The sequence below is a fragment of the Stenotrophomonas sp. STEN029 genome (genome assembly GCF_056760015.1).
The window spans coordinates 1-56,765 of the sequence record NZ_JBRREC010000004.1; the positions used below are offsets into that span (position 1 = coordinate 1).

Annotated in this window: 49 protein-coding genes and 1 pseudogene (1 of these 50 running past the window's edge); 16 read left to right on the forward strand and 34 right to left on the reverse strand. The window is 64.6% G+C overall.

Translation table 11 applies throughout. The features are described from left to right. Window positions 1-278: 278 nt before the first annotated feature. The 4 genes from ACVOLI_RS01485 to ACVOLI_RS01500 form a co-directional block, all read right to left on the reverse strand. Window positions 279-797 (reverse strand): GNAT family N-acetyltransferase, encoded by a 519-nt coding sequence (locus ACVOLI_RS01485; RefSeq protein WP_481533236.1) that lies wholly within the window; start codon window positions 795-797, stop codon window positions 279-281. Between the two features lie 90 nt (window positions 798-887). Next, window positions 888-2,147, reverse strand: coding sequence for a sugar transporter (locus ACVOLI_RS01490; RefSeq protein ID WP_481533237.1), 1,260 nt, complete (start codon window positions 2,145-2,147; stop codon window positions 888-890). A gap of 163 nt (window positions 2,148-2,310) precedes the next feature. Continuing rightward, complete coding sequence (locus ACVOLI_RS01495) at window positions 2,311-2,892, reverse strand: mechanosensitive ion channel domain-containing protein (RefSeq protein ID WP_481533238.1); 582 nt, start codon at window positions 2,890-2,892, stop codon at window positions 2,311-2,313. A gap of 19 nt (window positions 2,893-2,911) precedes the next feature. Further along, entirely contained in the window at window positions 2,912-4,078 is a 1,167-nt protein-coding gene (locus tag ACVOLI_RS01500) for an alkaline phosphatase family protein (RefSeq protein ID WP_481533239.1), read from the reverse strand. A 236-nt stretch (window positions 4,079-4,314) separates the two neighbouring features. On the opposite strand from ACVOLI_RS01500, the gene ACVOLI_RS01505 reads away from it, so the two are divergent. Genes ACVOLI_RS01505 through ACVOLI_RS01515 form a run of 3 tightly spaced genes read left to right on the forward strand, consistent with a single transcriptional unit; the run spans window position 4,315 to window position 6,340 of the window. Then, complete coding sequence (locus tag ACVOLI_RS01505; RefSeq protein ID WP_481533240.1) at window positions 4,315-4,887, forward strand: RNA polymerase sigma factor; 573 nt, start codon at window positions 4,315-4,317, stop codon at window positions 4,885-4,887. Beyond that, the gene (locus tag ACVOLI_RS01510; protein ID WP_481533241.1) at window positions 4,887-5,438 is read left to right on the forward strand and encodes a hypothetical protein; all 552 of its coding nucleotides are present in this window, start codon (window positions 4,887-4,889) and stop codon (window positions 5,436-5,438) included. Before ACVOLI_RS01505 ends, ACVOLI_RS01510 begins: the two co-directional genes overlap by 1 nt. Before the next feature lie 11 nt (window positions 5,439-5,449). Continuing rightward, on the forward strand, window positions 5,450-6,340 hold the full coding sequence (locus ACVOLI_RS01515) for a DUF4097 family beta strand repeat-containing protein (RefSeq protein ID WP_481533242.1): 891 nt from the start codon (window positions 5,450-5,452) through the stop codon (window positions 6,338-6,340). A 198-nt stretch (window positions 6,341-6,538) separates the two neighbouring features. Here the strand turns inward: ACVOLI_RS01515 and ACVOLI_RS01520 are convergent, their stop codons facing one another. Next, a complete protein-coding gene (locus tag ACVOLI_RS01520) occupies window positions 6,539-7,915 on the reverse strand; it encodes an Hsp70 family protein (RefSeq protein ID WP_481533243.1) in 1,377 nt (458 codons plus the stop codon). A 338-nt stretch (window positions 7,916-8,253) separates the two neighbouring features. Here ACVOLI_RS01520 and ACVOLI_RS01525 point away from each other — a divergent pair, with 338 nt between their 5' ends. Further along, window positions 8,254-8,586, forward strand: coding sequence for a zinc ribbon domain-containing protein YjdM (locus ACVOLI_RS01525; RefSeq protein ID WP_481533244.1), 333 nt, complete (start codon window positions 8,254-8,256; stop codon window positions 8,584-8,586). Between the two features lie 34 nt (window positions 8,587-8,620). Here ACVOLI_RS01525 and ACVOLI_RS01530 read toward each other — a convergent pair whose 3' ends face one another. Next, entirely contained in the window at window positions 8,621-9,718 is a 1,098-nt protein-coding gene (locus tag ACVOLI_RS01530; RefSeq protein WP_481533245.1) for a tetratricopeptide repeat protein, read from the reverse strand. Between the two features lie 276 nt (window positions 9,719-9,994). On the opposite strand from ACVOLI_RS01530, the gene thpR reads away from it, so the two are divergent. The 4 genes from thpR to ACVOLI_RS01550 all read left to right on the forward strand — a co-directional run bounded on the left by thpR (window position 9,995) and on the right by ACVOLI_RS01550 (window position 12,949). After that, window positions 9,995-10,582: an RNA 2',3'-cyclic phosphodiesterase gene (gene thpR / locus ACVOLI_RS01535; protein ID WP_282265419.1), complete on the forward strand. Its 588-nt coding sequence runs from the start codon at window positions 9,995-9,997 to the stop codon at window positions 10,580-10,582. Window positions 10,583-10,678: 96 nt separating this feature from the next. Continuing rightward, window positions 10,679-11,278: an HD domain-containing protein gene (locus ACVOLI_RS01540; RefSeq protein WP_481533246.1), complete on the forward strand. Its 600-nt coding sequence runs from the start codon at window positions 10,679-10,681 to the stop codon at window positions 11,276-11,278. Between the two features lie 62 nt (window positions 11,279-11,340). Beyond that, window positions 11,341-11,538 (forward strand): oxidoreductase-like domain-containing protein, encoded by a 198-nt coding sequence (locus ACVOLI_RS01545; protein ID WP_296245961.1) that lies wholly within the window; start codon window positions 11,341-11,343, stop codon window positions 11,536-11,538. A 70-nt stretch (window positions 11,539-11,608) separates the two neighbouring features. Next, on the forward strand, window positions 11,609-12,949 hold the full coding sequence (locus tag ACVOLI_RS01550; protein ID WP_481533247.1) for a virulence factor family protein: 1,341 nt from the start codon (window positions 11,609-11,611) through the stop codon (window positions 12,947-12,949). Window positions 12,950-13,158: 209 nt separating this feature from the next. Here ACVOLI_RS01550 and mprF read toward each other — a convergent pair whose 3' ends face one another. Beyond that, the gene (gene mprF, locus ACVOLI_RS01555) at window positions 13,159-15,711 is read right to left on the reverse strand and encodes a bifunctional lysylphosphatidylglycerol flippase/synthetase MprF (protein ID WP_481533248.1); all 2,553 of its coding nucleotides are present in this window, start codon (window positions 15,709-15,711) and stop codon (window positions 13,159-13,161) included. Between the two features lie 163 nt (window positions 15,712-15,874). Here mprF and ACVOLI_RS01560 point away from each other — a divergent pair, with 163 nt between their 5' ends. The 3 genes from ACVOLI_RS01560 to ACVOLI_RS01570 all read left to right on the forward strand — a co-directional run bounded on the left by ACVOLI_RS01560 (window position 15,875) and on the right by ACVOLI_RS01570 (window position 17,538). Further along, window positions 15,875-16,564, forward strand: coding sequence for a DUF998 domain-containing protein (locus ACVOLI_RS01560; protein WP_481533249.1), 690 nt, complete (start codon window positions 15,875-15,877; stop codon window positions 16,562-16,564). After that, on the forward strand, window positions 16,564-16,911 hold the full coding sequence (locus ACVOLI_RS01565; RefSeq protein ID WP_303749463.1) for a RidA family protein: 348 nt from the start codon (window positions 16,564-16,566) through the stop codon (window positions 16,909-16,911). Before ACVOLI_RS01560 ends, ACVOLI_RS01565 begins: the two co-directional genes overlap by 1 nt. 102 nt (window positions 16,912-17,013) lie before the next feature. Further along, window positions 17,014-17,538, forward strand: a complete 525-nt coding sequence (locus ACVOLI_RS01570) for a hypothetical protein (RefSeq protein WP_481533250.1) — start codon at window positions 17,014-17,016, stop codon at window positions 17,536-17,538. A gap of 157 nt (window positions 17,539-17,695) precedes the next feature. Here the strand turns inward: ACVOLI_RS01570 and rnfB are convergent, their stop codons facing one another. The 27 genes and pseudogenes from rnfB to ACVOLI_RS01705 all read right to left on the reverse strand — a co-directional run bounded on the left by rnfB (window position 17,696) and on the right by ACVOLI_RS01705 (window position 48,914). Further along, window positions 17,696-18,184 (reverse strand): Rnf electron transport complex subunit RnfB, encoded by a 489-nt coding sequence (gene rnfB, locus ACVOLI_RS01575; RefSeq protein ID WP_481533251.1) that lies wholly within the window; start codon window positions 18,182-18,184, stop codon window positions 17,696-17,698. Between the two features lie 55 nt (window positions 18,185-18,239). Continuing rightward, complete coding sequence (locus ACVOLI_RS01580; protein ID WP_481533252.1) at window positions 18,240-18,830, reverse strand: HAD family hydrolase; 591 nt, start codon at window positions 18,828-18,830, stop codon at window positions 18,240-18,242. A 49-nt stretch (window positions 18,831-18,879) separates the two neighbouring features. Continuing rightward, window positions 18,880-20,958, reverse strand: coding sequence for a methionine--tRNA ligase (metG, locus tag ACVOLI_RS01585; protein WP_481533253.1), 2,079 nt, complete (start codon window positions 20,956-20,958; stop codon window positions 18,880-18,882). A 220-nt stretch (window positions 20,959-21,178) separates the two neighbouring features. Next, window positions 21,179-21,625: a DUF2147 domain-containing protein gene (locus ACVOLI_RS01590; protein WP_296245969.1), complete on the reverse strand. Its 447-nt coding sequence runs from the start codon at window positions 21,623-21,625 to the stop codon at window positions 21,179-21,181. A gap of 237 nt (window positions 21,626-21,862) precedes the next feature. After that, complete coding sequence (locus ACVOLI_RS01595; protein ID WP_481533254.1) at window positions 21,863-25,441, reverse strand: M1 family aminopeptidase; 3,579 nt, start codon at window positions 25,439-25,441, stop codon at window positions 21,863-21,865. Between the two features lie 11 nt (window positions 25,442-25,452). After that, window positions 25,453-26,346, reverse strand: a complete 894-nt coding sequence (locus tag ACVOLI_RS01600) for an ABC transporter ATP-binding protein (protein WP_481533255.1) — start codon at window positions 26,344-26,346, stop codon at window positions 25,453-25,455. A gap of 424 nt (window positions 26,347-26,770) precedes the next feature. Further along, on the reverse strand, window positions 26,771-27,166 hold the full coding sequence (gloA2, locus tag ACVOLI_RS01605; RefSeq protein ID WP_481533256.1) for an SMU1112c/YaeR family gloxylase I-like metalloprotein: 396 nt from the start codon (window positions 27,164-27,166) through the stop codon (window positions 26,771-26,773). Continuing rightward, window positions 27,163-28,233 (reverse strand): serine hydrolase domain-containing protein, encoded by a 1,071-nt coding sequence (locus ACVOLI_RS01610; protein WP_481533257.1) that lies wholly within the window; start codon window positions 28,231-28,233, stop codon window positions 27,163-27,165. The genes gloA2 and ACVOLI_RS01610 overlap by 4 nt, the downstream gene beginning before the upstream one ends. Window positions 28,234-28,253: 20 nt before the next feature. Then, window positions 28,254-30,149: a DUF885 domain-containing protein gene (locus ACVOLI_RS01615; protein WP_481533258.1), complete on the reverse strand. Its 1,896-nt coding sequence runs from the start codon at window positions 30,147-30,149 to the stop codon at window positions 28,254-28,256. 146 nt (window positions 30,150-30,295) lie between these two features. Next, window positions 30,296-30,973, reverse strand: a complete 678-nt coding sequence (locus ACVOLI_RS01620) for a DUF502 domain-containing protein (protein ID WP_303749474.1) — start codon at window positions 30,971-30,973, stop codon at window positions 30,296-30,298. A gap of 91 nt (window positions 30,974-31,064) precedes the next feature. Further along, a complete protein-coding gene (locus tag ACVOLI_RS01625) occupies window positions 31,065-31,526 on the reverse strand; it encodes a DUF4442 domain-containing protein (RefSeq protein ID WP_296245976.1) in 462 nt (153 codons plus the stop codon). A gap of 58 nt (window positions 31,527-31,584) precedes the next feature. Next, window positions 31,585-33,228, reverse strand: coding sequence for a CHASE2 domain-containing protein (locus ACVOLI_RS01630; protein WP_481533259.1), 1,644 nt, complete (start codon window positions 33,226-33,228; stop codon window positions 31,585-31,587). Beyond that, complete coding sequence (locus ACVOLI_RS01635) at window positions 33,225-34,871, reverse strand: FecR family protein (RefSeq protein WP_481533260.1); 1,647 nt, start codon at window positions 34,869-34,871, stop codon at window positions 33,225-33,227. Before ACVOLI_RS01635 ends, ACVOLI_RS01630 begins: the two co-directional genes overlap by 4 nt. A 168-nt stretch (window positions 34,872-35,039) precedes the next feature. Continuing rightward, window positions 35,040-35,903 (reverse strand): thioredoxin, encoded by an 864-nt coding sequence (trxA, locus tag ACVOLI_RS01640; RefSeq protein WP_481533261.1) that lies wholly within the window; start codon window positions 35,901-35,903, stop codon window positions 35,040-35,042. Between the two features lie 587 nt (window positions 35,904-36,490). Further along, window positions 36,491-37,210, reverse strand: a complete 720-nt coding sequence (locus tag ACVOLI_RS01645) for a DUF2968 domain-containing protein (protein WP_481533262.1) — start codon at window positions 37,208-37,210, stop codon at window positions 36,491-36,493. Window positions 37,211-37,359: 149 nt separating this feature from the next. After that, entirely contained in the window at window positions 37,360-39,507 is a 2,148-nt protein-coding gene (locus tag ACVOLI_RS01650; protein ID WP_481533263.1) for a pilus assembly protein TadG-related protein, read from the reverse strand. Window positions 39,508-39,515: 8 nt separating this feature from the next. After that, complete coding sequence (locus ACVOLI_RS01655) at window positions 39,516-39,917, reverse strand: DUF3613 domain-containing protein (RefSeq protein ID WP_481533264.1); 402 nt, start codon at window positions 39,915-39,917, stop codon at window positions 39,516-39,518. Beyond that, a complete protein-coding gene (locus tag ACVOLI_RS01660; RefSeq protein ID WP_481533265.1) occupies window positions 39,914-40,744 on the reverse strand; it encodes a tetratricopeptide repeat protein in 831 nt (276 codons plus the stop codon). The genes ACVOLI_RS01655 and ACVOLI_RS01660 overlap by 4 nt, the downstream gene beginning before the upstream one ends. A gap of 14 nt (window positions 40,745-40,758) precedes the next feature. After that, window positions 40,759-41,691 carry a type II secretion system F family protein gene (locus ACVOLI_RS01665; protein ID WP_481533266.1) on the reverse strand — a complete coding sequence of 311 codons (933 nt, stop codon included), beginning with the start codon at window positions 41,689-41,691 and terminating at the stop codon, window positions 40,759-40,761. A 37-nt stretch (window positions 41,692-41,728) separates the two neighbouring features. Then, window positions 41,729-42,643, reverse strand: a complete 915-nt coding sequence (locus ACVOLI_RS01670) for a type II secretion system F family protein (RefSeq protein ID WP_481533267.1) — start codon at window positions 42,641-42,643, stop codon at window positions 41,729-41,731. Continuing rightward, window positions 42,640-43,995, reverse strand: coding sequence for a TadA family conjugal transfer-associated ATPase (locus ACVOLI_RS01675; RefSeq protein ID WP_481533268.1), 1,356 nt, complete (start codon window positions 43,993-43,995; stop codon window positions 42,640-42,642). The genes ACVOLI_RS01670 and ACVOLI_RS01675 overlap by 4 nt, the downstream gene beginning before the upstream one ends. Window positions 43,996-43,997: 2 nt before the next feature. Then, window positions 43,998-45,248, reverse strand: coding sequence for a CpaE/TadZ family protein (locus tag ACVOLI_RS01680; RefSeq protein ID WP_481533269.1), 1,251 nt, complete (start codon window positions 45,246-45,248; stop codon window positions 43,998-44,000). A 27-nt stretch (window positions 45,249-45,275) separates the two neighbouring features. Further along, window positions 45,276-46,523 (reverse strand): type II and III secretion system protein family protein, encoded by a 1,248-nt coding sequence (locus ACVOLI_RS01685; protein ID WP_481533318.1) that lies wholly within the window; start codon window positions 46,521-46,523, stop codon window positions 45,276-45,278. Between the two features lie 288 nt (window positions 46,524-46,811). Further along, window positions 46,812-47,666: pseudogene (gene cpaB / locus ACVOLI_RS01690) on the reverse strand (Flp pilus assembly protein CpaB); the annotation flags it as partial. Between the two features lie 29 nt (window positions 47,667-47,695). Continuing rightward, a complete protein-coding gene (locus tag ACVOLI_RS01695; RefSeq protein ID WP_481533270.1) occupies window positions 47,696-48,178 on the reverse strand; it encodes a pilus assembly protein in 483 nt (160 codons plus the stop codon). After that, window positions 48,171-48,704: an A24 family peptidase gene (locus ACVOLI_RS01700; RefSeq protein ID WP_481533271.1), complete on the reverse strand. Its 534-nt coding sequence runs from the start codon at window positions 48,702-48,704 to the stop codon at window positions 48,171-48,173. The genes ACVOLI_RS01695 and ACVOLI_RS01700 overlap by 8 nt, the downstream gene beginning before the upstream one ends. Window positions 48,705-48,719: 15 nt before the next feature. Then, a complete protein-coding gene (locus ACVOLI_RS01705) occupies window positions 48,720-48,914 on the reverse strand; it encodes a Flp family type IVb pilin (protein ID WP_481533272.1) in 195 nt (64 codons plus the stop codon). Window positions 48,915-49,403: 489 nt separating this feature from the next. On the opposite strand from ACVOLI_RS01705, the gene ACVOLI_RS01710 reads away from it, so the two are divergent. The 5 genes from ACVOLI_RS01710 to leuS form a co-directional block, all read left to right on the forward strand. Beyond that, window positions 49,404-50,357 carry a helix-turn-helix domain-containing protein gene (locus tag ACVOLI_RS01710; protein ID WP_481533273.1) on the forward strand — a complete coding sequence of 318 codons (954 nt, stop codon included), beginning with the start codon at window positions 49,404-49,406 and terminating at the stop codon, window positions 50,355-50,357. A 206-nt stretch (window positions 50,358-50,563) separates the two neighbouring features. Further along, the gene (locus ACVOLI_RS01715) at window positions 50,564-54,682 is read left to right on the forward strand and encodes an ESPR-type extended signal peptide-containing protein (RefSeq protein WP_481533274.1); all 4,119 of its coding nucleotides are present in this window, start codon (window positions 50,564-50,566) and stop codon (window positions 54,680-54,682) included. A gap of 54 nt (window positions 54,683-54,736) precedes the next feature. Continuing rightward, window positions 54,737-55,513 (forward strand): OmpA family protein, encoded by a 777-nt coding sequence (locus ACVOLI_RS01720; protein ID WP_481533275.1) that lies wholly within the window; start codon window positions 54,737-54,739, stop codon window positions 55,511-55,513. Between the two features lie 109 nt (window positions 55,514-55,622). Then, a complete protein-coding gene (locus tag ACVOLI_RS01725; RefSeq protein ID WP_481533276.1) occupies window positions 55,623-56,228 on the forward strand; it encodes a DUF998 domain-containing protein in 606 nt (201 codons plus the stop codon). Between the two features lie 201 nt (window positions 56,229-56,429). Further along, window positions 56,430-56,765 carry the start of a leucine--tRNA ligase gene (gene leuS / locus ACVOLI_RS01730; RefSeq protein ID WP_481533277.1) on the forward strand. The gene runs 2,307 nt beyond the window's last position, so 336 of the gene's 2,643 nt are visible here — the first part of the coding sequence; it begins with the start codon at window positions 56,430-56,432; its stop codon lies beyond the right edge, outside the window.

Consider the following 56,765-nt stretch of genomic DNA (forward strand, 5'->3'; position numbering starts at 1 on the left):
GAACGATGGCTGTGTCTGTGCCTGTTGTGGTCGTCGCTGTGGTTTGCGGCTTTGGCTGTTGTTTCAGCCCTGCTCCTGCTCGTCATCCTCGCGAAGGCGGGGATCGCTCTGCATTTGCTTGCGCTTTGGAGTTACGCGGTAAATCCGGTCCGAATCAATGCCGAAGGCCAAGGCTGTAGCCAGAGCCAGAGCCAGAGCCAGGGCCAGGGCCAAGGCCAGAGCCAGAGCGATCCCCGCCTTCGCGAGGATGACGGCAAAAAAAGCAAAAGCCCAAAGCCTCAGCGTTTTCCCGGTCCGGGCAGCACGGCGTTCAAGTATTGCTTCTGCACAACGCGTGGCACCAATCGCGGTCGCTCCATCAACACAAAGCGCACGCCCTTCACCGTCTGCGGCGCAGCCTTGCTGACAAAGCCAAACCGCTCATACACCGGCACTGCGATCTCGGACGAGTTGACCGTGTACTCGCGGCGGCCGTGTATGCGCAGTGCATGCTCCCAGAGCCGCCGCGCGATGCCGCGCTGACGGCTGCTGCGGCTCACGAACAGATGATGGATGTGGCTGTCGCCGCGCATCGCGATCATGCCGACAAGTACACCTGCATCCTCAATCACGTAATGCGCGAACTCCTTGTCGACCAGACGATCGGTGAAGCTGGCAGGAGTCAGCGAGGCCAGGAACGCATGTGCGCTGGCACCGCTGTCGGCGTCCAGAAGGTGTCGCGCCAACGGGGTGACCAGCGCGCTCAGTGCCTCTGCATCGGCGAGGTTGGCGTCACGCAAAGTGATGTCCTGATCCACGTACTTCCCCCGTAGCGCCCCCGGAAGCAGCGGCGTGTACGGAAGCATACCCGCAGCCGCCACGCTGTAAACCTGTGCGCTGGCGGCAGCTCAGTGCGTCGCGCCACCCAGACGGAAGCTGCCGCTCCAGCGCAGCATCGCGAACAGGCACCACACCCAGCCGGCGGTGGCAATCAGGCCGCCGACCAGGCCGATGTGCTGCATGCCAAGTTGCAGGCTTACCTGGCTGCCGATCAACGCGCCGGCGCCGATGCCGATGTTGAAAATGCCCGAGAACAAGGCCATCGCCACGTCGGTGGCGTCGGCGGCCAGGTTCAGGACCTTGGACTGCATCGACAAAGCGAAGCTGATCATCGCCACGCCCCAGACCGAAACCAGCGCGTACAGCAGCCAGCTGCTGTGCAGGCCAGTGCGCAGCAGCAACAGGCTGGCAGCCAGAACGCCGATGGCCGCCAGCAGGAAGCCGCGCGGCCAGCGCAGGCCGTAACGCGAAAACAGCAGGCTGCCGATGAAGCCCATGCCGCCGAACAACAGCAATACCCACGTCGTCACATGCGCATCGAAGCCGCCGATCTTCTGCACGAACGGTTCAATGTAGCTGTAGCCGGTGAACTGTGCCGATACCACCATCATCACCAGCAGGTACAAGGCCATCAATGCAGGGCGTCGCAACAGCAAGGGAATGCTGCTGGCCGAACCGCTGTTCTGGCTGGGCAGGGCCGGCAGCAGCCGTGCGAGTACCAGCATCACCAGCAGGGCGACGCCGCCGATGGCCATGAAGGTGACGCGCCAGCCCAGCAGTTCGCCGACGATGCGGCCCAAGGGGATGCCCAGCACCATCGCCACCGAGGTGCCGGTGGCCAGCAGGCCCAGGGCCTGCGGGCGCTTGTCCGCCGGTGCCACCCGCACTGCCAGCGAGGCGGTGATCGACCAGAACACGGCGTGCGCCAATGCAATGCCGATCCGGCTGGCCATCAGCACCGGATAGCTCCAGGCCAGCGCTGACAACACATGGCTGAGAATGAACAGTGCAAACACGCCCAGCAGCAATCTGCGCCGGTCGAAGCTGCGGGTCAGCAACATGCACGGCAGCGAGGTCAGTGCGACTACCCAGGCGTAGATGGTCAGCATCAGCCCGACATGCTCGATCGGCTTGCCGAAGCTGGCGCCGATGTCGCTGAGCAGGCCTACCGGGACGAATTCGCTGGTGTTGAAGACGAACGCTGCCAGGGCCAGGGCGATGACGCTGAGCCAGCGCTGGCGGTCGGAGCGCTGGTCGTGGCGTTCGGCAACGGCAAAAGCGTCGCCTGCCTGCGGGGCAGGGCATGAGGTATCGGGAGAGGCGGACATTGCGTGCGGGCTTGCGACCGGGCCGGTCGCTCAATGACGGCGATTTTCGCACGGCTGACATGGACGCGAGCGGAACGCTGTGGGCCGGAGCCAAGGCAATCCCCGCTTTGGCGGGGATCACGGACCCAATGCTCGGGTGTTGCTCGCTGCTGTTCCGGCTTCCTCAGCCGTCTCCCTGCAGGCTGACCGTGCTGGAATCGCCACCACGCCAGCGACGCAGGCCACGCTGGAAGAACAGGCTGTTGGGAATCTGCATCAAGGTGCCATCGACCGGGCCACCGACCTCATGCAGCGTGGTGTAGATGAGGTTGATATCGGTGACCACGCCCTTCAGGCCGGGCTTTTCGCCGTTCTCCAGCAGCTCGATCTGGTCACCCAGGCGGAACGGCCGGGTGGTGAAGATCAGGAAGGTGCAGAAGATGTTGGACAGCACGCTCCAGGCAGCGAAGAACGCCACCGCGCCGACCGCGGCAAAGCCGGTGAAGGCCGTCCACAGCACACTGGCCTGTACGTGCAGGGCCTGCAGGATGGCGACCAGGGCCACCGTGCCGATGACGAAATTGGACAGCCGCCGGATCGCCATCTCGATCTGCGCCGGCAGCGTGTAATGGCGCCCAAGCCGGGCCAGCAGGCGCCGGGTCAGCAGGCGCAGCAGCCAGGCCACGACCAGGATCAGCAGGATGCTCAGGCCGGTGTTGATGGGTTCAATCCATTGCTGCATCGAGGCGGGGAGGTAGTGCTTCATGCGGATTCCTTGCGGTGCGTCAGTGCTTCAGCGCGGCGTCGGTATGGCGGGGATTGCCGTCATTGCGGGCCGGGGTGATGTTCAACAGGCGGGCCAGCAATGGATAGACGTCGACATTGTCGATGGGGGCGATGGTCACGCCTGGGGCGAAGGCTGGCCCATAACCGATGAATGGGGAATACATGTCCGGCAGGGCATTGTCGTAGCCATGCTCACCCAGCAGCTCGTGGCCTTTGCGCTTTTCGGCCTGGCGGGTGGTGACCTGCCAGCCAAGCTCGGCGGTGCAGATGTAGGCGGGCACGCGGCGGTGGTGGCCATATTCGAAGCGCGCCGGGATCTGCTCACGGGTCATGCACTGGATATGCGGGTGGCTGCCGGCCAGCAGTTGTTGGGCGGCCATCTCGCCGCCGGGCAGGGCGTTGAACGAGGCGTAGGCGCCGGTCCAGCCAAAATCCAGCTTGCTCACATCGACGATGTCATCCAGGAAGATCTGCTTGGCTGGGCTGGTAGCGGTCATGCCGTGGTCGGAGGTGACCACGATGTTGACCTGTTGCTGCAGGCCCTGCGCACGGACACCCGCCAACAGCTCGCCAATCGCGCTGTCCACTTCGCCCAGGGCACTGTTCAGTTCGGCGGAATCCGGGCCGTAGCGATGGCCTTGCGTGTCGACCTTGTCGAAGTACAGGGTGATGAAGTGGGGGCGTTGCGCGGCAGGCAGTGCCAGCCATTCCAGCACCTGCTGCACGCGCTGCTGCGAGCTCACCTTGATGTCGAACGGCCGCCAGAACTCGGGACGTGCGCCATGCACCGGCGCTTCCGAGCCGACCCAGAACATCGCCGCGGCGCGTCCACCCTGTTCGCGCACGCTGGTCCACAGCGGCTTGCCGTCGTCCCACCAGCGCTCGTCGCGGACCGTGGCCGGGTCGAACATGCTGAAGCGCACGTCGGGAATGGCCGGGTCGGTCATGAAGTTGGCGATCACCCCGTGGTGGTCCGGGCGCAGGCCGGTGATCAGTGTGTAGTGGTTGGGGAAGGTGATCGAGGGATACGACGGACGCATGTATTCGGCGCGTGCGCCAGCGGCCACCATCGTGCTCAGCGTCGGGGTCAGGCCACGCTCCAGATAGTCATTGCGGAAACCATCGATGGAAATCAGGATCACCGGGGCCAGTGCCTGCTCCGGCATGTGGGCCGCGGCTGGCGGGGTATCGATGGGGGCGGGAGCGCTGGTGCAACCGGCAAGGGCGAGGGCGGCGCAAAGCAGGACAGCGGGGATACGCAACATGGGATCGCAACGGTTTGACGAGCGCCGATTGTCGGCCAGCGCGGCCATTGCTGCCAGTCGCTGCGCTGCTGTGGGCCGCTTCGGCAAAGATTCGCGTCGGCTTTAAACCTTTTTGCTGCCTGCCGCATCCAATGGATATGCTCAACGCCACCGTGACCGCCACCGCCCCCTCATCGCCCGTCGACGACGACGCCGTGCTGGCCCGTGCCGCCGCGGATGGCGACACCCGCGCCTATGAACGGATCTACCGGCGCCACTCGCCGCGGCTGTACGCACTGCTGTGGCGCTTGTGCGGCGGCAACGCGGCGCGTGCCGAGGATGTGCTGCAGGAGACCTTCATCCAGGCCTGGCGCAAGCTGCCGCAGTTCCGCTTCGAGAGCGCGTTGACCACGTGGTTGCATCGCCTGGCCGTGAACACAGCGCTGATGGAGCTGCGCGCGACAACGTTTGAATCGCTGGATATAGGCGAATCGGGGATGGATCTATTGGCCGAAATGGCCGACACCCCCCGCTGCCACGCCACTGGCATGGACCTGGAGCGTGCGTTGCTGACCTTGCCGCCACGCGCCCGCGCGGTGCTGGTGCTGCATGACATTGAAGGCTGGAAACACCAGGAAATCGCCGTGGAACTGCAGATGGCTGTCGGCAGTTCCAAGGCCCAGTTGCATCGTGCACGCAGTTTGTTGCGCACGCGGCTTGGAGACGCATGATGAATCACTACGAAAACGATCACGATGATGCATTGGCGCAGCGCTTGCGTGGACTGCCAGGCGAACGGGTACCTCCGGCGACGGTGTGGCAGCGCATCGCAGCGGAACTGGAGCAGGGCCCGCGTACCGAGCCGGCAGTTGCCGCTCCCGCCATATCAGTGAACGCCGTGCCGGCGCGGCGCAGAGCACATCGTCACTGGCCACGTTATGCAGCTGCTGCGGTGGTCGTTGCGCTGGTTGGCGTGGCCAGCATGCTGTTGTTGCCGCAGCAGCCAGCGGCATCCGTCGCCGTCGAGGAATCGTCATTGCAGCATCAGGCCAACACCATCACCTACCAGTACCGGCAGGCGATGGCGACGATTCCGCAGGACGAGGTTGCCGCCGAGCTGCAGCCGGCGCTGCGTGAACTGGATGAAAGCGCCGGCAGCATCCGCAGCGCCATCGCGCAGAGCCCCGACGCCGATTTTCTACTTGGCCAGTTGCAGCGCACCTACGCGCTGCGGCTTGAACTCACCCGCAAGGGCGTCAACCCGACCGGACTTTCGACTTGAAGGAGCACCTGATGAAAGCTTGCATGCGCCATCTGATCGCCACCGCACTGCTGTTGGCCCCGTTGACCAGCGCATTCGCGCAGACTGCGGTCAATCGCAACCTGCCCTTGTCCAGCGGCGGCCGCGTGGAACTGAGCAATGTGGCCGGCTCGGTCACCGTCCGAGGCTGGGACCGTAACGAAGTACAGCTGACCGGCTCGCTCGGCGAGGGCCAGCGGCTTGACGTGGAAAGCAGTGCCAATCGCGTGGCATTGAAGGTGGTCTACCCGCAGAACAGCCGCAGCAGTCGTGGTGCGGTGCTGGAACTGCGGGTGCCGCGCGCTGCGCAGTTGCAGACCAGTACCGTCAGTGCGGGCGTGGATGTGGCTGATGTTGACCTGCGTCGCCTGCAGAGCAGCACCGTCAGCGGCAGCATCACCGCCAATGGGCGCGCTGGTGAGGCGGAATTGACCACGGTCAGTGGCGCGATCCGCTCGCAGTTGCAGACCTCGCGGCTGGAGACCCGGACAGTCAGCGGGGGCATCAATGCGGCCGGTGGCAGTGGCGGTGAGGTCTCGGCCAACAGCGTGTCTGGCGGCATCACCCTGGACCTGGCCAAGGTGCAGCGGCTCAGCGCCGAGTCGGTATCCGGCAGCCTTGGCGTCCGCAGTGCGGGCCTGCAGCCGGGTGGCCGGGTCAATCTGGAGACGGTGAGTGGCTCGGTTTCACTGAGCCTGCCGGCCAGCACGTCGGCGCAGCTGAAGGTCAGCACCTTCAGCGGCAGCATCCGCTCCGACGTCGGCCAGGTGGAGAGCCCGCGTTACGGTCCTGGCAAGAATCTTGATGCACGGATTGGCGGTGGCGATGGCGATATCTCCATCCAGTCGCATTCCGGAGGCGTGCGGGTGAGTCTGGATCGTTGACTCACTCCCTCCCTGTGTCATGGGCAAGGGGAGGGCTGGGCAGGTAAGGCTTCTACTCCCTCCCTTTTGCGTAACAAAGGGGAGTGCTGGGGAGGGGCAATGCTTCTGCCCCCTCCCTTTTGCGCAGCAAAGGGGAGGGTTGGGGAGGGGTAGTGCTTTAGGGCTTATAGATCCCCAGCCTCGCGGCTTACGCCGCTCCTACAGACCTGCAGCAGCGCCACTCGTTGTTGCTGCCAACGCCAAGCCCTGCACCACGCCGAACGACGGGTCGCCGTGCACCAGTTTGGCAGTCGGGAAGGCCGCAGCGGCGGCCTGCTGGATGTAACCGGCGCGCGACATGCCGCCGGTCAGGAACACCGCCGCCGGGTCGTGACCAATATCGGCACGTACCTGCTGCAACAGCGCTTCCAGCTCGCCAAGATAGCCGCCGGCAGCCGTGGTCAGATGTGGTGCATCGATGTCCACCGACAGTCCTGCCTCGATGAAGTCCAGCATGCTGTGGTGGCTGGGCTGGCTGCTCAGGGCGATCTTGCAGTGTTCCACCGCGCGGTACAGGCGCGCGGTATTGCCGGTGTCCTGCAGTGCCTGCAGGCGCGGGCCATAGGGAAGTTCCACCGCGTCGTAGTTGTGCTGGCGGAAATCACGCTGGCGGGTCATGTCCTGCACCATCGCGGCCTCCACATAGTGGTGTGCAGGCACGCGGGTGATGCCGCGGCCGAACAGCGGCATGTAGCCGGCCAGGCTCAGCGCCAGATCGATATCGGTACCGCCACGGGCAATACCCCAGGCGCGATGGATCTGCGGCGCCGCGTTGCCGCCAACGCTGGCATGGGCGATATCGGTGGTACCGCCGCCAACGTCGACGATCACCGCTTCGTGGCGGTCTGTGCTGACTGCGTGGTAATGCATGGCCGCAGCAGCGGGTTCTTCGAGGAAATCCACGTCGTCGAAGCCTGCGGCCATTGCAGCGCTGCGCAGGATATCCAGGGCCTGATCATTGCCGGCGGCGCCGATCGAACTGCGGAACTGCACCGGCCGGCCGAGCAGGGCACTGCGCACGTTGCGCTGCAGCTGGCGAGAAGCGGTCAAGCGGATGTGCTCAAGAATGTGCGTGGCAATGCCGGTGATGGTCTGCTTGGCACGCGGATGCAGGTTGTAGCCCAGCATCGATTTCGGGCTCTGCACCAGGTTGCCTTCGTTCTCCTCGAAATAGGCTTCCAGCGCCTCGTCGCCATAGACCGCGTTCTGCAGCAGGGTGGTGGAGCTGCGCGGTTCGCGGATGCGTTCTTCCATCCACTGCCGGCGCACCACGCGGATGGCGTCGCTGCGCAGCTGCTCATGGCTGCGCGTGTTGCCGACCGCGCGGGCGTCACGGCGGCCGGATTCGATCAGGTCATCGACCTGCGCTTCCAGTGCCGGGGTCAGTTCAAAGTCGTTGGGGTCGCGCATCACCTCGGGGAAGTACACCGTGGTGCGGAACTGCTGGGCCTCACCAAAGCTGACCGGGACCACCTTGCCGTCGATATGGGCGGCGGCGGCCGAGTTGCTGGTGCCAAAATCGATGCCGAGTTTCATGATAGCTGCGCGTCTTGCTGCTGAATCGGCCGCGCACTTTACTACGCCGCCGCGCGGCTGGCTTCACATGCAGGTCGTGAATGGCTGCTCTTGGACGCGAGGCCTGCGCTACCACGAACCGCGTCACGATTTTCCGGCATGTACGCGCCACCTGAATGAAGATGCTCGCCGCGCTGCCCGGATGGTCGACCCAGCCCAACGGGTGGCGAATCGTGGCTTGTCGCGAGCGGAGATGGGCGTGCGCGCGGTCCGGTTCCTGCTGTGTGCCCGGTGCTGCCGGGAGCGACTGTGGGCTGAACGGCTACAATGGATGGTTAATCAATGTACGGGAGTCCCCCATGTCTGTTACTTCCTGCCCGCAATGTTCACTGGAAAACGTCTATGCCGACGGCGCGCTGTGGATCTGCGCCGATTGCGGCCATGAATGGACCGCCGGCGAAGCGGCCGAATCCACGTTGGTGGTACGCGACAGCAACGGCAATGTGCTGGTGGCTGGCGACACCGTTACCGTGATCAAGGACCTGAAGGTCAAGGGATCGTCCATCCCACTCAAGCAGGGCACGGTGATCCGCAATATCCGTCTGGTCGAGGACGATGCCGAGCACATCGAGGGCAACTCGGAAAAGATCAAGGGTCTGGTGTTGAAGACCTGCTTCCTGCGCAAGGCCTGAGCCGGCTCGCGTCGCAGCCGCCCGCGGTGTGCGTTCAGCGCGCCGCGTGGCGCGCTTCCAGCCTGCGGATTCCGTCCAGCTTGCTCTGGTAGACCGCCCGCATCGGGTCGCCGCCGAGGTCGCGGGCGCGTTTCATCTCCTTCATCGCCAGCCGGTTGTTGCCGCCCAGGAAGTAGGCGCGGGCCAGGCCGAAGTGGAATTGGTGGGCATTGTCATATAGCCGTACTGCTTCACGGTAGTAGTACGCGGCCAAGGCGTAGTTGCCCTCCCGCTCGGCGCTGGCGCCCTGCATGAACTGGTAGAACGGATCACGCTTGCGTACCTGTTCCAGGCGCGACTGCATCTGGGCCACGCGGCGGCTGTCGCCCATGCGCTGGTAGAGCTTGGTGGCATTGTGCAGGGCCGGGGCGTGGAAACGGTTGATCGACAGCGCTGTATCCAGGTCTTTGGCGGCGGCGTCGAGGTCGTCCTCGCGCGACTCAAGTACACCGAGGTTGCTCCACGCCGCTACAAAACGCGGATCCATCCGCAATGCCGCGTCGAAATAGGCCCGTGCAGCGATGTAATCGTGCGCAGCCAGCTGCTCGGCACCTCGGTTGTTGTAGAAATGGGCAAGTGCGCGGCTGTCGCTGATCGGCTGCGGGCCGCGGCGGTCGTACAGCACGTTGCTGTCCAGATCCAGGGTGGCCTGGCGACCATCAACGCGCATTCCGACATTGACGTGACCGGCGTTGAAGATCAGTCCCTGGTCTTCATACCAGGACACCACCTGGCCAACCTCCTGCATGCGTGCTTCAAGGCCGATCTCGCGGGCCAGGGCGACAAACAGCAGGGTGAACGACAGGCAGTTGGCACGCCGTTGCTGCCAGGTCTCAGCCACGGTGAGGGTGGCCTCGGTGTCGTAAGCCAGGCCCAGTCCCTCTGGCCGGAATACCAGTTCAACCAGCCGGTGCAGGCGCTGTTCCGGGGAGTTCGTGGTCTTGATGACCCGCTCCAGCAGCTGCGCGCGTATTTCCGGGGGGATGGCCATCACCTGCTCCGGACTTGGCACAGCCGGAGGGGGCGCCGGAGGCGGCGCGGCCAAGGCCAGGCTGCTGGCGGCGTACAGGACCAATGCATTCCAACCGATCATGGCGATCACCCGGAGTTTGCTGCGGCCTGCCCAGTGTAGGCCTGTTGCGGGGGGATGGAAGCAGGCAGGGGACAAATCCACAGCGGGTGTGGACCAGCCCTGTGCAAACATGTGGATAACCATTGGCAGCCCTTGTGCGGCGTGGCTCGCCGGGCGCTGGTGAAATTTTCGCCATGGCCGGGCCGCGGCCGGCAGGGTCTGCTAGTATCCGCGGCCCTAGACAGTAGTGGCCGCCGCAACGGAGCGGGTACGGCAGCCGGCTTTCGATACCAGACCATGACGAAGCAGCTTTCCTCCACCGAGGCCCAGATGACCCTGGGCCTGGGCAGCGACATTCCAACCGAACGCCTGTTCTTCGCGGTGATGCCTGATGCGCTCACGGCGGAGCGGGTTGCCGAGTTGGCCGGTGGCCTGCGCGAGGAACATGGCCTGCTCGGGCATCCGTTGGCGCCGGAGCGCTTGCACGTCACCCTGCATCATCTGGGGGACTACGCCGGCCTGCCTCCGAGCCTGCTGCCCAAGGTGCGGCAAGCGGCAGCGCGGGTGCGCATGCCCGAGTTCGAGGTCTGCTTTGATCAGGTGGGCAGCTTTGCCGGCAGCGTGAAGAACCCCTTCGTGCTGCGCAGTGAGTACGGTGCCGAGTTGTTGAACGGCCTGCACGAGGAGCTGGCGCGTTGCCTGCAGGGCGTGGGTGGCAAGCTGGACCCGCGTTTCACCCCCCATATGACCCTGCTGTATGACCGCCGTCGTCTGCCGATCCAGCCGGTGCAGCCGCTGCGCTGGTTCGTGCGCGAATTCGTGCTGGTGCGCAGTTTCCTCGGCCAGGGCCGTTACCAGATCGAAGGCCGCTGGCAACTGGGCTGAGCGCGGCGTGGCATGAGTTGCGCAAACGCCTTTCGGCGGACTCCTGCATTGGATTGCCGCCACGCGTGTTCCGCCACTTCGTGACAAGATGCAGGCATGAACGACCTGCTGCAGACCCTGCCGCCGCCGCTGCTGGCCGAGCTGAAAACCGCTTACGCACAGCCGCCGCGGGCGTATCACAACTTCGCCCATGTGCAGGCGCTGTTGCAGCACTACCGCGATGTCGCCGCCGGCCCCGGCTGGCAGCAGCCATTGGAAGTGCTGCTGGCGGTGCTCTACCACGACGCGATCTACGAGGCGGGGCGTGGTGACAACGAAGCGCGCTCGGCCCAGCTTGCCGCGTCCGGTATTGAACGTTGGCTGCCGGATGCCGAAGTGGATGTGGCACGGGTGATGGCGCTGATCGAACTGACGGCGCGTCATGGCAGCCTCAGCGGAGATGGGCTGGATGCGGATGCCGCGCTGTTCCTGGACAGCGACATGGCGATCCTGGGGGCGCCGGATGCGGTGTTTGATGCCTATGACCTTGGCATTGCCGAGGAGTACCGGGGCAAGGTGCCGGGCTTCCTGTTCCGGCTCAACCGGCGACGTTTCCTGAAAAAGGTGCTGGCGCAGCCGCGTATCTTCTTCAGCGATTTCTTCCATGAACGCTACGATGCGGCGGCGCGGGCCAATCTGCGCCGAGTCACGGCCTGAGTCGGTGCTTTGGCTAAAATGCGGGTTGTCCTGCTGCTGATAGGGCCGAACCGGCCGCTGTAATGAACGAAATACCTGCCCAGGTTCCTGCAACGCCAGACCCCGATCCGCGCCCGCAACCGCCGGAAGCACCGGGTCCGAACGAGTGCTGTGGCAGCGGCTGCCCGCTCTGCGTGCTGGATCTGTATACCGACGAGCTGCTGCTTTACCGGCAGAGGTTGGCCGAATGGATTGCACGCCACCCCGAAGCGCAGCCCTGAGTCGGCGCTTTCGACATCTTTCCGTCTGTCATGGGCGTAGGCTTTGCGGCACCGTTATCGAGACCTGTACATGGCACGTGTGATGTGGTGGATGGGGGTGTTGGCGCTGAGCCTGTTGGCGACGCCGGTAATGGCGGCGGAGCAGGTCAGTCATGGCCGATTCGAACAGGTATCGGTGCTGCTGCCCAGTGGGCCGGCGCAACGCGTGGTGCTGTGGTTCGGTGATGCCACGGCCTCTGCTGAGCATCTGGCGCGGCTGCAGGCCTTGCGCGATGACGGCGCGATGGTGGTCGACATCGACACCCGGCATCTGTACCAGGTACTGGCCAAGGAGGGCGGCAAATGCGGCTTCTCCGCAGGCGACGTGGAAAATTTCTCGCGCTACGTGCAGGCGTATTACCACGTGCCGACTTATCGCCTGCCTATTCTCGGTGGTGATGGTGCCGGTGCGGCATTGGCGTATGCGGTAGCGACCCAGGCTGATCCGGATGTGTTCGCCGGCTTGCTGACCGAAGGCTTCTGCCCGCAACTACGCAACGCGACGATGACCTGCGGCGATGCCATCAAGGGCCGCGCGCTGTTGCCGCAGCCGTTGCGCTTTCCTTGGCTGAACGCAGCTGCCGGCAAGGGCCAGGCCTGTCCCGGGGCGGCTGTAGCGGCTTTCGTCGCTGGCGTGCCGTTGGCGCGCGAGTTCGCGCGAACCCACGCTGGCAGTGCCATACCCGGCGAAGTCGCCGCGGCCCGGGTACTGGGTGCGCAGCACGGCGTCAGCCTGCCTGCGGTGCCGCAGGATCTGGACGGCCTGCCGCTGGTGGAAGTGCCAGCCAACGGGCAGGGCAATACCTTCGCGGTGTTCGTCTCCGGTGACGGTGGCTGGGCCGGTTTGGACAAGGAGGCGGCGGGCGCGCTGGCGCAGGCAGGTATTCCGGTGGTCGGCGTGGACTCGCTGCGGTACTTCTGGAGCGAACGTACCCCGGCGGGGTTTGCGGCGGATCTGGATCGCATCGCACGCTACTACGCCAACCACTGGCAGCGACCGAAGCTGCTGTTGATCGGTTTCTCGCAGGGCGCGGATGTGCTGCCTGCGGCCATCAACAAGCTGCCGCCAGCCACCGCGCAGATGCTGCGCATGAGCGCGCTGATGTCGATGGGCGAGCGTGCCGACTATGAGTTCCATGTCAGCAACTGGATCTCCAGCGGAGGCGATGACGGCCTGCCGATCGCGCCTGAAATACGCCGCATGGCCGCTGATCGCACGCTGTGCATCTATGGCGCCGACGACGATGATGCACTGTGCCCGAAGTTGCCTGCGGGAAGCGCGCAGTTGATCAAGCTGCCTGGCGATCATCATTTTGAAGGCGATTACGAAGGCCTGGCCAAGGCGATTTTGCAGCACGTGCAGCGGCCTTGATGCGGGCTGTTGTGGGGGGGGGGGGGGGGGGGGGGGGGGGGGGGGGGCGGGGGGCGGGGGGGGGGCGGGGCGCGGGGGCGGCGCCCGTCGGGGCGGGGGGGGGGGTGGGGTGGGGGGGGGGCTCCGCCCCGCCCCTCGCCTCCGCCTCCCCACCCCCCCCCCCCCCCCCCCCCCCCCCCCCCCCCCCCCGCTCCCACATACCAACGGTCTTACCTTCGACTCGGATCCAGTGATATCAACCGGGTCACATCCAGCAACGCTGCTGGCAGATGCACACCGCCAGGCGCGGCCAGATAACGCGGGCGCCACTCCGGTGCGAACTTGGACTTGAAGCGGCGCAGTCCGCTGAAGCCATAGAAGCGCTCGCCATGACGCGCGACCAGGTTGGCGAAACGGTTCCAGCGGCCGGCCAGTCGATGCTGGGCCAGACCGGTCAGCGGCGCCATGCCCAGCGAGAAGCGGGTATAGCCATTGGCGGCGCCCCACAGGAACAACTCGATGAACAGGAAATCCATCGTGCCCTTGGGTGCATCCGGGCGATGCCGCATCAGGTCAACCGACAGCTCATGACCCGCCGGTGCCTGCCAGATATTGGCGAAGGCGACGATACGTCCTTCCGCTTCGACCACCGCCACCGGGAAACGGCTCATATAGCCCGGCTCGAAGCTGCCCAGCGAAAAGCCTTTCTCTTCGCCGGCTTTTTCATCCAGCCATGCATCCGAGATCTCCGCCAACTCGCCCAGCAATGCGGGCATGTCGCTGGCGGGAGCAAGCCGGAAGCTGAGCCCGCCGCGCTTGCCCTTGTTCCACGCCTGGCGCAGGTCCGCGCGCTCGCTGCCGGCCAGGCTGAAATCCTGCAACGGCACCATCGCTTCTTCGCCCAGCTTGACCAGGGTCAGGCCAAGATCGAGATAGTGCTGCCAGTACTTGTCGCTGGTCTGGTAGAACACCGGCCGCAGGCCAAGCCGGTCGGCTTCTTCACGGAAACGCCAGATCAAGGCCGCCGCCACCTGCGGCGGCCCCACCGGATCACCCATCGCCACCAGCGAGCCGCCGTAACGCTGCAGCATCACGAAGCCATCGCCGGCCTCGCTGTGCAGGATCGCCTTGTCGCCGGTCATTGCCACGCAGGCCTGGGTGTCCTGCGCAAGGGCCAATACCGGGCGCAGTTGCTCCAGTGTTGCTGCATCCGGCAAGGGCAGCGGGCTGCGGGTGCTGTGCAGCAGGCGCGCCAGCCCGAACACGATCAGCGCGATGCAGACCAGCAGCAAGGCGCGTAGCGCACGTGGCGCATTGCCGGAGGTGGCGAACTGCCACCACAGTTCGTTCTGGTACTCGACGTGGCTGTAGACGAAGAACAGCAGCCACACCGTCGCCACCAGCACCAGTGCGACATTGCGCAGCCATGGCCACGACCATGCCTCGTCCAGCAGTGCGCCTTCGCGGTAGAACTCGCGTCGCGCCGCCCACAGCGCCACCGCTACCAGCGGCAAGGTGAGGGCCACTGTCAGATGGCCGCCGCGCAACCAGGCTGGTAGCGGCAGGGCAATGCACAGTGCCAGGGCCAGCATCCATGCGGCGTGGCTGCGCCGCTGCAGGCCTTGCCCGATCAGCAACAACAACACACCGCCCAGGCTGCCAAGCAGGTGCGAGGTCTCCACGATCGGCAGCGAAGCTGGCAACACCCGCTGATGGGGCACCGGCAGGGTGCCGTCGATCAGCAGCAGTGCGCCGGCCGCAAACACGGCCAGTGCGATAAGTTGCGGCAGCCATGGCCGGAGTACCGACCACGCCGTGCCGGCACCGCTGCGCAGCGGGCGACGAACGCTGGCCAGAGCGGCGAGCAACGCGGACAGGAACAACGGCAGCAGGTAATAGGTGATGCGATAGGCCACGGCGGCGGCGAGGACTGCGGCCGGCGCAACCTGCGGCAGCAGCTTGAGCAGGCTCCACTCGAACACGCCCAAGCCGGCGGGCACGGTGGACACCAGCCCGGCCACCACCGCGACCAGATACAGGCCGACGAAACCGATGAAGCCGACCTCGGCCTGCGCCGGCAGCAGCACGTAGAACGCGGCCGAGGCCAGGCCCAGTTCGACCACGCTCAGCGCGGTGACTTCCAGCACCGTGCGTCGGTCTGGAATCCACATCCGGTGCGAGCCCCAGCCGACGCTGCGGCCGTGGCGGCCGACCAATAGCAGCATCGCGGCGAAACCGACCAGCAAGCCGATGCCCAGCGCATGCACCGCTGTGGCCGATATCGGCAATGTCAGCGCGGCGGCACCGGGTTCCAGTAGCAAGGCCAGGCCAAGCAGCAGCCAGGCACCGAACACAAAGCCCAAGGTGCTCATCAGCACCACCTGGCCGATCTCGGCAAGGCTGAGTCCAGCACGGCCGTAGCTGCGCACGCGGATGGCGCCACCCGTCAGTGCGGCAAAGCCCAGGGTCTGCCCGGCGGCGTGGGCCAGGAAGGCGGTGATGCCGACACGTGCCGCGGGCAAGGGGTGTTTGGCGCGCCTCAGGCCGATCGCATCGAAGCCGACCAGGCAGGCATAGCTGGCCATGCCCAACAACGTTGCCAAACCCAGTTGCGGCCACGAGAGACCGCGTACCGCGGCACGGATCTGGTGGTAACCGTGGTCGCTGAACTCAGCGGCCAAGGCATGCAGCGCCATTGCCATGATGGCGAGGGTGACGAGGATGGCGGCAACACGCCGCCAACCCGGCATGGAAGGTTCCGAAGACGTGGACGACGCGGTCATGCAGACGGGAGGGAGCTATGCGCTGGTGCGGCGCGGACGCATAAGACTAGCCCCCTTGCGTGATGATGGCTGCATGCGCGCAGCGCAGCATTTTCACCGCCTTCAGTCAGCGGACCGCCCACGGGCGCACTAGACTTGGCAGCTCGAACGGCGGGGAGTGGGCATGGACATTGGGTCGCACAGGGGATCTCGGCAATCGCCAGCGCTGGCCTTGGCCGTGGTGTTGGCCTTGTTGGTGTTCCTGGTTGTTGCCATTGCTCTGCAGTTTGCGCGTGATGACCTGGACTGGGTACGGGCGACCCTCAGTCTGTATCTGCACGGCCCCTATGGGCTTGTACTGCGCAGCGTCTATTGCCTGCTGGCGCTGGCCATCGCCGCGCTTGGCCTGATGCTGTACAGGCAAGCGCATGGCAGCGCACGGCGCGGCTTGCCGCCCAGTCTGTTCGCCGTGGCCGGGCTTGGTTTGGCTACGGTGGCGATAGGCGACAGCTGGTTGCCGCAGTACGCACCACTGCTGGCGCCGCTGGTTCATGGCTTGGCGGCACAGACCGCGTTCCTGTGCGTGACCGTGGCGATGCTGCTGCAGGCCTGGTGCTTCGGTCGTGACGCGCATTGGCGTCGACTGTATTGGCTGACCTGGGGTTGGGCATGGCTGGCCTTCGCCGGGCTGTGGCTGCACGTGCTGTGGCGTGGCAGCCCGCGCGGACTGGGGCAGAAGCTGGTGATTGCGGTCGTGGTGGGCTGGCTGCTGTTGGTGGCGCTTGCATCGTGGCGTCGTTCACGCAAAGAAACGCCTGAAACTTCCACTTGCCCTCACAATGGCGGCTACATCCCCAACACGGAGTCACCCTGATGATCCAGCGCTTCGATACCGGCCCGCGCATGTCGGAAATGACCATCCACAATGGCGTGGCCTATCTGGCCGGGCAAGTGCCGGAAGACACCAGCGCCGATATCGTTGGCCAGACCGAGCAGGTGCTGCAGGCCATCGACGATCTGCTGCGCCTGGCCCCGACCGACAAGACCAAGATCCTGCGCGCCGAGATCTTCCTGGCTGACCTAGCTGACTTCGCCGGCATGAACCAAGCCTGGGACAAGTGGGTGCCGCAGGGTGCAACGCCGTCGCGTGCCACCGTGCAGGCCAAGCTGGCCAATCCGGAATGGAAGATCGAGATCGTGATCACTGCGGCTGTGCCGTAAGCGGACTGCATGACCACTGCTGATCTGCTCTGGATGCGATGGCATCCGGGCAGATCAGGCTTTGAAGCTGCTGATGGCTTTGCAGGGAGGCAAGGGAAAGGAATGAAGGTTCGTCTGTTGTTTGCAGTGTGTTGTGCGTTGGTTGGTGCCAGCGCGACTGTGTCTGTTGCAGCGCCGGCGCCGCTGTCGAGGATGATCTACGCGAAGGTGCCTGTGCAGCGCATCGAGCCCTTGGAGTACCCGCAGTTCAAGCTGATCGAGGCAGAGCTGCGCAATACGGTGCGCCGCCATGGTGACCGCAGCGTCCCCAACCGCTTCTGCGCGGTTGGCTACCTGCTCGACCGCGGCACGTTGGAAACGGTGCTGATCTGGGACAACGCGCAATGGTTGATCCGCTGGTGGGGCGGTGATGCGCTGGCTACCTCGGAGGAGCGCTATGCCGTATCTGCGTCGTTCTCACCTGTTACCGACCTTCGCACCGACCTGGTCGAGGACAACCGGTATCCGCTGGGCACGCGCGCGATAGTGCGAGCCGATGCGGAGGCTTTGATTGCGGATTGCCAGGCGCATGGACGGCAGTACATCGTGCCGCCACTGCCGCCAAAAGGCGAGGATGACGAGTATTGAGGCCGCAGGATTCCGCCGGGTTGTAGGAGCGGTGTAAGCCGCGAAGCCGATACTGTTCGGATTGCAGCGTTCAACATGATCTGAAACAGCTGCGCTCTTTCGGTTTGATGCCGATGATCGGGATCTCAGACAGCTGGTTTGCTACGAGTTTCGCGGCTTACGCCGCTCCTACAACAGCAGGGGGCGGGACAGCCTGCAGCTCGATGCAATCCACCGGGCAGGGCGGGATGCACAGCTCGCATCCGGTGCACAGGTCGGCCAGCACGGTATGCATGTATTTGGCGCCGCCGACGATGGCATCGACGGGGCAGGCCTGGATGCACTTGGTGCAGCCGATGCAGTCGGCTTCGACGATCACCGCGACCTGCGCCAGTTTGTGTTCGCCACGGCTGCGGTCGTAGGGAAGGGCCGGAACACCCAGCAGATGAGCCAGTGCGCGCGCGCCAGCGTCGCCACCCGGCGGGCAGTGATCAATTCCGGCATTGCCAGCGGCCATGGCTTCGGCATAAGGGCGGCAGCCGTCATAACCGCACTGCCCACACTGGGTCTGCGGCAGCAGCTGATCGATGCGTTCGACCAGCGCAACCTTTCCTTCTCCCTGCGGGAGTGGGTGGCGTGCAGCGTCTGATGAGGCTTGGGTATTCATTGGAGAGTCCTGCTGTTTGCTCTCACCCCAACCCCTCTCCCGGCGGGAGTGGGGCTCAGGTCAGGCATTTGCCGCGATACCAGCGCTCGTGCGCCAGCGCCAGCATAGGTTTGTCTTCGCTGCTGTCGCCGTAGGCATGGATGCGCTGGTAGGTGCCCAGGTCGAAGCGCTGGCGGATCAAGGTCACCTTGCGCGCGCCGCAGTCGCCCTCGGCGTAGCGGCCGGTGAAGCGGTTGTCCTGCACCTCGAGCCGGTTGCAGATCATCAGCAGGCCCAGCTGTTCGCACCAGTGCTGCAGGTACAGGTCGAGCGAGCCGGACACGACCGCCACGGTATGGCCCTGCGCCTTGTGCCACTGGATCTGCTCCAGCATCTCCGGCCGCACCATGTCGGGCAGGTGCTCGCGCGCATAGTCGCGTGCCATCTGGCTGACCTCACCGGCATGGCGGCCGGTGAAGACCTGGGCGGTGACACGACGACGCACGCGCTGGGCCGAGATCAGCTTCAGCCGATACGCCAATACCCACGGCCCAACCCGCCACCACCCCTGCGCGCGCTGCTCCGGCGTGGCCACACGACGCAGGAACCGGCTGTAGGTGTCACAGACGGTAATGGTGTGGTCGAAGTCGAAGAGGGCTAGCTGCATGGTCCACTCCGTTCGGGAAGGGTGCGCCCGGAGAACGCACCCGTGGCCATCAGCGAACCGGCATGCCCGGCAGTGCGCCGCCGTCGGCATCCAGCAGCGCCAGTGCGCCGCCGTCGAAACCGGCCGACAGGATCATGCCTTCGCTCAGGCCGAAGCGCATCTTGCGCGGGGCCAGGTTGGCGATGAACACCACGTTGCGGCCGACGAGGGTTTCCGGCTCGGCGTAGCTGCCGCGGATGCCGGAGAAGATCTGCCGCTGGCCGAGGTCACCGGCATCCAGCAGGAAGCGCAGCAGCTTGTCCGAGCCTTCGACGAAGCCGCATTCCAGCACCTTGCCGATGCGCAGGTCGAGCTTGGCGAAATCATCGATGCCGATGTACGCGGAAGCTTCACCTTCGGCCTTCGCTTCGGTCTTCACTTCGACCTTGGCGGGCTTTTCTGCCTTGGCCGGCTTGGCTTCGGCGGCAGGCTGGGCGGTGAGGGTGTCCTTGGAGGCGTCGGTCATTGCGTCAATCATCTTGGGGTCGATACGGGTGAACAGCGCCACGTAGGCGGCGATGCTGTGTGCGGTCAGCGGGGTGGTGATGTCGTCCCAGCCGTGGACCGGGGCGTTGAGGAAGCTCTCGGCCTGCAGTGCCGTGGCCGGCAGCACCGGCTTGAGCGCGGTGACCAGCACGCGGAACAGATTCAGGCCCTGGGTGCAGACCGCCTGCAGTTCGGCGTCAGCGCCCTCTTGCTTGGCGATGACCCAGGGCTTGGTGTCGTCGATGTACTTGTTGGCTTCATCGGCCAGCGCCATGGTCAGGCGGATGGCAGCGGCCGCGTCGTTGCGCTCGTAGGCCTCACGAATCGGCGCCAGCGCAGCGATGAAGCGGTCGTACTGGGCCTGGTCCGGCAGCGCGTCGGCCAGCTTGCCGTCGAAGCGCTTGGCGATGAAGCCGGCGCAGCGGCTGGCCAGGTTGACGAACTTGCCAACCAGATCGGCGTTCACGCGGGCGGTGAAGTCGCTCAGGTTCAGATCGAGATCGTCGACGCCGCCGGAGGACTTGGCGGCGAAGTAATAGCGCAGTGCTTCCGGTGCCAAGCCGGCATCCAGGTAGGTGCGGGCCATGATGAAGGTGCCGCGCGACTTGCTCATCTTGGCGCCGTCCACGGTCAGGTAACCGTTGACGTGCAGCTTGGTCGGCGTGCGCAGGCCGCTGCCCTTCAGCACCGCCGGCCAGAACAGGCCGTGGAAGTTGACGATGTCCTTGCCGAGGAAGTGGTGCAGCTCGGTATTGCTGTCGGCGGCGAGCACGGCGTCGAAGTCGTCGCCGGTCCTGGCGCACAGGTTCTTGAAGCTGGACAGGTAACCGATCGGCGCGTCCAGCCACACGTAGAAGTACTTGCCCGGTGCGCCGGGGATTTCGAAACCGAAGTACGGGGCATCACGCGAGATATCCCACGCGCGCAGGCCGCCCTCGGCATCCAGCCACTCGGCCAGCTTGGCCTTCACGCCCGGCAGGGCCACGTCGCCGGCCAGCCATTCGCGCAGGAACTCCTGGAAGCGGCCGACTTCGAAGAAGTAATGCTCCGAGTCGCGCATTTCCGGGGTAGCGCCGGACACCACCGACTTCGGCTCGATCAGGTCGGTCGGGCCGTAGGTGGCGCCACAGACTTCGCAGTTGTCGCCGTACTGGTCGGGCGACTTGCAGTTCGGGCAGGTGCCCTTGATGTAGCGGTCGGGCAGGAACATGCCCTTGGCCGGGTCGTAGAACTGCGCCACCGAACGACGGCTGATATGGCCGGCAGCGTCGAGCTTGGCGTACAGCGCCTCGGTCAGCTCGCGGTTGGTGGCCGAGTTGGTCGAGTCGTAGTGGTCGAAATCCACGCCAAAGGCGGCGAAATCGCGCTCATGGCCAGCCTGGATATTGGCGATGAAGGTTTCCGGGGTCACCCCGGCCTTCTCGGCGGCCAGCATGATCGGCGTGCCGTGGGTGTCATCGGCGCAGACGTACCAGACCTTCTCGCCCATCATTCGCCGCGCACGCACCCAGATGTCGGCTTGGATGTAACCCACCAGGTGGCCGAGGTGCAGCGGGCCGTTGGCGTAGGGCAGGGCATTGGTGACTAGGGCGTTGCGGGTCATGGTGATGATTTGCGGCAGGGGACCGGGGATTATCGCATGGCCGGAAAGAAGCAGCCCCGGGAGGCCGGGGCTGCTGATCTTTCCCTTCTCCCGTTTACGGGAGAAGGTGCCCGGAGGGCGGATGAGGGGGAGATTTTGACTTTGCGTGGCTAAAAGCTTTCCCTCACCCCAACCCCTCTCCCGGAGGGAGAGGGGCTTCCAAGCGGGGGCTTTGAGCGGCTTACTGGTCGCGCAGCCAGGTCTGGGTGCGGCAGATGAAGGCGATGCAGCCGGAGACATCCAGCTTGCGACCGTTGTCCACCAGGGCGACCTTGGAGCTGTAGGTCTTGCCCTTGGCCGGGTCCAGGATGGTGCCGTTGGCCCACTTGTTGGCGCCGTCCGGACGGACATTCCAGAGGATGGTCATGCCTTCGATCGGCTTGCCCTTGTTGGCGCCTTCACATTTGTTGCAGACCGGATGCGGGCCCTGCTCGGACTGCAGTACCTGCAGCACCTTGCCGCTGAGGGTGCCATTGGCGGCCTGGCTGATCTCGACGATGGACTTCACTCGGCCGGTTTCGTCATCGATGGTGCGCCAGCGGCCCGCTGCGCTGTCACTGGCGCTGGCGGAGAAACCGGCGGCCAGCAGCGGCAGGGCCAGCAACAGGGTTTTGAAAGTCGTACGCATGTGTCCCCTCCCAGGGTGGGTTTGGTCAGCTGCCGGCGGCGCTGTTACGGGCCGAATGTAACCGCATTCGGTCCCGTACGGAATCCGCAGTGCAGCAGATTTTGGAGGATGTAGTGCCGAGCCATGCTCGGCAGGGGCTTCCCCGGTAAAGCCCCAGAAGCTGCCCTCACCCCAACCCCTCTCCCGCAGGCGGGAGAAGGGCTTTAAGCAAAAGCGCGGGCTTTGCGCCTCTTAGGCTTACTGCACTGTCACCCGCTTGCGGTTGTCGGCCGAAACCCGGTCGATCAGTTTGTTGTACGGGTCGAAGCCGGCCTCATCGGGCTTCTGGTCGACGGTAACGGTGATGCTCGGGGCAGCGGCGGTGATGTGATGGCGCTGCAGGTACAGCACCTTTTCATCGCGTTCCTTGCCGGAGGCGCCCTTGGCGAACACGCCGACCTCGATCCAGTCGTCCAGCGTGCCCGCGGTCTCCTTGCCCATGCCGTCTGCGTAACGCTTGTCCGCATGCAGCTGCAGGGTCACGTCGTAGCGGCCGTCCGCACGCGTCCTGGCGTTGGCCTCGACCACGCGGTTGTCGTAGAAGCTGATCTTTTCGAACAGGTCGGTGATCAGACCCTGCTGCTCGGGCTTGGCTTCGGCGCGGATGAACTCCAGCAGCTCAGCCGAGGTGGTATACGGCGGTTGCTGGAAGGCCTTGGCCTGGATGAAGCGGGACAGGGCGCGGTTCAGCGCTTCCTCGCCCATTTCCTCACGCAGGCGATAGAACACCAGCGAACCCTTCTGGTAATGGATGTACTGCTGGTTTTCCACCCGGTACAGCGGCAGTTCTTCGACATCTTCGCCACCGCGGCCAGATAGATATCTGTCCAGCTCATCCTTCAGGAACTGGCGCATGTGGCCGCGTCCGTATTCCTTCTCCATCACCATCAAGGCCGAGTACTGCGACAAGGACTCGGACAGCACGGTCGCGCCCTGCACGTTGGCGCCGATCACCTGGTGTGCCCACCACTGGTGCGCCACTTCATGCGCGGTGACATAGAACACATAGTCGACATCATCCTTGTCGCGCAGGTCGGCGATGAAGCCGATCGACTCGGAGTACGGGATGGTGTTGGCAAAGCTCTGCGCGAAGGATTGGTAGCCGGGGAACTCGATGATGCGCACCTGTTTGTGCTGGTACGGGCTGAAGTTGGCTTCGTAATAAGCCAGTGACTTCTGCACACCTTCGATCATCCGGTCCACGTTGTACGGATGCTTGGCGTCGTAATAGATCTCGATCGGAATGTTCTTGTACGTGGCCTTCTTCACCTGCCAGCGTGCCGACAGATAGGCGTAGAAGTTCAGCATCGGCCGGTCCATGGCGTAGCTGAAGCAGCGGCGGCCATCACGTTCGAACTCCTTCTGCAGATAGCCCGGTGCCAAGGCGATCTGGTCCGGTGCGGTGCAGACGGTACTGCGGAAATCCAGCCAGTCCGAGTCGTTGGAGATGTAGGTATTGGCACGCGCGGCCTCATCCTCCAGCTTGGGCATGCGCGTCGGTTCACCGAGGTCACGCTTGCGACGTTCGTTGCGGTCGCTGATCTCCGCGCCGCTGTCATAACCAAAGGCCGGCAGTACACGGCTGTTGAAGAAGCTGCCGTTGTCGACGATCTGGGTCTGTGCCTGGTCGGAAGTGATGCCGTTGGGATGGATGTCGACAGTGAAGCGGATATCGCGTTCCTCGCCTGGTGCCATCGGTGCATCCAGGTGATAGATGCGGTAGCCCAGTTCCTCATCGTGGGTGGTCAGCTTGGCGCCGCCCATTTCGATGCTGGCCAGGGTCTTGTCATCGCCCATCGCGACGTGGATGTCGGGGATGGCGGTCGCATGGGTATTGCGCACGCGGTAGACGCCGTCGATGCGCACGGACTGGGTTTCCGGGTGCAGGTCGACGTTGTTGTCGATGGCGATGATGCGCGGCTGCGGCAGGTCCTTGTACTTGCGATAGTCGCGCTCGTAGCGGGCCTGGAGGTCGAGCTGCTGGTCCGGCGAGACAAATTCATTGCGGATGTTGGTGCTCCAGTACAGCCAACCGCCGCAGGCGATGAAGGCCAGCGAGGCAGCTGCCAGACCTGCACCTAGTGGGCCGCGCAGGCGCTGTTTTGCCAATCGCAGGCGCTGCCGCCAGCCGGAGTCCACGCCGCGCACCCACAAGGCCGCGCACAGCAACAGCAACACCAGCAGGAACAGCATCCAATAGCCCTGGAAGGCCAGCTGCCCGGTCAGGAAATGGCCGTAGCCGTTCATGTCCGAATACGGGGCGATCGGCCAGCTGCCGAAGTTGTACAGGTTCTGGGTGTAGTCGAGCATGCCCAGCACCGACTGCCCGATCAGCAACAGGATCAGCAGCGCATAGCCCATGAACTTGTTGTTGCTGAGCACCTGCAGCACCAAGGCCATGCCGCCCATCAGGATGTAGACCACCGAGTCCAGCGCCAGCGTCTTGAAGTACAGCAGCGGCTCGATCTGGGTGTAACCCTTGCTCAGCTGGATGGCGATGGCGGTGAGCCCGCCGACGGCCTGGAACGCCAATACCACTGCGATCAAGGTGAGGAACTTGCCCAACAGCGGCACCCAGTTCGGCACCGGCATGGCGTCGCTGATGCCTGCGATGCGCGCGCTGCGTTCACGCCACACCAGTTCGCCGGCGTAGAACAGCACGATGATGATCAGCAGGAAGCTGAAGCTGCCCTGCAGTGCTTCCAGCATCTGCGAGGTCACCGGCCAGCTTGGCGTGCCGTACATGGTGCGGCGGTGCAGGGCGGTGGGGATGAAGTTGGCCATGCCCAGCACCAGCAACACCAGGAAGGGCGCACTGCGGAAGACACCAAAGGCATCAAACCCGACCTGGCGCAGCAGCTGCCGCCACCCGGTCGAGGCGTTGAAATTCGGGGTGACTTTGGGGGCGACCACATTGCTGCGCTTGCTGTCGGTGGTAGCAACACTGGCTACCTTCTTGCCCCGCTTGCGGCCGGTACCGCTGCGCTCGGTGCGGAACAGGGCGAATGTCGCGGCGAACAGGGCGCCGGTCACTGCCAGCCACAGCACGCGGTTCTCCAGCAGGTAGCCGGTGAACACAGGTAGGCCGGTGTTGCGCTCTTCGGCCGACCAGTAGCGCGTTGCATGGCTCATCGCACGCATGCCCAGTGGATCGAGCAGTGAGGCGATGCGCATGTTATCGATGTCGGCCAGCAGGGCGCGGCTGACGCCGTACAGCACGAAGAACACGATGACGCCGATATAGACCCACAGGATGTTGCGGGTGGTGACCGCCAGCACGGACAGCAGGGCGGTAGTGAACAGTACGTTCGGCAGCACCATGAAGACGAACGACCAAAGATAGGGCCGCAGTGATACTGGTCCCAGCCGCGCGGCATCGATCCACGGCATGAACTGGGCGATGAACAACCCGATGCCGATGATCACGTACATCAGCAGGCTGGCCAGCAGGGCCGCGCCAAGCCGCCCAAGCAGGTAGTCGCGGCGCTTGATCGGGCTGGAGAACACCAGCTCGGACGTGCCCAGTTCGAAGTCGCGCAGCAATGCGTTGCTGACGAACAAGGTAACCACCAGCAACCCGAGCAGGGTGAAGGAGGTCATGAAGCTGGCGATCACCGAGGGTGCATTGCGGTGCACGTTGCCGATGCCGCCGCCGATCTGGACGGCATCGCTGGAGGCGGCGCCGAAGGCGAGCAGGGCGAACAGCACCGCAAGCAGCCACAACAAGGGAGAACGCAGCTGCTCGCGCAGCTCGAAGCGCAGGAAGGCGAGGGTCATGGTCGTCTCCGTCAGGCGGCCTGCGCCTGCAGGCGCAGCCGCTGGAAGTAGACGTCCTCGAGGCCGGGCGCAACCGGTTCGAAGCCTGCTTCAGGGCAGTTGTCGGCGAATACATGGATCACCGGGTGGCCGCCAACCAGTCGCGTCGACAGCACGGTGAAACGGCTTTCGTAGTCAGGCAGCGCGGTCTTGGCCACCTGCTTGCGCCAGACCTGCGCCTGCAGGGCATTGATGGCATCGGCCGGGCGCCCGGTCAGCAGCACCTGCCCCTTGTTCATGATGGCCATGGTCGGGCACAGGTCGGTGACGTCCTCGACGATGTGCGTGGACAGGATCACCGCCACGTTCTCGCCGATTTCGGCGAGCAGGTTGAGGAAGCGGTTGCGTTCCTCCGGGTCGAGGCCGGCGGTGGGCTCATCGACGATCACCAGCTGCGGATTGCCCAGCAGCGCCTGGGCGATGCCGAAACGCTGGCGCATGCCGCCGGAATAGGTACCCAGCTTGCGCTTGCGTGCATCCCACAGGTTGACCTGCTGCAGCAGTGCTTCGACCACTTCCTTGCGCTGCTTGCGTGCGGTCAGGCCCTTGAGCACGGCGAAATGGTCGAGCAGGTCCAGCGCGCTGACCTTCGGATAGACGCCGAAATCCTGTGGCAGGTAGCCCAGCTTGCGGCGCAGCGCATCCTTGTCGCGCAGGATGTCGATGCTGGCGCCATCGGCGGTGGTCAAGGTGGCGCTGCCGGTGTCGGCTTCCTGCAGCGTGGCCAGGGTGCGCATCAAGGAGGACTTGCCGGCGCCATTGGGGCCGAGCAGGCCGAACATGCCGCGCGGGATGTCGAGATCGACATTTTTGAGTGCGTGTACGCCATTGGCGTAGGTTTTCGACAAACCACGGATCTGCAGCATGGGGACCGAACCTCTCCTTGGATGATGGCTGTCACATTCAGCTACAGCCGGGATTACGGCAATGCGCCGGAAGTCACTAGGTCCAGGGACGTGGTAACGGTCGGAATGTGACCTGTTGTTGCCCCCTCTCTTTGGCCGAAGGCCAAGGGGAGGGTTGGGGAGAGGTTGGATTTATCGCTTTTGATCTTGTTTTGGCTTCGCGGCTTACGCCGTTCCCACAATCTGAGGCGCTGATGTGTTGCTGGGAAAGCAACTGCCGAGCATGGCTCTACGCTCCCTCCCTTGCGCCGTAGGCGTAGGGGAGGGTTGGGGAGGGGTAGCTCCATCGCCGTTGATCTTGCTTTGGCTTCGTGGCTTACGCCGTTCCTGCAATCCGTTGCGCGGATGTGTTGCCGGGAAAGCTCCTGCCGAGCATGGCTCGGCACTACAGGGTGGGGGTTTCGTAGAGCTCGAGCGGCAGGTCGTCGGGGTCGGCGAAGAAGGTGAAGCGGCTGCCGGTGAATTCGTCCACGCGTATCGGCTCGCAGGCCACGCCTTCGCGTTGCAGGTGGGCTACTACATCGTCCAGCGCTGCAACACGGAAGGCGAGATGGCGCAGTCCGCGGGCTTCAGGCCGACTGGGGCGTGCGGGAGGATTTGGGAAGGAGAATAATTCCAGTTGGCTGCCATCGGGCAGGCGCAGGTCCAGCTTCCAGGAGTCACGCTCGCTGCGGTAGTTCTCGGCGATCACTTCCAGGCCGAGAATGCGCACGTAGAAGTCACGCGAACGCACATAGTCCGCTGCGATGACCGCGACATGATGGATGCCAAGCAGACTCATCGCGCAGCATCCAGCCAGCGCCGGGCGATGTCGATGGCCAGTGCGTAGGGTTCGGGTTCATTGCGGTTGCTCAACACGATGACCGTCAGCTTCTGCTTTGGGTAGCGCACGATCACATTGCGGAAGCCGATGCTTTCGCCGCTATGCCACAGCGCATCGCCATTGATGCGCCAGCCGAAGCCATAGAACGGGACGTCGGGTTCGCTGGTCTTTGTCGCCGGGCTGAAGGCAAGTTGCAGTGAACTGGCCTTCAATAAGCGCTCGTCGTACAACGCCGCATCCCACTTGGCCAGGTCGTCGATCGAGGAATAGATGCCGCCATCGCCGAGCACGGCGCTGGTGCTGCTCTGGTCGGTACGCTGCCAGCGGCCATCGATCTGGCTGTAGCCATAGGCGCGATTGGGCACCTCATCGACGCCGTCCTGATGCGCGTAGGTGTTGCTCATGCCCAGCGGCAGGAAGATGCGCTGGCGCAGGAAGCTGGCGAAGTCGCTGCCGGATGCCTTGCCCACCACCAGCGCCAGCAAGGCATAGCCGCTGTTGCTGTAGCGGTAGTCACTGCCGGGCGTGAAGTACGCCCGGTTCTCTTTCTGCAGCAGCTGCAGCACGTCGGCATCATGGACCTGGCGGGTATCAGCCGGGTCCATCAGCTCTTCGTAGTCGAGCAGGCCGCTGGTATGGCTGAGCAGCTGCCGTAAGGTCATCGTGTCGGCGACGGCGGGCAGGCTGGGCAGCCACTTCTTCAGCGGATCGTCGATGCCCAGCTTGCCGTCTTCGGCCAACAGCAGGATTGCCGCGGCGGTGAACTGCTTGCTGACCGAGGCCAGGCGGAAATTGCTGGCTGGAGTAACCGCAGTGCCGTCTTCGACCACGGCCAGTCCGTAGCTGCGGCGGAACGCGGGCTGGCCATCTTTCAAAACCAGCACCGAAGCGCCGGGCACCTGGCCGTCGTAGTGCTGCATCAAGCCGTCGATGCCCGGATCAGGCGGGGCCAAGGGGGTAGCAGCGGCCAGGCTGGAGCACGCGAACAGGCAGAGCAGGGCGAGTCGAGGTTTCCAGCGTGGCATGGTGGCTCCTGGGTAGGTGATCAGGCTTTCTTGCTGGCGATCCAACGGTCGATTTTGGCTTCAAGGATCTCCAGTGGCATGGAACCGTCCTTGAGGATTTCATGATGGAACTCGCGCGGGTCGAAGCGATCACCGAGTTCGGCCTTGGCCTTGTCACGCAGCAGGCGGATCTTGATCTCGCCTACGCGGTAGGCCAGGGTCTGGCCGGGCAAGGCCATGAAGCGCTCGACCTCGGAGGCGGCATCGGCGGCCGGGATGTCGGCGTTCTTGACCATGTACTCGGTGGCCTGCTGGCGGGTCCAGCCGGCGGCATTCAGACCGGTGTCGGCGACCAGGCGCACGGTGCGCAGCAAGGTGGTCTGCAGATAGCCGAGCTGGTCGTAGGGGTCGCTGTACAGGCCCAGTTCCTGGCCCAGCGATTCGGCGTACAGGCCCCAGCCTTCGACATAGGCAACATCGCCACCGAGGCGGCGGAAGCGTGGCAAGGCGGCCAGTTCCTGTTGTGCGCCCAACTGGTAGTGATGGCCGGGAATGGCTTCATGCAGGTATTGCATGGTCACTGCCCAGCGTTTGCGTGAGGGCAGGTCGCTGGTGTTGACGTAGAGCACGCCGGGTTGTTGGCCATCGGCGCTGCCCGGCTGGTAGCTGGCGGCGCTGGAGGTGGCGGCGCGCTCGGCGTCGACCGCCTTGATTTCCAGGCTGGCCTTGGGCTGTTCGTTGAACAGGGTGGGTACCGCTGCGTTTACCCGGCGGCCAGTCTCGGCATAGTAGGCAAGCAGGGCGTTGGCATCGCGGAATACGAACTGGCGGTCATTGCGCATCGCGGTAAAGGCTTTCTGCTGCGAGCCGCGGATCCTGGCCTGCTTCATCACCGCATCGATGCGGGCCTGCAGGTCCTTGACCTCCTGCTCGCCAAGCGCGTGGATCTCGGCCGGTGTGCGTGCCGGCGAGGTGCTGCTGGCAACATTGTGTGCATACCAGGCGCGGCCATTGGGCAGGGCGGCCATGCCATCGGTGCTGCGTGCAGCGGCCATGTAGTCGGTGGCGATGAAGCCGCGCAACGAACGATAGGCCGGCATGATCCGGTTCTCGATCATGCGCTTGTACTCGGCAGTGAGCCTGGCCTTGTCTTCGGCGGAGAAGTCCTCGGGCATGTTGCGGATCGGGCCCCAGAAGAGGCTCTCCTCCGCCGTGGGTTTGATCACCGCGTCCAGCTGCGGCAGCACTTTCTCCATCAGTGCGCGCGGCTGCACCACGCCGGCGGCCTTGCCTTCGCGCATGTTGGCGATGGCCTGGTCGAACAGTGCGGGGATGCCGAGCGAACGCTTGGACCAGTTCTCGTAGTCCTTGACCGTGCGGAACGGCTGCGCGCCGGCACCCGAGCCCAGCACCGCGATGATGCTGGACAGGTTGTAGTACTGGTTGATCGGCAGCATCCAGGTCGGGTACTGCTCGCCGGCCAGCGAGACCTGCGCGTCACGCACGAAGATTTCGTAACTCAGCAGGTCCTGGCCCTGCAGGCCGGTGGCGCCGACGGCCTGGACCTTGCCCAGCCATTCGACCATGAAGTCATGCGATTGCTGGCGCGAGGCCGCGGACAGGAAGTTGGGTAGCTGGTCGTTGTAGCGCTGGTCGCCCTGGAAGGTGGCCTGCAACGGGTTCAGCCGCATCGAGGCATCCCAGTACTCGTCATAGATGCGGTTGAGCTTGGCGGCGTTGTCCTGCTTGATCGGCAGCGGCACTGCGGCCGGTCGGCGCGGGGCCGGGCGCGGCGTGGTGCGGGGCTTGGCGGCGCGGCTCTGCGGCGCTGACTGGCGCTGGGTTTTCTTCTTCGCCGCGTCGGCAGGGGCCGCGACGGACAGCGTCATGATCGAGGCAATGGCAAGCGCAAGCAGGCGCAACGGGCTGTAAGGCATCAGGTGTTCCGCAAATACATCGACCCGGGAGCTTGCCCGATATCAGCGGTGACGACCAGTCGTGGCGCGGATGAACACGCGCCAGTGATACAGCTCAGGTTATGTCCCATGCCCTGTGGTTATTACCGCAAGGCATGGGATCGGGCTTACCGGTCGGCGGAGCGGGTGAATGGCACGCTGTCCGGGGCGACCGCACCGCCGGAAATGATGAAGCTCATGGCCTGGTCCACGGTCCAGTCGGTGGGGGTGAGCATCTCCACCGGGACGATCTCCAGGTAGCCGGAGGTCGGGTTGGGGGTGGTGGGCACATACACGGCGGCCAGTTCGCGGCCGGTGCCCTGCTCCTTGAGCACCCGGGTGACCAGGCCGATGGACTTCATATCCCGGTGCGGGAAGTCGATCAGTACCACACGCTGGGTGCTGCCGGGCTTGGTCTGCAGGATGTCCAGCAGCTTCTTGGCGCTGTCATAGATGATGCTGGCCAGGGGGATGCGGCGGATCACCGCGCCGAACCAACGCAGCAGCTGTTGGCCGATCACACGGCGGCTGAGGATGCCGACCAGCAGGATCACCAGCAAGGTGGCCAGCAGGGCGGTGATGTCCTGCATCCATTCGACCTTGATCCAGCCCAGATAGTCCGGGAACGAGGCGGCAATGCGCTCGGACAACGGCACGATCAACGGGCTGCTGATGCCCGAGAGCAGGACGAACACGAATTTGACGACCACCCAGGTCAACCAGATCGGCAGCAGGGTCAGCAGGCCGGTGAGGAAAAGACGTTGCAGGGAGGGGCGGGGGGCGGGGGAGACGGCTTCAGGCGACATCCGCGAATTGTAGCGTTCGGGTGTCTTCCGTATGTGCGCCGCTGAACGCTGGAACGGCTGCGTTCAGAGAAATCTGTGTTGCTGCCCTGCCTCAATCCGGCTTGCGGGCGTCCGGCTTGAGCCGCACGTAGACCTGCTTGCGCACGCGCGCTACTACCTCGCCGCTAGCATCGAGCACGTCATTCTCAAACCAATGCAGGTACTTGTCGCCATTCGCGGTCGCCGCCCTCACCTCATCGAGGGTGGCGTCATCGAGCCGGAACTCGGTCCACACCACGCCACGGCCGGGCTTGAGGAACTCGATGGTGCCGGCCTTGTCCCAGACGAAGTAGCGGCTGCCCATGTTCTGCAGCAGGCACAACATCCAGAACGGGTCGGTCATCGCGAACAGGCTGCCGCCGAAATGGGTGCGCACGTAGTTCACGTTCCACGGCCGTTGCCGCAGCTCGACCCGCACGTACCGGTAGTCGGCGCTGATGGCGGTGACGTGGATGCCGGCGAACAGGAACGGAGGCCACAGGTTGATGCCGCGGCGGAACAGGCTGGCTTTCATTGCGGATGCGGACTGACAGGGGAATCGGAGTCTAGCATTCGCATGCGTATGGAAGGATTCAGTGTGGCCAGGGCGGGGCGATGTGGTAGCCGTCGCGGCCAGCCTGCTTGGCCTGGTACAAGGCAGCGTCGGCGGCTTCGAACAGGCGTGCCGGGCCATCGTCGGGACCGGGCAGCACGCTGCAAACACCGATGGTGACGGTGGTCCTGGTCTTGCTGTGCTGGGCCTTGTCGATCGGGATGCTGAGCTGGCGTACACGGTTGATCAAGCTCTGCACCAGCTGCTCGGCGCCGGCTGGCGGCGTGTCGGGCAGGATCAGGGCGAACTCGTCTCCACCGAAGCGCGCGGCAAGGTCGCGCGGACGCCGCGCCATGTCCTCGATGGTGCGGCCCAGGTAACGCAGCAGGCGATCACCGACGTAATGCCCGTGGCTGTCGTTGCAGCTCTTGAAGTGATCCACATCGATCAGCAGCAGGGTCAAGGGACGGCCGCTACGGCGCGCGGCATCGGTTTCCCGCCGCAGCGTCTCCTCAAAGCGCATGCGGTTGGCCAGGCCGGTGAGCGGGTCACGGTTGGCTTGGCGGCGCCAGTAGCGCATCTGCCATAGCGTCCAGAACAACAGCATGCCGATGAAGCCCGCGGTCGCCGCAACGGGTGCGAACCACAGGTTGGCGCCATGGAGCAGAGCCAGGCTCAGCAGTATCGGAGCAGGGATGGCCAGTGCGCCCAGCAGCCAACGTTGGCGGATGGCGGAAGTGATGCCCAGCGCACCCAGTGCCACCAGCGCCATGGTGATTGCAGTCTGCAGCAACGGTGGCAGCGGGCGAATGGCGTTGCCGGCCAGCAGCATGGAGGCGACATTGGCTTGATATTCGCTGCCGCTCATCCAGTTGTCGCGTGACGTCGGGGTGAGCAGGCGTGGGGCGATGCCGCTGGCAGTCATGCCGACGATGACCAGTCGGCCCTTCAGCAGATCGGCAGGTATCCGGCCGTCCAGTACGTCGACATAGGACATCTGCGGAAAGCTGCCAGGCGGCCCGGCATAGCGCAGGCGCACGTAGTGATCGCGATGCCATTGATAGGGAGAAAGGGTCTGCGGCGAAGGATCGGCCATGCCCGGTAGCGGCTCGTTGATCCCGGCAAGTGCGGCACCCAATGCAGGCCAATGTGGTGAACCGATGCCTGCCTTGAGGTAGGCGCCGCGTGCAACGCCGTCCCCATCCACTTCGATATCGGTGTGTGCGAGCGTTGCTGCCGCTTTGGCAATGGCGGGTACGGGCAGCAGTTCCTCGGGTACCGCTTCGTCACTGGTCGGTGCGGCCAGTACCGGCAGCACGACCCGCCCGTTGCGGTGGATCGCGGCCGCCAAGGCCTTGTCCTGGCTGGCATCCTTGCGATCTGCGTCGGGGAGCATCAGGTCCAGCGCAACACGCTCCACGCCCGCTTGGTGCAGGCGATCCAACAGCTGCGCATGGGTGCTGCGTGGCCACGGCCACTGCCCAAGTTGCTGCAGGCTGCGGTCATCGATGGCAATGATCGCCAGGCGGGGGTCGGGCGGGTACTCCCAGTCGCCCACCAACAGATCGTAGCTGGCCACGTCCTGTTGCCAGAACACCCGGGCATGGCTGAGCCAGCCGACCACAAGCGCGCAGCCGAGTACAAACAGCAGCCTTACCTGCCAACGCGGCCGTAGTGGCCTCATAAGGCGAGCAGCAACAAGGCGCCGGCGCCGGCGCCATAGCAGAGCCGGCAGCGCAGCTGGATCTGCTGCGGCGTGGAGAAGGTGCTGGCATAGCCATCGTCTTCGATGCTCTGCACACGCACGTGCAGGGTGCCGCCACGCCAGGGGTGCTTGAATGCGATCTCGGGGATGTCCACGTGTTCATCCAGCAGCAGTCGGGAGAAGTCTGCCTTGCGCGAGATCTGCACGCGATAGTGCTGGGCGGCGCTGTCGGCCGGCCAGCGCAGGGTCAGCAGGCCCTTTTGGCCCCTGGTCGAGTCCAGAGGTGTCGCAACGGGCACATCACTGAGTTGCAGCGGCAATGCCTGGCCGTAGCGGCCGGGCATGTTGCCAGCATCGATTGAGGCCAGTCGCCAGAAATAGTTCCCCGCCGGCAGGGGGCTATGGATGCGCACTTGCTGGTTGTGGGCCTGTTGTTCGACCAAGGGGTGCAGGAAGTCTGGATTGTCGGCGATCTGAAGCACGCTGCCAGTGGCGCCGGCAACCTTGGCCCACTGGAAGCGAGGCTGCAGCTGATGCACGGTCTGTCCATGCAGTGGCGCGAGTGTCAACGGCGCGGGCAGGCCTTCGGGCACCGAAAAATCATGTTCGGCATCCAGGCCCTCGACGCCATCGGTGTCGATGGCGCGGACCAGCAGGCGCAGCTGGCCTGGCGGCAAGCTGTCGATGCGGATCTGCGGTTCTGCCAGCTCGCGGGCGAACAGTACGACGTCTGGTGTCGCCGCCAGTACGACTTCAACCCGGTAGCCCTTGGCCGCATCCAGTGGTTGCCAGGCAGCCAGCAACGGCAGTGGCTGCAGCCGCAATTGTGATTCAAGCAGCTGTGGGGCCGGCAGCAAGGGCCGCGGCTGTGCTGGCGCGGTGCCCGCTGCACGGATCAGGGTTGCGTGGCCGCCACCAATCACCCGCTGGCCGGCGCGATTGCCTACCTGCACTCGACCCTCGACGACCTCGGTGGCTGCAGGACTGTCCTCGTCGCCGGCGTTCACCCGGAACAAGGTGCCGCGCACGCTGCTGGTCGCGGTCGGAGCGGTGATGATGTAGCGCGATGCCGGCCCGCGCGCTGGCGTCACCTGGTTGCTGCTGCGTCCGCGTTGCAGGCGCATGCGGGTATCCACCATGCCGGTGGCGCCATAGCTGCTGAGCTGGTCCAGCTGCAGCAGCGAATTCTCGCGAAGTTGCAGGCGTGAATCATCGGCAAAGCTGAGGGTGACGCTGGCATCGTCACCGGTCTGCAGCTGGCTGCCGATCGGCAGCAGCATGTTGGCCTGCAAGGCGCGCGTGCCGTTGACCGGATCGCTGACCTGGACCTGGCCGCGCAATGCGACCACCCGGGCCGGTGCCGGCTGTACGCGCAACCAGGCGATAGGGAAGCGCAGGGTCTGGCCGGGCGCGAGCCGGTACGGATCTGCAATCCTGTTATGTGCCTGCAGCTGCTGCCACTGCACATCGGCCTTGAGGTAGCGTGCGCCCAGGTCCCACAGGGTATCGCCGGGGCGCGCGCGGTAGTTCCAGTCCTGGGCGCTGGCCAATGTTGCCCAACACAGCAGCAATGAGGCGACCAGCAGCTGCACCAGGGATGGGCGAACGTCGATGTTACTCACGGCCACTTAGGCTCCAAAAACGCGTGTCCGTTACGCTGACATCGTGCTGCTTGCAACTTCATCATCATGCGATCCAAGGCGCCGTGGTGAGGGCCACGGCCGGATCATCCACGATGGGCTGTCAATTTTCGTGCAATTGACACGCAAATTGAACTGTCTGGCGCCAAGTTAAAACAGTAGCGAAGACATCTTGCGGCGGTAGCGCCCCACCAGGTCTTCGTCTTCGATCACCCGGAAGGCGTCGATCAACGCTTTCTTGGGCAGGCTGTCGCGGAAGCTGCGGTCGATGCGCAGCATCTCGATGAATTGCTCCAGCGCAGCTTCATCCTCGCCTGCCAACAGCTGCTGGATGCCCAGCAGGTAACGCGCTTCCAGGTCATTCGCGTCGGCCTGCAGGCGCGCTGCCAGGAGATCGGCGGCCGGTGCGTCCTGCAAGGCGGCGGCAAAGTCCAGGCGCGCGCGTGCGCGGATGGCGCGGTCGTCGGTGGCGAGGTTGGCCGGCAGGCCGTCCAGCAACTGCCCGGCCTCGGCGGTTGCTCCGGTCTTGAGCAGTGCCAGGGCCAGGTCGAGTTTCAGCTCGGCTTTGTCCGGCTCGGCGGCGATGGCCTCGCGCAATGCGGCGACTTCGGCCTGCGGGTCCAGTGGCAAGGCCTGGATCTCAGCATCGACGGCCGCCGCCGCTTCAGCGGGCACTACACCGTGCTGGGTCAGGAATTCACGCAGCTGGCCCTCCGGCATCGCGCCGGGGAAACCATCGACAATCTGCCCATCCTTGATCAGGAAAACGGTGGGTACCGAGCGGATCTGGAAGGCGGCGGCAACCTGTTGCTCCTTGTCGACGTCGACCTTGGCCAGCTCGAACGCACCGTTGTACTCGCCGGCGAGCTTCTCCAGGATCGGCCCCAGGCTCTTGCATGGCCCGCACCAGGTGGCCCAGAAATCGACCAGCACCGGGGTCTGCATCGATTTCTGCAGGACTTCGGCCTCGAAGGTTTCGGTGGTTGCCTCGAATACGTGGGGAAGATCGCTCATGGCTGGCTACGTTGCTGTCAGGAACTTCCTTTATGGCGACGGCGGGGCGGGTTCTCAACCTCTGTGGGAACTGGTGGGGAAATGACGGGTGTGGCGGTTGCAGGGTGCTGGATAGGGGCTTCACGGATAAAGCCGGTAGTGCCGAGGCATGCGCGGCAAGGGTTTGCCCGGTAACGCCCTTGCCGAGCATGGCTCGGCACTATGCTCGGCTCTCTCCCTTTGGCGTAGCGAAGGGGAGGACTGGGGAGGGGCGGGCGCTTCGCGTGCTGATGCCATGCTGGGCGAGCCCTGCCGAGCATGGCTCGGCACTACGCTCGGCTCCCTCCCTTTGGCGTAGCGAAGGGGGGGGCTGGGGAGGGGTAGGCGTTTCGCGCGCTGATGCCATGTTGGGCGACCCCCTGCCGAGCATGGCTCGGCACTACGCTCGGCTCCCTCCCTTTGGCGTAGCGAAGGGGAGGGCTGGGGAGGGGTAGGCGCTTCGCGTGCTGATGCCATGCTGGGCGAGCCCTGCCGAGCATGGCTCGGCACTACAAAAACGCCGCCTTTCCTGGGGAAGGCGGCGTCTTCTTCTCCTCGGAGCCTGGGCCTCAGGGGTGGCTGGCCGGTTCCTGGCTGGCGGGGGGCACCGGGGTGGCCGCGGTAGCCGGGGCCACGCTGGGAGTGGCTGGCAGGGTCAACTCGGGATTGACCTGCTGCGCCTGCAAGGCCTTGATCTGCTGGTTCAGGGCTTCCAGCTGGGTGTTGGTGGCGCGCAGGTCCGAGCTCAGCGCCACCGCCTGCTGCTTGCGCTCCTGCAGGGCGTTGCTGACCTGCAGCGACTGCTGGCGTTGCTGTTCCACTTCCTGCTGCAGGCCGCGCAGGCGGCGCTCATTCATGGCCACCAGTTTCTCGCTGTAAGCCTTGCCGGCCTGCAACCGGATCGTGTCCAGATAGACCTGGGCCAGCTGCTTGGTCTGGTCGGCGAAGGTGAGATAAAGCGTCTCGGCGTTCTCGACGGAGTCGGTGCGGATGACCCGCCAGAATTCCTTCTCGTGGAACAGCGCCACGTAGTAGTTCAGCGAATCGGCATGGAACAGCAGGCTGGCACCGTAGTTACCGTTGTAGGTGGTGCGCAGCTCGGTAAGTTCCTGGTTGCCCATCAAGCGTTTCAGCTCGGCCACGGTATTGCCCACCGCGCTGTCTTCGCTGTTGGCGGGGGCGGCCGGTAGCTCGGCTTCACCGCGCTGCCAACGGCCAGCCATCGCAACCGGTGCCGTGAGCACGCCAATGACCAGGAGTAGTGCACAGCCAAACCGGCTCGGAAGCATTTCGATCCTTCTCATAAGTCCCCGTAATTCCCCCGAATTGCGATGGCCGTCGCATTTCATGAATGCGCCTTGTTCGTACCCGAGCATAGCACGCGATCTGGCGCTGGAAAGCTTTGCGGCGTGGGCTTCTGCACTGTTCGGGAAGGCGCTCATTCGACCAGCTGGCTGCGGCCGCATTGGATCGACTGCATGTGCACGTCGGTACGGCCCAACTGCAGGCCCAGGACGTCCGACAGCAGCTTTGACAGCAGGTTGCCGACGCCATCGAGCAGCGGCCGCAAGGTGTTGTCGATGACGGGTTTGAGCAACAGGCAGAGCACGCTGCTGCAGCTTCCGCTGCCGGTCACCGGGTTGTAGCCGCCGTTGCCGCTGAGGCCGCCGGGCTTGGTCTGCAGGTACTTGGCCAGCGAATTGCTGACGCAGTCATTGAAGGCCAGGCCGGCGATCAGGCCCTGGCAGGATGTCAGCCCGAGTACGTCGAGCAGGCCGCCGAGCACGCTGGGCTTGCTGATCGTGGTCTCGTAGAGAAAGCCCTGCCAGACGTCGCCCTGCACTTTCTTTGGCGTGCAGCCCAGCAGCCAGCTGTCGCAGGTTGGGATCTCGGTGGTCCAACTGCCAAGTGCCGGGAGATTGGCATCGCTGTTGCCATTGGTCAGGGCCTGCACCACGACGGCGGGCTGGTACAGGCCGTTTTTCTTGGTGGCTTCCAGATACTGCACGGCCAGATCCTTGGCCGCATCGCTGCTGTTGCCCTGTGGAGCGAACAGTGACTGCACGGTGCCGAGCAAGGCATCGACGAGGTCCGATACCAGCTTGCCCACCTTCAGGTCATTGGGTTTGACGGTGCCGGTCTGGCCAGCGCTCAAGGTCAGCTGATCGCTCTGTGACAGTGCTTCCAGCGAAATCTTCTTGTTGAGCACATCGCGGCCGAGCAGGCTGACCAGGGTCTCGTTGCCAAGCCCGGTGCGGCACAGCTCACGGGTGGAGTCCCATGGTGTGGTGGCCTTGCCGATGCAGACGTTGGCGATGGCGCTGGTGACGTCGACCTTGGCCGTCGCCGGTTGGGTTGAACAATCGATGGCGGTGAGTTGGCCGAACCCGTCGATCACGTCGATGTAGGTGGGCAGTTTGATGCGCGTGCCCAACCAGTTCAGTACCGTGCCAAGTGCGGGAATCCGTTGCGAGTCGATATCCAGGAACAGCCGCACCTGGCTGTTGTAGGCGGTGGTTCCAACCGGGCCGATGCCGATCGAGGCAGGCTCGACAATGCTGGCCTTGGCTTTGAGCAGGCCGAGGACGTCCAGCTGCGGAATCTCGACGGCGTGCTTGGAGTTGGCGATGGAGATGCTGGTGCCAAGCAGGTCGAGGGCATTGAGGTCCACATCCAGCGCGCCGTTGGCCGCTTCGCTGCCGCCGGCGATCTTGGCGAACAGGCCCGCGCTGCTGGCGGTGGAGCCCAACTGCACCAGCGCGTTGCTGATACCGGCGCCAAGCAGCTTCTGCTGCAGCAGGCGCAGGTCGACGCCGGCCAGTCCCTGCTGGTTTGCCAAGCTGGCCATCACTTCCAGCAGCCTGCCGACGGAGACCTGGTTGGCGGCAAGCAGGCTGTTCAATTCACCGACGTTGATGTCGGTGGCTACCGGGATGCCCAATGCCTGCAGCAGCCCCCTGGGGGTGATCTTGACGTTGGCCAGGCCCTGGTAGCTGGCGATCTGGGTCTGGGTCAGATCGACGCCGACCAATCGCAATATCCCCTGCAGCGGCGCATTGCTGTTGGTGTTGAGCAGCCGCGAACCGACGCTGAATGCCGCCTGCGGGGAGCTGCGCTTGGCAACGGCGGTGGCGCTGATGCGCGGCAGGGAGGTGTGCTGGCCCAGCAGCGGTACAGCTTGCCGTGAGGCGGTGACCTGTACCGCATTCAAGGGGCGGTTGTTGGCAACGCCGACAAAGCGGGCGCCCGGTGCCAGCTCTGCGCCCCAGTAGCCGCAGCTGATCGCCAGTTGACCGGCGAACTGATTGTCGGTCAGTGCGTTGTTGCGCGCGGCCAGGTTGTCCTTGTAGTCGGTGGTGCACAGCTCGAGGCGTTGCGCGCCCGCCAACGCAGCCAGGTCGGCGGTCTTCTGCACATCCCGCTTGCTCCAATACAGGTAGCCGACCTCGACCAGACCGAGTATCACCACCAGGCCGAGCAGCAGCAACAGCATTGGCAGGCCTGCACCGCCACGTTGACGCATGGTGTTGGGTAGATCGCGTAGCGCGCGTGACGGTGGAAGTGAAGCCGGGCGCGGGCTGTCCATGGTTGGCCTCAGCGGCTGCCGCCTTGCTTGGGATTGGGGAGTGCTGCCTCGAAGTACTCGGGGATGGGGTGATCAAAGCTGTTGAGGTAACGTTGGTAGCTGCGACTGGCGGCCTCGCCGAGCATCGGCAGCGCGGTGCCGGGGCGAGTGCTGTCAGCCTGTAGCTGCAACAGGGCGCGGGTGGTGTCGCCCACTTGTGAACGTGGCAGGTCGGCAAAGCTGGTGGCCGCCACCGGTGGGCTTGCGGTGGCAGCGCTTGTTGCACTCGCCGTGCTGCCAGTGTTTGCGCTGGCTGCAGTGCTGGTATCGGCCATGCGTTCGATCAACGGTGCGTGCTGGGCCGCGGCTGATGCGCAACTGCCGAAGCTGCACAGCAGCACTGCTGCTGCGATGGCTGCCGTCCGGATCATGGCGTTACCTCCTGCGAAGTGGTCGACGAGGGGCTGAAACGATCAAGCATCGAGCCGGGTGGGCGCGGCACATGCGTGGCCCTGGTTGCTGGCTGCTGGGCAGCCAAGGCGGTCGTATTGCCCGCTGCCGCCGCTTCGGGAATGGCAGCGGCGACCGGTTGCCGCAACGTCTGCGCCAGGCGATAGATCTCGCTTCGGGTTGCCGGCGGTAGATTTGCCCGCTGCATCATGCTTTCTGCGGTTGTTGCCTGGCCGGACAGCAACGCCCACAGCGCAAGATTGGAGATGGCGCGGATGTTGTCCGGCCCCAGTTCGGCGGCCTTGGCCAGAGGCGCCCGTGCCGGTTCGACTTGACCGGCCTGCAACAGTGCGAAGCCCAGGTCGCCGAGGTAGGCGATATTCAGTGGGTCGGCACGCACCGCGTTGTCGAGTGCAAGTCGCGCACCGGCATGGTCACGCGCGGCTGCTGCGATAAGCCCAAGCCCGTGCCAGGCCGGCGCGGCTTGTGCGCCTTTGGTCAAACCACGGTAAATGGCGGTTGCGGTTGCATCATCGCCGGTTTCGCGCAGCGCGTTGGCCTGCAGGATGCGCAGTTCCGGACTGTCACCGAAGCGCTGCCGGAAGGCGTCGATATGCGCCAACGAGGCGTAGTAGGCACCTTGCTGCTGCATCTGTTTGAGCAGGCCAAGATACATGCCGCGATCATCCTGCACGGCTTCCACCAGCGCCGATTCGATCGGTGGTTGCTTGTAGGCGGCACGGTTGCCGCCACAGCCAGCGAGCAGGGCAGGGACCAGTGCGATCAGTAGCAGCGCTTTGGTTTTCATCAGGTCGGCTCCCATTACATTCCCTTGATCGCGGCAGCCAGCGAAATGATTGCGGGCCCGGCAAGTACCAGCATCAGCGCCGGCAGCAAGGTGATCATCATCACCACGGTCATCTTCACCGAGAGCTTGCCGACCTTCTCCTTCATCTTCATCCGACGCTGTTCGCGCAGGCGCATGCCGAACTGCTTGAGCGGTTCCTGCACGGCGCCGCCGTGTTGGTGCACCTGCAATATCATCTGCATGAGGCTGCGCAGGTCGTCGTTGTCGAAGGACTCGGAGAGCCGTCGCAGCGATTGTGCGCGACTGCGGCCGCGGCTGTAGCTGGCATTGGCGACCTGCAGTTCGTGGCCCAGTACCGGGATGGCGATGTGCAGCTTCTCGCCAACCATCTGCAGGCTTTGGTCGATGCTGAAGCCAACACCTTGCAACAGGCGCAGCAGGTCGATCAGCAAGGGCAATTCTTCATCCACTTTCCTGCGCAGGCGACTGGCCCAGCTGCGCAGCAGCAGCTTCGGCAACAGAATGCCAAGCGCAAAGCCGACCAGCACGATGATGACCATGTCGCCGCCATGCGGCCGCAACAACAGCACGGCGATGAGTGGCATCAGCAAGGCAAGCAGCAGGCGGGTGGCAAGGAAGGCGGCGGTGCCGGTGTTGTGGTTCCAGCCAACCTGTTCCAACAGCAGCTTGTCCTCGGGTGCAAGCAGCGCTTTCTGCACGCGGCTGCCGTCGAAGTGCTGGCCGACGGCGGCAAGGTCACTCAGGCGCTGCCGCCACCAACCGGCTTTCGGCGCTTTGTCGTGTTCCAGATGCTGGGCCGTGTCCAGAGCGGTCTGCAATGCCGCGCCCGCCTGCTGGCTGCGGCGCCCGCGGTAGAGCAGGCCGCCCGCAGCCAGTACCAGGGCAAGCACGACCAGCATCATGGCGATGGCGTACAGCTGGTTCATGCGGCTCTCCGGCGGAGCTGAGGGGTGATGGAGGGCGTCATAGCGACTTGGCCAGCCGGTACAGCAGGAAGCCGCCAAACAGTTCAAGCAGCACCGCGATCAACAGGATTTTCTTGCCCAGCGGTTCCTGGAACATGGGCTGGAAGAAATCCGGGCTCATCAAGGCCATCGACAAGGCCGCGCCGACTGGCAGCAGCGCAAGTACCCAGGCAGACATGCGGGTCTCGGAGGTGGTTGCCTGCAGTTCGCGCTGGACTTCTTCCAGATCGCGCATGAAGTCGCTCATGCGCTGCAGGATCTGATCACTGCGGCCGCCGATGCGGATGCTGGTGCCGAGGATCACCGCCAGCATTTCCAAAGGGCGCAGGCGATAGGCCTGCGCGGCGTGTTGCAGGGCGCGATCCAGGTCCATGCCTGCGCGGGTATAGGTCAGGGCGTTGTCGAGGATGGGGCGCAATGGTGGATCGACATTCTGGGTGGCGCTCTGGAAGGCCATCGACAAACTGTTGCCGATGCCGGCGATGCGTACCATGTTTTCCAGGAAGTCGGGCATCTGCGCGACCAGCCGTTGCTGGATCTTGTCGATGCGCCGGTACAGCCATAGCGCCACCGCCAGCAGATACAGCGCCAGTACGAATGCGCCAAACCAGGCGCTGCCAAGGCGCAGGCCAGCCCCGATGGTGACGGCGATGCCGGGCAGCGCGATCAGGATCAACGTGCGCACCGAGTCTTTCAACCCCGCCCGACGCAGCAGCTCGGCCCAGCGTCTGCTCGGTGGACGGCTGTTGCGGGCGTCATCGGCGGCGCGCTGCGAACCCGGCTGCGAGAGACGGGTGTCGGCGTGGCTGGCGGCAGCGCGCTGCTGCACGCGTGTTGCCAAACCCCACCACAGGCCCATCGCCAGCGCCACCAGCAGCACTGCGAAACTCCCGAGCAGCAAGGGCAGCATCATGAAGAAAAGCTCCCCATGTTGGCCTCGCGCAGCTCCTGCCGGAACGGCTCGAGCTTGTGGCAGTGCGGGTGAAAGCCCAGGCCTGTCCAGCGGTCGCGTTCGCGGCTGTCCTGGTCGATCCAGGTCTCATGCTTGAACAGCTCCTGGCTGGTGATGACGTTGTCGCTGACGCCGGTAATCTCGGTGATGGAGACGATCACCCGGCGGCCACTGCCCAGGCGCGAGATCTGCACGATGAAGTCGATGGCGCCGGCAATCTGCCGGCGCAGGCTGTCTTCGCTGCCCTGGAAGCCGGCAAAACCAGCCAACATTTCCAGTCGATACAGGCAGTCGCGGGCATTGTTGGCATGCACGGTAGCCATTGAACCGTCGTGGCCGGTATTCATCGCCTGCAGCATTTCCAGCACCTCGGCGCCACGCACTTCGCCGACCACGATGCGGTCCGGGCGCATGCGCAGGCTGTTGCGTACCAGTTCGCGGATGCTGACCGCGCCACTGCCATCAAACCCGCCCATGCGTGATTCCAATCGCACTACATGCGGGTGATTGAGGGCCAGCTCGGCGGTGTCCTCGACGGTGATGACGCGCTCGTTGTGCGGAATGAAGGTCGCCAGCGCGTTGAGCAGCGAGGTCTTGCCGGAGCTGGTGCCGCCGGAGATCAGGATGTTGCAGCGGCCACGCACCATCGCGTTTAGCAGGGCGTACATCGGCTTGTCGAAGGCGCCGCGGCCCAGCAGCTCATCGGGGGTGAACGGGTCCTTGCGGAACTTGCGGATGGACACCATCGGCCCGTCAACGGCCAACGGCGAAATGATGGCGTTGAGGCGGCCGCCATTGGGCAGGCGCGCGTCGACCATGGGGTTGGAGTCGTCCAGGCGGCGGCCGAGTGGCGCGATGATGCGGCGCAGGATGCGCAGCAGGTGGCGGTCATCGCCGAAACGCTGGGTAGAGCGGCGCAATACACCGCCGGCCGAGACATGTACATCCTTGTAGCCATTGATCAGGATGTCTTCGATCTCCGGGTCATGCAGCAGATCGTCGAGCGGTCCAAAGCCTGTCAGCTCCTTCTGCAGGGCGCTGGCAACGGCTTCCATCTCGTGCGCGTTGACCGGGATCTTCCACTCCTTGACGAAGGCGGCGGTCTGCGTGCGCACGAATTTGCCGATGGTTTCCGGCGACCATGAATCGATGTCGACGCGCTGGTCCTCGACATGGTTCAACAGGTATTCGTGTGCCGCCGACAGCACGGTCTGGAACTGCTCGGTCTGTTCGAACGGCACGTTCGGTACTGGTTCCACCGACAGGGCTGCTGCGGCGATGCGCGGGGACAAGGGGGTGACTTTGTCTTCCATTGTTATCTACCCAGCAGATTGGCGAGACGGGCCAGCGGTGATGCCGGTGCGGTGGTTGGTGGCGCTGCCAGCCGACGCCGGTCCAGGCGCTGCAGCAGCGGCTGCAGTGCCTTGAGATAGGGGTCGCGTGGAGCTGCATCGGTGAGCAAGCGGCCCAGACCTGCATTGGAGCGCAGTACCCGCGAGCGGTCCGGAAGGGTGGCCAGCAGCGGCAGGTTGAAGCGCTGGGCGATCTGGGTGTCGGCCAGCCCGCCGTTGGCATCGAAGCGGTTGACGATCAGCTGTAGGCGGTCGTCGCGCAGGCCGCGGCTTTCGAGCTCGCGCATGGTCTGGTCCAGCGATACCAGTGAACCGATCGCCTGATCGGTGACCAGCCAGACCTCGGACGCGCTCTTGAGCAGGGTGGTGGGCAACAGTTGCACCGGCAGGCCACCGACATCGCACAGGCTCAGTGGGAAGACGCTGCGCAGACGATCCAGCAGGGAAATGGGTTCATGCTTCTTCAGCAGGCTGCCACTGGCGATGCCGAGCAGGGCCATGCCGCTGGCATGGTGGGCGAACGCGGTGCCGACGAAGGTACGGTCCATCCGCTCGACGCTGCGTAGCGATTCTTCATAGCTGAAGTGACTTTCCATGCCGAGGTAGAGCGCGGCGTCGGCAGCGGGTTGACCCAGGTCGATCAGCAGCAACCAACCCTGCAGGGCGGCAACATCGGGCGAGACCGGGTTCTGCTCGGCCAGGCTCACCCCGAGATGGGTCGCCAAGGTGCTGGTACCGACGCCAGGGCGCACCCCCAACAACACGATCAGGCGACCGTCAGGGCGCAGTTCCGGGGTCGCGGCTGCGCGCACCGGGCTGGGAGCCGCACCGACTCGCTCGAACACTTCCAGCATCTGTGCGGTGTTGTTGTCGATATCGACAAAGTCGCAGACGCCTGCGCGCATCGCCGCCAACAGGTGTGCCGCCTGCTCGGGGCCGGTGGTGCCCAATCCAATCATGGCCGGGCAACCGGGCAGGGCGTGCAGTTGGCGGGCGAGGTCGGTGGAGTAGGCGGCATTGCCGCCGCAGTAATCGAGCAACACGAAGGCCGAGCCTGCTGCTGCGTCCAGCAGCTGGCGCGGATTGGTTTCGCGACTATCGACCCAGCGCAGATTGGCCTGCCCTGCGAGTACGGAACCCAGACGCGCCATGTGGCGGTTATCCGGTGCGTACAGCAGCAGATTCAATTCGGGATGGCTCTGGGTCTGGGGCAAGGGCATCACCGGGGGCATGGGGGCACTTCAGCGTGAGAAGCCAGGGAGTTGGTCAGGGCTGGCCGGGTGCAGCAACCATGCGCCCCAGACCGGAAGTTTGGGTTGTGCTTCGCGCTGGCCAGGCAACGGGATCTCGGTGCCTCGCGCCAATGGTTTGACCAGGCGCGGCGTCACCACGATCACGAGCTCCTTGTCCTCACGCTTGTAGCTGAGGTTGCGGAAGAACGAGCCAAGTATCGGGATGTCGCCCAGCAACGGGATCTTGTTGACGTTCGAGGACAGCTGGCTGCTGACCAGGCCACCGATGACGAAGCTCTCGCCGTCACCCAGTTCCACCGTGGTGTCCGCGCGGCGGGTGGAGATGGCGGGAATCTGGGTGCCGTCCAGGGTGATGCCGCGGGTGTAGTCCAGGTCACTGGCTTCCGGTGCCACCTTCAGCGCGATGCGGTCTGCCGACAGTACGGTAGGAGTAACCGTCAGGCCGATGCCGAAGGGTTTGAAGTTCACCGTGGTGGTGCCAAGCCCTTGCGGTTCAAGAATGGGAAGTTCGCCGCCGGCCAGAAAACTGGCGCTTTGGCCCGATAACGCCACCAGCGTCGGTTCCGCCAGCACCCGCGCCATGCCATTGGCCTGGAGCAGATCGATGTTCGCATCCCAGGCGCCCGGGATGGATTTGGCCACCAGCTTGAATGCGGATGAAAGCGCACCGCCGTCATTGCTGCCACTGGGTGAGGTGATGCCGTAGCTGAAGCCGCCATTGATGTTCTTGAAGCTGATGCCGACCTGGCGCAGCACGCTCTTGTTGAACTCCACCACCTTGACTTCGACCTGCACCACGCCACCGCTGCTGATGGTGGTCGCGTCGCTGATCATGCCTTTTTCGCCAACAGCCGAAGCCGCGGCCTTGCGACGGGCTTCATGCTCGAGCAGGGAGCCCGCACTGCCTGACAGCAGGGCTTGGCCCGCCTGCACGGTCAGCCCATTGGCGCTGCCATCCAGCAGTCCGCCCTGTACCGCGTTGCGCACGTCCACCCGGATGCGCATTGGTGCCGCCTGCTTCTGCAACCACAACAGCAAGGTGGTACTGCCGGCGGACTTGCCAACCAGCAGGGCTTCGCTGTTGCGGCCGATGCGGGTGATATCTGCGATGGAAGGGTCGGCGATGGCGATCCGTTCGACCCCGGCGGGCAGGTTCCAGGGGCGTTGCTCGTTGAGTTCGAGCACGACAGTGTTGCTGCTCGCTTGCGCCTGTGCGGCTTGGGTCAGCGGTGGCATGAAACCACCCAGCCCGAACAGCGCCAAGGTGAACAACGCAGATGCGGTGATGGAAGAACGCTGGTGCAAGAGGATTCCTCCGGTCATGGCGAGGACTGCTGATTGGAGGGGGGCGTGCCGCGGATGATTTCGATGCCTTGGCGGGGGGGCAGGACGTGCGCCACGGTGGCGTTGTGGTGCGGCCGACGCAGTGCTCAGCGCGGGCGCTGGGCGGCGGCTGCCGCCGGCCAGTGCGTTCAGGTCGATACCGGCATAGGCGCGGTTCTCCGGGCGGGAGGCGGCTTCGGCAGCCGCTTGGTCAAGATTTCCGCGTAGCGCCAGCACCGCGGCCGGCTCGGTGAAAATGCCTTCATCGGCCAAGCCGGTGTCGCCGGGATTGCGCAGTGCCAGGAACAGTTTTCCGCTGTGTGCGGCCAGCAACAGGCGTCCTGCATCCTGTACGGGAACGGCCAGGATCGCACTGCGTGCCTGCGCGGCGTCGGCGTTTGTAGACCCGCTGCTACGACCATCACGTGATGCGATGGTTTCGGCTCGGCTGCCAGGTTCCGGTGGCGAGGCACCGACGTCGTTGCCCTGTTCGTCAGCGCTGTTGCCCACTTGCCCCACATCGGCGTTGCCGTAGCCCAATACCTGCAGGCGCGAAAGCAGCAGCCGGGCCTGTGTGTTGTTCTGGCCACCGCCAGCGCTGGAAGGGTCCTGCAGGCTCATGAACACATCGACGTAGTCGCCGGGCGTGACGCGGTTGCTGACCCCGGCAAGCTCATCAACCGGCACCGCGACCGCGCGTTCGCCGGGCTTGATGCCAATGGCAATGCCCTGGAGCAATTGTTCGCTGGTGATCATCGCGCCGGCAGCGATGTTCCTCGCCGGGGTGCGTCCTTCCACCTCATTGATGGCCGTGTAGCCGTTGGCCGGTGGCAAGGCCATTTCGGCAATGCTGAGGTTGGCAGCGGTGATCGGTTGCCCGGCAGGCAGCTCCTTGCTCGCGACCACCACCATCCGCTTGGATGGATTGGCCGGTGGCGCTGCGCTGCTGACGTCGGCAGGCTGGGTTGCGCGCCGACCGATTCCGAACGCCAGCACCATGAGCAGTGCCGCCACGGCCAGCAGCAGGATTGCAGCTATGCGTATTGCCTTGGGCATCTTGAAGCTCCTCCCCTTGGAGTCCGCGTTTAGCGGTCGCCTAGATCCAGTTGAACTACGGCGGTACTGCTCAGTGACTTGCCCATGGTCCAGCCCATCAACGTACCGGTCCCTGGCATGAAGGGATGCGCGTCATGGTTGTACGACGTGGTTACCTTGATGCACTTGACAGTGCTATCGGCGGCGCATGCATAAGGTTGAGACACGGCGATCGGTGCCGCATCGGCGCTGCTGCAGCCGGCTGCCGTCTTGGAGTAATTCAGCAGCCACTGCATCGAGCGAGCCGCTGCCTGGCAGGCATTGTTGCGTCGTTCGGCGGTGCTGCCGTAACGCAGGGAGGCGCGCGCGCCTTCACCTGCGGCCAAGGCGAGTGATTGCTGGGCGGCAAAAATCATCACGCCGGTGAAGGTGATGAACAGCAACGGCAGGACGCCGAACATCATCATCAACGCGAACTCGATGGTCACAACGCCGCACACACGCCGTCTGGCAGGCGCTCTCAGCCTAGACATGACCACCTCCGTTCATCACGACGACGATCATCGCCAGACCCAGATACGCGGCATAAGGAATGCCGCGGCGCCCACGGCGCGCAGAGCGCAGGTCCATCTGCCAATCCACCATCAGGCTGGAACCCTGCAGTGACTGCACCATCCGTTGCAGGCGCAGCGGTGCGCAGGAGGTTGCCGTCGGCCAGTTCAAGGCGACAAGCGCGTGCGCCCCGGCAGCCAGGCTGGCGATGATCCAGATGGGTAGCAGGGCGCTGCCGCCCAGCAGGAAGCCGATCACCGAAAACAGCTTCACATCGCCTGCGCCCATCCAGCCGATGGCATAGAAGGGCAGCAATGCTGCCAGCCCGATCACACCACCGAGCAGGCAGCTGGCAAGCGATGGCGGGCTGCCGATCTGCAACAGCTGCATCGCCATGACACACCCCAGCACGACCAGCAGCGCCCGATTGGAAACACGCCTGGCCATCAGGTCGCTGATCGCGACCTGGGCGCCGAGCAGCAACGCCGTCAGATAGGCGATGGTCATGGCCGCAGCCCCGGCTCAGGTGGTGCCGGTGCCGGTGCCAGCGCCACCAACCAGTTCGGTGAGCTTGGTGAGGACGGTCTGGAATACGGCCCTCAGGCCGTCGCGTGCGAAGAATATGATCAGGCCCGCGACGACGGCTGCCAGCAGACCATATTCAAGTGCGGTAACACCGTCTTCTTCCCGGAAAAACCTGCGCAGCTGTGCGTTCATGGTGTTCTCCCTGATGACCCGGTGTCGGTGTTGCACCGACAGAAAGCCGGGCGATGGGCATTGCTGCCCGATTGAGGTCATTGGGATGCACATGACACCGGCAAGAGTGTGCCGACGGTCGCTCAGGTTGCCGGGTAGTGCCGGCAGTTCCCTACCTTTGCTTCCGTTGTCCCCTGTCGGCATGCAGGGCATGCCCGGAAGCATCATTGCAATCGGTCCCGGCCACGGATGCGCAAATTCGGCAAGAACGAATTGTTTTTCATATATGTGATGGACTTCGCGATTAGGCAGTGGCGGAGCCGGCGTGAAGGCCATTTTTTTTTGTCAGTATCCATGACGCAGGGGCAGTTGAATGCATCTGTCGTGGCGATTCCGTAATGCGAGTTTCAGGCTGTGCGGCAGGGGATTGCAGGTTGTGTTCGGTTACCTGCAATGGATGGTCGGGCTTCTGAAGCGCGTCCCTGACTCAGGGGGCGCAAAGGCGTTCACATGGATGCGGTAGTCGGCGGAAACGGGTTACGGTCATTTGATCTGGCGTCGCTGAGCGGCACGCTACGCGTGTGCCACGTTGAACTGGTGCTGCTCGATGATCAGCCACCTACGGCATCGATCACCTCCTTTGTTCACGACCAGGCCTTGCTATGCACTTTCGAGGTCGGCGCACGTACCCGTGGTCGCTTCATGTTGCCGCTGGATTGGTGCCTGCTGGGATGCCTGCAGGCGGTGGATCCGGAAACCAGCTGGTGCCATGGCGTGCCCTTGGTATCGGGAAACATCGTGTCGGTAATGCCGGAAGGTGTTACCGAATTCGCCTTGGGCGCCGGCAGCCGGATGACCTTTGTGCTGGTCCCGCTCAAGCGGTTCCAGGAGCGTGCGGCAGCGCAGCGACTGGGTGGTCTTCTGGAAGAGGCGGCGGGCGTGCCGGTGTTGAGCAACCGTCCGCATGTGCCGCTGCAGGCTTACTACCAAGGCTTGCAAGAGCGCATACACCAGGGTGAAGTCGGTAGCGATGAGATCGATGCGATGCTCGATGCGCACGTCAAGGAAGTGGTGACCAATGGCCTGCCCGAGCGCGCTGGCTGCAATCGCAGCCGACGTGCCCGCTACCTTATCTTTCGCCGCGCCGAGGACATGATGTATGCCAATCTCCGGCGCCATATCTATATGCACGAGCTGTGCGACGCCGCGGGCGTCAGTGAGCGGGCGCTGCGTTATGCGTTCGAGGAGCTGGTTGGGATATCCCCGGTACGCTATCTGTCGATGCTGCGTCTGTGCGAGGCGTGCCGCAGCCTGTCCAGTGCAGATGCAGGCCGCAAGTCGGTCAAGTCAATCGCGCTGAGCTGCGGCCTGTGGGACTTGTCGCGTTTTGCCGACAGCTACCGCAGGGTGTTTGGCGAGTTGCCGAGTGAGACCTTGATGCGCGGCACTTACTCCACGGCCTGAGCTGCGCCGGGCAGCTGCGTGATGCCCATCACTTAACCGCAGTGGTTGCCGAATACGTGCATTTGCGTGCCGCTAACGGGTATCGCTTTGCCAAATTGCCGTATGGATGTGCCGGATGCGGGCAAACCATCGGACTTGAAAGCGTTGTACTGGCCTCACGAACGAAGACCTGTCCGCTCCGGGATGGGTCGAACCGGAGGCTCCACATGAACCGCATTTATCGTCTGGTCTGGAACCGCGCACTCAACGCCTTCGTCGTAGGTTCCGAGCTGGCCAGCGCACAGGGGAAACGTTCTGGTCCGGCAAAGTTGGCGCCGTCGGTGTCGTGGAGCCTGGCGGGTCTGGGCAGCGCCATCGCGCTGGCCATGGCCGGGCCCGCATCCGCGACCGACGCCAAGCTTGCCGACCTGCAGGATCTGGTCGCCAAGTACAGCAACACCGACGCACAGCAGATTGTCGCCACCACCTTGCCGACAGCTGGTGCCGGTGCTGCGCTAAATACGTCGGTGACGTTGCCGGCGTTGCTGCAGGTGGACGTATCGGCGGCAGCCGCGATCAAGCCGCATGCTGCCACTGTGCCAGCCGCGGTACGCGCACGGGTGGGTGTGCGCGCCTCGCTGCCGAAGTTGCATCCACATGGTGGGGCTGGTTCACCTGCTGCAGCGCTGGCCGTCGTAACGGATGCCGCACTCGCAGTGAAGCCGTTGGCGGCTTCGGCCAATGCTGCGGTTACTGCGACGGTTGGCCCGCTGACCGGAACCGGTGCGGGACAGCAAGGCATCGCCGCGGTGCTGCTGCCTGGCAAGGAGGAGGGCGGAAGCCCGTTGCATGGAACATTGCTTTCAACGGCTGGCGCGGTCAAGGAGCTCACCGGCGAAGTGCTGACCGGTGAGCCGGTGGCAGCGGTGGAAACGCTGACCTCCCATGTGGGGACGACGTTGACGCCGCTTGGCCAGCATCTGGGCAGCGGCGTTGAAGGTTTGGTCGGTGGGCTGCTGCCGGGCCAGCAGGGTGGAAGCCCGTTGCAGGGCACGCTGGCTGCAACGGTGGGCGCGGTCAAGGAAGTCACTGGCGAGGTGCTGGCAGGCCAGCCGGTCGCAGCGGTAGAAGCGCTGACCTCCCATGTGGGGACGACGTTGACGCCGATTGGCCAGCATCTGGGCAGTGGCGTTGAAGGTTTGGTCGGTGGGCTGCTGCCGGGCCAGCAGGGTGGAAGCCCGTTGCAGGGCACGCTGGCTGCAACGGTGGGCGCGGTCAAGGAAGTCACTGGCGAGGTGCTGGCAGGCCAGCCGGTGGCAGCTGTGGAAACGCTCACCTCACACGTCGGTACCACGGTGACCTCGGTTACCGGCCAACTTGGCAGTGGCGTTGCGGGTGTGGGTGAGCGGTTGCTGCCAGGCGCAGAGCAAGGTGGCAATCCGGTGCTTGGCGCCGTGACCGGCGCGGTGGGCGCCGTCGAGGACCTGACCGGCGGGCTGATCGAAGGAGCGGGTCTGGGCGGTGTTGTGAATGGCGTGGTCGGCGGCACTGCGCCGGTGCTGGACGGCGTAGGCGATCTTCTTGGCGCGGTGGTGGGCGGCGTGACCGGCTCGAACACGCTGGGCACGGGTGTCACCAATACGGTTGGCACGCTGACCGGCGGGCTGCAGGAAACGACCGGCGCGCTGGCCAACGGCGATGTGACTGGCACGGTGCAGAATCTGTTGGAAACGGTCGACAACGCCGCCTCCACGCTGCTGGGTGCGACCGGCAATACGCTGGGCGGCATCACCGGCTCCGGATCGGGTGTGAGTGGTGTGACCGGCGCTCTGAGTGGCGTGATCGGTGGTCTGACCGGCGGTTTGTCGAACGTTGTTGGCGGCCTCACCGGCAATCCGGTGGTGCCCGCTGCACCGCCGGCACCCAGCTCGGGCCCATCAGGCCTGATCGTCGGCAATGGTGGTCTGGTCGGCTCGGTGAACCAGTTGGTGGATTCGCCGCTTACCTCCATCCTCGGCGGCAATGGCTATATCAACAGCGGTAGCCTGAAGGTCAACAGCACCAACGTGATGCAGACCTATTCCGAGGTCTCGGTGCTGGGTTTGCCGGTGGTCAACCTGAGCCCGGTAGGCAGTCTGCTGGACGGGCTGGGTGGTTTGAGCACCGGCGGCAACTCGCATTTGACCCTGATCGGCGGGGTTACCTCCGATAGCTACATCACCAACATCAACAATGGTGACCCGGGTGGACTGCTTGGCCTGGTGTTGCCGGACGGCGCTCCGGGCTGGGCTTCCGACTGCCTCAATGTGCTCGGCGCGGTGACGGCCAAGTGCTGGGCGGTGCCTGCAGCGCAGGACTACCAGGTGCTGATCGGTGACGGCGCGTTTGCAAACGGCTCCAAGGAAGTGGTGATCGGCAGCAACGCCGAGCATCGCCTGGCAACGCAGACGGCGGACCAGGTGTTCATCGATGCCGCAGGTGGCAAGACCGGGGTGCCGACGGCTGACTACGATGCACGGCTGGGTCACTCGGTGGTGGTGGGCGACAGCGCCAAGGGCACCGCCAACGCGCAGACCCTGCTCGGTGCCGGTGCAACCTCGGACAAGGCCAACAGTGTGGCGCTGGGCTTCAAGTCCAATGCTGCCCGCGGTGGCCAGGACAATTACACCGCGTTCGGTTTGACCGCTACCCAGACCTCCATCGGCGAAGTGGCGGTGGGTTCGGCGGGGCGTGAGCGCCAGATCACCCATGTCGCCGCCGGCAGCCAGGACACCGATGCGGTGAACGTCAAGCAGCTGCGCGGCGCACTGGACCAGATTGACGACCTGGGCTTGGCCGCCGTGGTCTATGACGAAGACGCCAATGGTGTCGTCAACTACGGCAAGGTGACGCTGGGCAGCGGTCAGGCCGTCAGTGGCACGGTGCTGGCGAATCTTGCGGCCGGCTCGGTTGCCGCGGGCAGCATGGAGGCGGTCAACGGAGGGCAGCTGTTCGGGCTGGGCGGCTCGATGGCGACCTATCTGGGCGGCGGTGCGACGTTCAACGGTGGCGTGCTTGGCGCGCCGAGCTACCAGATCAACAGCATCGGTGTGCTGGGTGCGGTTTCACTGCAGTCATACGCAAACATCGGCAGCGCGTTCACCTCCATCAGTGACTCGTTGGCAAACCTGACCAACCTGTTGCCGGGCAATGTCCCGGGCAGCAGCGATCCATTGGCGGTGAAGTACATCGCCGACGGTGCCGGTAATCCGACCAACGCAGTACGTTTGACCGGCAATGGCAGTGGTGCGGCGGTGGCCCTGGGCAACGTGGCTGCGGGCAATGTTGCCACGGGCAGCCTGGATGCGATCAACGGTGGGCAACTGGCCACAACCAACCAGGCACTTGCGTCTGCCATCGGTGGCACGCTGCAGTACAACAGCACTACCGGGCAATGGAGCGCAGCCAGCTTCAACGTTACTTCGATCAACAGTAGCGGTGTTGGTACCCAGCAGACGCTGGGCAATGTCACCGACGCCTTGGCGGCGTTGGATGGCTCCATCGTCAACGTCAACAACCGCATCGACAACATCCAGAACGGTGGTGCCGGCAACCAGTACTTCGCCGTCAACTCAACCAAGGCCGCTGCTTCGGCCACCGGCCAGGACAGTGTGGCTGCCGGCCCGCAAGCCAAGGCCAGTGGCAACCAGGCGGTTGCCATCGGCAACGGTGCCGACGCGTCCGCTGCCGGCAGCGTGGCGTTGGGCGCAGGCTCGGTGGCCTCCCGTGCCAATACCGTGTCGGTCGGTGCCGCCGGCGCCGAGCGTCAGATCACCAACGTAGGTGATGGCACCGAGGCCACCGACGCGGTGAATGTGCGCCAGCTTCAGGCTTCGCAGCAGGGCACCGTGCGCTATGACCAGAACACCGACGGCAGCACCAATTACGGCAGCGTGACGATGGGGCGCCCGGGCACCAGTACCGTCATCCACAACGTGGGTACCGGCGTGGCGCCTACCGATGCCGTCAATGTCGCGCAACTCAACAAGGGCATGGGGGAGGTCATGGACTGGTCGAAGAACTATACCGATCAACGTTTCAATGACGTAAGCCGCGACATGAAGCGCATCGATGACCGTGCTTCTGCAGGCGTCGCTTCGGCGATGGCGATGGCGGGTCTGCCGCAACCCACCGAGGCAGGAAAGCGCATGGCGTCGATGGCGGCCAGTACGTTCCATGGTGAATCGAGCATGGCGGTGGGCGTGTCCGGGGTCACCGATGGCGGCCGCTGGATCTACAAGCTCAGTGGCTCGGCCAATACCCGTGGTGATGGCGGGGTGACCGTGGGTGCTGGTTTCCAGTGGTAAGCGGTGCAATGGGGACCTGCAGGAATACAACCCTGGCTACGCATCGAGGACGCTATGAACAGGAAATGGACTGTACTTGCCTTGCTGGCAACGCTGACCGCCTGTGGCAAGGGCAACGTGCGAGAGGAGTTCCCGGACCCGGCTCGCGCCTATCCCGCAGGCGGCACTTACGTGAACCTGGACAACCTGCGCCAGTACGCGCCAGGCATGAACAAATCCCAGATCCAGGAGTTGCTGGGCACGCCACAGTTCAATGAGGGCTTGTGGGGTGTACGCAACTGGAACTACGTATTCAACTTCCGCCGTTCGGTGGGAGCCGAGCCGATCCAGTGCCAGTTCCAGGTCAACTTCGATTCCAAGGGGGTAGCCAGCGGTCAACGCTGGAAGCCGGACAGTTGCGCCGCCCTGCTGGAACCGGCTCCTGCCCCGGTTGCGCCGGCACCGCCTCCGCCACCACAGGTGGTGGCGCCGCTGCGGTTATCGGCCGATGCCCTGTTCGCCTTTGACAGCGCCAACCTGTCAGCGGCGGGGCGGGCGAAACTGGATGAATTCGTGCAGGACCTCCGTGCCAGCAACGCGGCGCAGACGCTGAACATCATCGGCTACACCGATCGCATCGGTAGTGATGCCTACAACATGGATCTGTCGCGGCGGCGCGCGCAGAGCGTGCGCAACTACCTGGTGCAGCGAGGCATCCCTGCTGCTGCGATCCATGCCGAGGGGCGCGGCAACAGTGCGCCGCTGGTGCAATGCGATGAGGCTGCTGGTGCCGCACTGTTGGATTGCCTGGCGCCGAACCGCCGGGTCGAAATAGTGGTCGCCGGTGCCTGAGCCGAGGTTGCCGGGGTTGGCGACCGATGTCATTACCGGTCGCAGCCCTCACAATAGCGGCCGGTAGTCGTGGCAGCTGTGCCCCGGCCAGAGCGGGACAAGGTGTGCTGTGTTGAAGCGGAACAATGCAATGGTCTGGGCAGGTCCACTGGCGGCAGTGGTTTTCGTGGCGGCAGTCGTGGGTTTCGGCATGCAGCTGCACGGTTATGACCAGATGCGCCACCCGGTGTCGCTGCTCGGCGCGCGAGGCATCCCCGGCGGTACTGCCTTCAGCCTGCTGGGCTTCGTGGTACCGGGTCTGCTGGCTGCGGTGGCGGCACTGGACCTGATCCTGCGCATGCCGGCCGCTGCGCCGCGTCCGCTGCGGGTTGGTGGACAGATGCTGTTGCTGGCCGCCATCGCCTTTGCCGCGATGGGCCTGTTTCCCCTCGACGTGGATGACATCGAGAACCGCGCCAGCCAGTTCCACGCCAGCGCCTGGTTGCTGTGGTTGCTGGCGTTCACTGCCGCCGCCATCGCCCTGCGGTTTGGGGCGGGCAAGGCCAAAGGCTGGCGGTCCTTGTCGACGCTGACTCTGGCCTGTGTGCTTTGGGTCGTCTGCAGTGCCTTCCTGTTCGAGATCGCCATGCCGGTGGCAATGGCGCAGCGCCTGGCGTTCCTGGGCTGGCTGGTATGGCTGGTGGGCGCGGCCCGGCTGGCACCGGCGCGCAGCTGAGCGGCGCGGCACAATCACCGCGCTGGCGGGGCAGGCACGCGCAGTCAACGCGCCCGGCGCTGGCTTTGGAAATTGGCGGTTTTTTAAAAGCCCTATATTTCAATGACCTGCATGCCTTGCTGGATGCTGGCCTGTGGCCCGATTGGAGTGCAATGATGCACTGCGGTACCCTTTGCCGCTTTGCCGTTGCCCAGCGTTGACATGTCCAGCGTCGAACCGAATATCTACGATCCCCAGCAGGTTGAAGCCGCCGCCCAGAAGTTCTGGGAGGCCGAGAAAGCATTCGAGGTGAACGAAACCTCGGACAAGCCCAAGTACTACTGCTTGTCGATGCTTCCGTACCCGTCCGGTGCGCTGCACATGGGCCACGTGCGCAACTACACCATTGGCGACGTCATCAGCCGCTACAAGCGCATGACCGGCCATAACGTGCTGCAGCCGATGGGCTGGGATGCTTTCGGTCTTCCGGCCGAAAACGCCGCGATCAAGAACAAGACCGCGCCGGCCAAGTGGACCTACGCCAACATCGGCCACATG

Excerpts from the sequence above, each read along its gene's own strand:
- ACVOLI_RS01490 (WP_481533237.1), bottom strand. The coding sequence starts at position 2,147 with ATGTCCGCCTCTCCCGATACCTCATGCCCTGCCCCGCAGGCAGGCGAC.
- ACVOLI_RS01495 (WP_481533238.1), bottom strand. The coding sequence starts at position 2,892 with ATGAAGCACTACCTCCCCGCCTCGATGCAGCAATGGATTGAACCCATC.
- ACVOLI_RS01500 (WP_481533239.1), bottom strand. The coding sequence starts at position 4,078 with ATGCCGGAGCAGGCACTGGCCCCGGTGATCCTGATTTCCATCGATGGT.
- ACVOLI_RS01505 (WP_481533240.1), top strand. The coding sequence starts at position 4,315 with ATGCTCAACGCCACCGTGACCGCCACCGCCCCCTCATCGCCCGTCGAC.
- ACVOLI_RS01510 (WP_481533241.1), top strand. The coding sequence starts at position 4,887 with ATGAATCACTACGAAAACGATCACGATGATGCATTGGCGCAGCGCTTG.
- ACVOLI_RS01515 (WP_481533242.1), top strand. The coding sequence starts at position 5,450 with ATGAAAGCTTGCATGCGCCATCTGATCGCCACCGCACTGCTGTTGGCC.
- ACVOLI_RS01520 (WP_481533243.1), bottom strand. The coding sequence starts at position 7,915 with ATGAAACTCGGCATCGATTTTGGCACCAGCAACTCGGCCGCCGCCGCC.
- ACVOLI_RS01525 (WP_481533244.1), top strand. The coding sequence starts at position 8,254 with ATGTCTGTTACTTCCTGCCCGCAATGTTCACTGGAAAACGTCTATGCC.
- ACVOLI_RS01530 (WP_481533245.1), bottom strand. The coding sequence starts at position 9,718 with ATGATCGGTTGGAATGCATTGGTCCTGTACGCCGCCAGCAGCCTGGCC.
- thpR (WP_282265419.1), top strand. The coding sequence starts at position 9,995 with ATGACGAAGCAGCTTTCCTCCACCGAGGCCCAGATGACCCTGGGCCTG.
- ACVOLI_RS01540 (WP_481533246.1), top strand. The coding sequence starts at position 10,679 with ATGAACGACCTGCTGCAGACCCTGCCGCCGCCGCTGCTGGCCGAGCTG.
- ACVOLI_RS01545 (WP_296245961.1), top strand. The coding sequence starts at position 11,341 with ATGAACGAAATACCTGCCCAGGTTCCTGCAACGCCAGACCCCGATCCG.
- ACVOLI_RS01550 (WP_481533247.1), top strand. The coding sequence starts at position 11,609 with ATGGCACGTGTGATGTGGTGGATGGGGGTGTTGGCGCTGAGCCTGTTG.
- mprF (WP_481533248.1), bottom strand. The coding sequence starts at position 15,711 with ATGACCGCGTCGTCCACGTCTTCGGAACCTTCCATGCCGGGTTGGCGG.
- ACVOLI_RS01560 (WP_481533249.1), top strand. The coding sequence starts at position 15,875 with ATGGACATTGGGTCGCACAGGGGATCTCGGCAATCGCCAGCGCTGGCC.
- ACVOLI_RS01565 (WP_303749463.1), top strand. The coding sequence starts at position 16,564 with ATGATCCAGCGCTTCGATACCGGCCCGCGCATGTCGGAAATGACCATC.
- ACVOLI_RS01570 (WP_481533250.1), top strand. The coding sequence starts at position 17,014 with ATGAAGGTTCGTCTGTTGTTTGCAGTGTGTTGTGCGTTGGTTGGTGCC.
- rnfB (WP_481533251.1), bottom strand. The coding sequence starts at position 18,184 with ATGAATACCCAAGCCTCATCAGACGCTGCACGCCACCCACTCCCGCAG.
- ACVOLI_RS01580 (WP_481533252.1), bottom strand. The coding sequence starts at position 18,830 with ATGCAGCTAGCCCTCTTCGACTTCGACCACACCATTACCGTCTGTGAC.
- metG (WP_481533253.1), bottom strand. The coding sequence starts at position 20,958 with ATGACCCGCAACGCCCTAGTCACCAATGCCCTGCCCTACGCCAACGGC.
- ACVOLI_RS01590 (WP_296245969.1), bottom strand. The coding sequence starts at position 21,625 with ATGCGTACGACTTTCAAAACCCTGTTGCTGGCCCTGCCGCTGCTGGCC.
- ACVOLI_RS01595 (WP_481533254.1), bottom strand. The coding sequence starts at position 25,441 with ATGACCCTCGCCTTCCTGCGCTTCGAGCTGCGCGAGCAGCTGCGTTCT.
- ACVOLI_RS01600 (WP_481533255.1), bottom strand. The coding sequence starts at position 26,346 with ATGCTGCAGATCCGTGGTTTGTCGAAAACCTACGCCAATGGCGTACAC.
- gloA2 (WP_481533256.1), bottom strand. The coding sequence starts at position 27,166 with ATGAGTCTGCTTGGCATCCATCATGTCGCGGTCATCGCAGCGGACTAT.
- ACVOLI_RS01610 (WP_481533257.1), bottom strand. The coding sequence starts at position 28,233 with ATGCCACGCTGGAAACCTCGACTCGCCCTGCTCTGCCTGTTCGCGTGC.
- ACVOLI_RS01615 (WP_481533258.1), bottom strand. The coding sequence starts at position 30,149 with ATGCCTTACAGCCCGTTGCGCCTGCTTGCGCTTGCCATTGCCTCGATC.
- ACVOLI_RS01620 (WP_303749474.1), bottom strand. The coding sequence starts at position 30,973 with ATGTCGCCTGAAGCCGTCTCCCCCGCCCCCCGCCCCTCCCTGCAACGT.
- ACVOLI_RS01625 (WP_296245976.1), bottom strand. The coding sequence starts at position 31,526 with ATGAAAGCCAGCCTGTTCCGCCGCGGCATCAACCTGTGGCCTCCGTTC.
- ACVOLI_RS01630 (WP_481533259.1), bottom strand. The coding sequence starts at position 33,228 with ATGAGGCCACTACGGCCGCGTTGGCAGGTAAGGCTGCTGTTTGTACTC.
- trxA (WP_481533261.1), bottom strand. The coding sequence starts at position 35,903 with ATGAGCGATCTTCCCCACGTATTCGAGGCAACCACCGAAACCTTCGAG.
- ACVOLI_RS01645 (WP_481533262.1), bottom strand. The coding sequence starts at position 37,210 with ATGCTTCCGAGCCGGTTTGGCTGTGCACTACTCCTGGTCATTGGCGTG.
- ACVOLI_RS01650 (WP_481533263.1), bottom strand. The coding sequence starts at position 39,507 with ATGGACAGCCCGCGCCCGGCTTCACTTCCACCGTCACGCGCGCTACGC.
- ACVOLI_RS01655 (WP_481533264.1), bottom strand. The coding sequence starts at position 39,917 with ATGATCCGGACGGCAGCCATCGCAGCAGCAGTGCTGCTGTGCAGCTTC.
- ACVOLI_RS01660 (WP_481533265.1), bottom strand. The coding sequence starts at position 40,744 with ATGAAAACCAAAGCGCTGCTACTGATCGCACTGGTCCCTGCCCTGCTC.
- ACVOLI_RS01665 (WP_481533266.1), bottom strand. The coding sequence starts at position 41,691 with ATGAACCAGCTGTACGCCATCGCCATGATGCTGGTCGTGCTTGCCCTG.
- ACVOLI_RS01670 (WP_481533267.1), bottom strand. The coding sequence starts at position 42,643 with ATGATGCTGCCCTTGCTGCTCGGGAGTTTCGCAGTGCTGCTGGTGGCG.
- ACVOLI_RS01675 (WP_481533268.1), bottom strand. The coding sequence starts at position 43,995 with ATGGAAGACAAAGTCACCCCCTTGTCCCCGCGCATCGCCGCAGCAGCC.
- ACVOLI_RS01685 (WP_481533318.1), bottom strand. The coding sequence starts at position 46,523 with ATGCCACCGCTGACCCAAGCCGCACAGGCGCAAGCGAGCAGCAACACT.
- ACVOLI_RS01695 (WP_481533270.1), bottom strand. The coding sequence starts at position 48,178 with ATGTCTAGGCTGAGAGCGCCTGCCAGACGGCGTGTGTGCGGCGTTGTG.
- ACVOLI_RS01700 (WP_481533271.1), bottom strand. The coding sequence starts at position 48,704 with ATGACCATCGCCTATCTGACGGCGTTGCTGCTCGGCGCCCAGGTCGCG.
- ACVOLI_RS01705 (WP_481533272.1), bottom strand. The coding sequence starts at position 48,914 with ATGAACGCACAGCTGCGCAGGTTTTTCCGGGAAGAAGACGGTGTTACC.
- ACVOLI_RS01710 (WP_481533273.1), top strand. The coding sequence starts at position 49,404 with ATGGATGCGGTAGTCGGCGGAAACGGGTTACGGTCATTTGATCTGGCG.
- ACVOLI_RS01715 (WP_481533274.1), top strand. The coding sequence starts at position 50,564 with ATGAACCGCATTTATCGTCTGGTCTGGAACCGCGCACTCAACGCCTTC.
- ACVOLI_RS01720 (WP_481533275.1), top strand. The coding sequence starts at position 54,737 with ATGAACAGGAAATGGACTGTACTTGCCTTGCTGGCAACGCTGACCGCC.